Here is a 54,295-nt window from a genome sequence, read left to right as displayed (position 1 = left end):
TCGCCAGCGCCGCGCGGCGCGCCGGGCTGGGGTGGCGGCGCGGATTGGTCATGTCGAACGGGCGGGCGTCGTCGGCGATCGGCGGCAGCGGCGAGGCGGCATAGCCGGTCCGCGCCATGCCGGCGGCGGCCGGATCGAAGGCGCCGGTGCGGTCGCCCGTGCCGCTGCCGGCGCGGTCGATGGCGATCGGGCTGCCGGTCATTTCCTGCGCCTCGGCGGCCAAGCCGGTGCCGCCCGCGAGCGCGAGCGCGAGGCCCGCCGCCGGCAGCCACGCCGCGCGCGCCCTGCGGCCTCCCGCGCCGTGCTCGTTTCCCGTACCCGTTACGCCGCGACCGGACATCGACTTCTCCGCTTGCTCCCGCCCCGGACAGACCGCATCGACCGTTCCCGGCAGGGAATCGGTGACGATCTGACCACAGCCACCTGCCGGTTCAACTCACGAACACGGCAGGCGGATCCTCCGGGAGGCTCTCGCGCGCCACTTTGCCGGCGGCTGGTAAAGGCGGTGTTAAGCATGTTCGGGCCCGAGACACGGCCACGCCGGCAGCCAGCCTGCCGCCGAGGCGTCATCTTCCCTTGCCCCCACGCCCGCGATTCCTATAATCCGCGCCTTTCCTGAAAGGGGCGAGCAGACAGAATGAGCGACCTGACGGCCGGAACGGCCGCCGACCATCGACCCGTCGCCATCATCATGGGCAGCCAGTCGGACTGGGAGACCATGCGACACGCCGCCGAGACGCTGGACGCGCTCGGCATCGGTCATGACTGCCGCATCGTCTCGGCCCATCGCACGCCGGACCGCATGTATGCCTTCGCCAAGGGCGCCCGCGAGGCCGGCTACAAGGTGATCATCGCCGGTGCCGGCGGCGCGGCGCATCTGCCCGGCATGGTCGCCTCGCTCACCACCCTGCCGGTGTTCGGCGTGCCGGTGGAATCGAAGGCGCTGTCGGGCCTCGACAGCCTCTATTCCATCGTGCAGATGCCCGCCGGCATCCCGGTCGGCACCCTCGCCATCGGCAAGGCCGGGGCGACCAATGCCGGCCTGCTCGCCGCCGCCGTGCTCGCCCTCTCCGACACGGCGCTGGCGGCCCGGCTGGACGCGTGGCGCGCGGCCCGCACCGCCGCGGTGACGGAGCGGCCGGCATGAACCCCGCCCCGAAAACCCTCGCCCCCGGCGACACGGTCGGCATCCTCGGCGGCGGCCAGCTCGCCCGCATGATCGCGCTCGCCGCCGCCCCGCTCGGCCTGAAGGCGCACATCTACGCCCCGGAGGAGGCCAGCCCGGCCTTCGACGTCGCCGGCACCCACACCCGCGCCGCCTATGATGATTTCGCCGCGCTGGAGCGCTTCGCCAAGACCGTCGACGTCGTCACCTACGAATTCGAGAACGTGCCGGTCTACACTGCCGAGTTCCTCGCCCGCCACGTGCCGGTGCATCCCGGCGCGCGCGCGCTCGGCATCACCCAGGACCGGCTGGAGGAGAAGACCTTCGTCTCCCGCCTCGGCATCGAGACCGCGCCCTTCGCCGCCGTGCAGGACGAGGCGGAGCTGGAGGCGGCGCTCGGCGAGATCGGCCGGCCGGCGGTGCTGAAGACCCGCCGCTTCGGCTATGACGGCAAGGGCCAGGTGATCATCCGCGAGGGCGACGATGCCGCCGCCGCCTTCAAGGCGGTGGGCCGCCATCCCTCGATCCTGGAGGGCTTCGTGCCGTTCGAGCGCGAGGTCTCGGTGGTCGCCGCCCGCACCGAGGATGGCCGCTTCAAGGCCTACGAGGTCACCCAGAACGAGCATCGCCACCACATCCTGTTCCGTTCCACCGTTCCGGCCGAGGTCACCCCGGCGGTCGACGCGGTCTCCCGCGAGATCGCCCGCCGCATCGGCGAGGCGCTCGGCTATGTCGGCGTGTTCGCGGTCGAGATGTTCCTGGTGGTGGTGGAGGGCGCGCAAGGCGTCATCGTCAACGAGATCGCCCCGCGCGTGCACAATTCCGGCCACTGGACGCTGGACGGCGCCGTCACCAGCCAGTTCGAACAGCATGTGCGCGCCATCGCCGGCTGGCCGCTCGGCGCGGTGGAACGGCTCGGCCATGTCGAGATGACCAATCTCATCGGCGACGAGGCCGACGAGTGGCAGGCGCTGCTGGACGAGCCCGGCGCGCATCTGCACCTCTATGGCAAGGCGGAAGCCCGCCCCGGCCGCAAGATGGGCCATGTGACGCGCATCTTCGAGGAGTGACCCGCATCTTCGAGGAGTGACGGCGGCAACGCCGGCGGTTCTCCAACCCTCCCCGCGCATGGGGTGGGTCGCCGCGCCTCGCCCTCGCGCGGCGCCCTTGCGTCCGCTTCCCTTCCCGCCGGAGGGGAGATAGCCCGCCTGCCGCGAGACGCAGGCGAGCGCCGTGCTTGCGGGAACGCCCTGCGCCGCCGGCCTCACGCCGAATTGCGTGCCGGCGTTGAAATAACTCCCCCACAACGGTCGTATAGCGTGGACCTGCCCGTTACCGCCGATCGGACCGCCCATGCCCTTCCTGCGCGAAAATTCCGGCAAGCCGAGCCTTGAGAAGATCGGCGCCCTGCTGATCGTCCTGCTGCCCCTTGCCCTGCTGCTGGCGCGGGCGCTCGGCGGCGAGTTCGCCTCGCCCGACGGCGCTGGCCTCGGCGCTCCCGGCCTCGGCGCTCCGGGTCTCGGCGCTCCGGGTCTCGGCGGCCCGGGTCTTGGCGGCCCGGGTCTTGGCGGCCCGGGTCTTGGCGGCCCCGGCGCGGCGCTGGGCGGCGAGGCGGCGCTGGGGGCGCGGCCGCTGATCCAGATCATCCATTTCGTCGGCGACTGGGCGATCCGGCTGCTGCTGCTGTCGCTGGCGGTCACGCCGGCGCGGCGGCTGTTCAATTGGCCGAAGCTGCTGCTGGCGCGCCGCACGCTCGGCCTCGGCGCCGCCCTGCTCATCGGCATTCATTTCGTGGTCTATCTCGTCGACACCGGCAATCTCGCCACCGCCGCCAGCGAGATCGTGCTGCGCATCTACCTCACCATCGGCTTTGTCGCGCTGCTCGCCTTCGCCGCGCTGTCGGCGACCTCCTGGGACGGGGCGATCCGCCGGCTCGGCGCGGCGCGCTGGAACCGGCTGCACCAACTCGTCTATCCCGCCACCGCGCTCGGCCTGCTGCATTTCTTCATGCAGCAGAAGCTCGACGTCACCCAGCCGGTGCTGATGACCGGCTTCTTCGTCTGGCTGGTGGGCTGGCGGGTGATGCAGCGCCACAGTCGCGGCACCGGCCTCCTCAATCTCCTCGCGCTGGCCGCCGCCTCGGGCGTGCTCACCGCGCTGATCGAGGTCGGCTGGTACGCCGCCGCCACCGGCATCGACCCGGGGCGCGTGCTGGAGGCGAATTTCTCCTTCGCCTACGCCATCAGCCCGAGCTGGTGGGTCGCCGGCGCCGGGCTGGCGGTCGCCCTTGTCAGCGAGGTCGTCCTGCGCCTGCGCCCGCTGCCAGCCCGGCGCGCCGCCCGCGCCTGAGGCGCCCTCAGCCGACCGCCCGCGCCAGAAACGCCGCCGCCTCGTCCGGTGGCAGCGCGGTCCAGCCGTGCAGCTGGTGGCGGAACCAGGTGTCCTGCCGCTTGGCGTAGTGGCGGGTGTCGAGGATCGCCCCCTCCACCGCCGCCGCCAGCGAGACCTCCCCGGCGAGATGGCGGGCGAACCACGGCATGCCGTGTGCCTTGAGCAGGGTGCGGTCGGCCGGCAGCCCGCGCGCCAGCAGCGCCCGCGCCTCCTCCAGCGCCCCTTGCGCCATCATGGCGTGGAAACGCTCGGCGATGCGCGCGCGCAGGGCGGCGCGGTCGGTGGCGAGAAACAGCCGCACCGCGCTCTCCGGCTCCAGCACCGGCGGCTCGCCCGGCGCCTCCTGCCAGCGCGCCAGCGGGCGCCCCGTCGCCTCGAACACCTCCAGCGCCCGCATCAGCCTTTGCGTGTCGGAGGGCCGCAGCCGCGCAGCCGTCTCGGGATCGACCGCCTCCAGCCGCGCGTGCAGCGCCGGCGCGTCGAGGGCGAGGCCGCGCACGCGCGCGCGTACCTCGGCCGGAATCGCCGGAATCGGCGAGAGCCCCCGCGTCAACGCCCTGAAATAGAGCCCGGTGCCGCCGACCAGGACCGGCAGCCGCCCCTCCCGCTCCGCCTCGGCGAGAATCCGGCGGGCGTCCTCCAGCCAATGCGCGACCGAATAGTCCTCGGCGCCGTCGACATGGCCATAGAGGCGATGCGGCGCGCGCGCCTCCTCCTCCGGCGTCGGCCGCGCCGAGAGCACGCGCAGGTCGCGATAGACCTGCATCGAATCGGCGTTGATCACCGTGCCGCCGGTGCGCTCGGCCAGCGCCAGCGCCAGCGCCGACTTGCCGCTCGCGGTCGGTCCTGCGATAAGCACGGCGCGCGGGCGCGCAGGCCTCGCGGTCACGCCCGCCTCGATGTTCCCGGTTTCCATCCCGCCTTTTTGCCCGACACCGGCCCGGCGGCAAGGTCCCAGTCGCAGCCATGACCGATTCCGCTTCTCACGTCGCCGTCCTCATCGCCCATCCGTCCGCCCCGGCAGTGGACGACGCGCTCATCGCCGCCGCCCGCGCGGCGCTGCCCGCGCCCGGCGCCATCCGCCATCTCAATCCCGGCATCGCCGCCGAGATCGGCTGCTCCGGCGGGGCCGACATCGCGGCGATTCGCGCGGCGCTGGCCGACGCCCCGGTCGATGTCGCGCTGCTGCCGGCGCAGGGGCGGCGCAAGTCGCTTTTTCTCGCCGACATGGATTCCACCATGATCGGACAGGAATGCATCGACGAACTGGCCGATCATGCCGGCATGAAGGCGCATGTCGCCGCCATCACCGAGCGCGCCATGCGCGGCGAGATCGCCTTCGAGCCGGCGCTGCGCGAGCGCGTGGCGCTGCTAAAGGGCCTGCCGCTCGCCGTGGTCGACACGGTGATCGCCGAGCGCATCCGCCTCACCCCGGGCGGCACCGCGCTGGTGCGCACCATGAAGGCGCATGGCGCCCGCACCCTGCTGGTTTCCGGCGGCTTCACCCTGTTCACCCGGCAGGTGGCGGCGATGATCGGCTTCGACGCCCACCGCGCCAATGTGCTCGTCGCCGATGCCGGCAGTTTCGCCGGCCTGGTCGAGGAGCCGATCCTCGGCCGCGAGGCCAAGCTGGCCGCGCTGATCGAGTGGCGCACCGCCCTCGGCCTCGCCGCTGACGACACGCTGGCGGTCGGCGACGGCGCCAACGACCTCGCCATGATCGGCGAGGCCGGCCTCGGCGTCGCCTATCACGCCAAGCCGGCGGTGGCGGCGGCGGCGCAGGTGCGCATCGACCATGGCGACCTCACCGCCCTGCTCTATCTCCAGGGCTACGCCGCCGACGAGTTCGTCGACGCCTGACGCGCCTCACGGCGCCAGCGGCGGCAGGATGATCGGGCTGCGCAGCGGGTCGTCGGGAATGTCGATCGGCGGCGCCAGCGGCGGCGCGGCGCTGCCCGGCGCCAGCGCGCCCGGCGGCGAATACTGGCCGTAATAGGATTGCGGCGTCAGCGGCCGGGCCGGGTTGGCCCGCATTGGGTCGGCCCGGGTCGGGTTGGCCGGCGCGGGGGCCTGGCGCGGTGCCGGGGCCTGGCGCGGCGCCGGGGGCACGGCGCGCGGTGTCGCCTGCGGGGCCGGCGCGGGGGCGGGCCGGCGCACCGAGGCGGCGTCGGTGGCCTCGCCGCCATTGGTCAGCGGCGTGCGGCCATATTCCGCCTCCAGCCGCTTGGTCTCCCGCTCCAGCGCCCGCATGTTGATGGCGGAACTCAGCGCGGTGAGGTCGAAGCGCTTCACCGGCGCGGCGAGCGGCCCGCGCCACTGCACCGCGGCGGCCGGCGCCGCCGGCAGGCCGGCAGCGGCGACGTCCTGCATTTCCAGCGTCGCCTCGAAGCTGAAGGCGGGAACGTCGAACGAGCCCGACAGCCCGAAGCGCTGGTCGCCCACCGTCAGCCGGGCGGCACTGGAGCGCGCCACCCCATCGACGACGCTCACCGCGCTCTCGGCCCGCGCCAGCCGCAGCGGCTCCCGCGCCAGCCCGTCGCTGAGCAGTTGCGCCAGCCTCTGCTGGTCCGGCGGCGGCCCGCGCTCGGTCGCCAGCATCACATATTGCAGCGCCTGCGGGTCGCTCCGGTCGATTTCCAGCCCTTCCACCGCGAGGCTGCCCTGACCCTGCAGCTGGCTCGCCAGCGCGAAGGGCGAAGTGCCGCGGCCGGTAACGTCGAGCGTCGCGCTCACCCGGCCGCGCAGAGCGGGCTGCGCCACCCCGGCGGCGGCGAGCAGGGCGGCGCCATCGGCCTCGCTCAGCGCCAGCCGGCCGTCGAACTGCACGCTGTCGCCGGCACGCGCGAGGTTGAACCGGCCGGTGAACCGCCCGCCGGCCAGCGTGCCGGTGGCGCTCTGTACCGAAAGCCGCCCCTCGGCGAGCCGGGCCTCGACCTTGGCCTCACTGAGCGCCAGCCCGCCGGGAAGATCGAACCGTCCCACGCCGAGCGTCACCTCGGCCGCCAGCGCCCCCAGCGCCGCCGGGCCGAACCGGCCCCGTGGCCATCCCTCCGCCGCGCTGTCGGCGGGCACGCCGACAGCGAGCCCCAGCGCCCTCGCCACGCTCCAGTTCGGCGTGGACAGTTCGGCCTTGATCGGCTCGCCCGGCGTGTAGCCGAACCCGCCGTCGAGCCGCTGCCCGCCCAGCGTGCCGGAAAGGTCCTTGATCCACCAGCTCTCGCCGTCGCGGCCGAGTGCGCCAGTGAACCGCGCCGGCACCGGGCCGGGGCCGGCCGCCGCCAGTTGCGGCAGCAGCGCCGCGAGATCGGCGCTGTCCAGCGTCAGCGCGAGGTCGGGATCGAGCCGGCCGGCGGCATCCAGCGCCGCCGTGCCCCGGCCGCGCAGCCGTGCCCCGGCGATATCGAGCGTGGCGTCGATCCGCCCGTCGAGGTCGAGCGCGAGCTGCGCCGTGCCGAGGCCGCGCCGCAACCCGGGCACGCCGAACCCGGTGAGCACCGCGCTGCCGTCGCGCGCCTCGATCCGGACCCGGCCGCCGAGCTTGCCGTCGGCGCCGAACGCGACCTTTCCGCTGCCGGACAGCCCGCCGAGCCGGCCGCTGGCGTCGAGCGTGGTGCGCCCGGCCTGCGTGGCCAGCGCGACGGTGAGGTCCACCGGCGCGAGGCTGGCCTGCGTCGCCGCGAGAAAGGGTTCGATCTGCGTCAGGCCGAAAGCGCGGGCCAGCGCCGGCAACCCGTCGGCGCGCTTGCCCGAGAGCCTGGCGTCGAAGCGGCCATCGCCGGTGCCGTCGGCGCCGTCGCCATCGCCGCCCAGCGTCGCCAGCCGGCCCGCGCCGGTGAGGTCGAGCCCGGCGAAATTCCCGATCGCCAGCCGCTCGATGCCGAGCCCGTCGGCGCCGCCCTTGAGGATGATGTCGAGGCTCCCGGCGCTGGCGCCGGCGAAGCGCACCTGCCGGCCGCTGAGACTGAGATTGAGGTCGATCGCCTCCATGCCGAGCCCGACCAGCCGCCGCGCCGGCGGCAGCAGCGTGTCGAGGTCGACGTCGGAGGTGGTCAGCACGGCGTCGACCCGCCCGCGCGCGTCACCGGCGGGAAGCGTGTAGGCGGCGGTGCCGGCGAAGCGGCTGTCGCCGGCGGCGAGGTCGAGCTTGTCGAGCGCGACACCGCCGGCGCTCACGCTCAGCTCGGCGGAAAGCCGCGCCGCGCCGGCCGGCAGGCTGGCGACGACGCCGGGGGAGTGCGGCGCCGCCCAGGCGACGAATGCCGGCAGGTCCTGCGCTTCCAGCACCACCGTGCCGCCGAACAGCGCCGCGTGCGGGTCGCCACTGCCGGCGACCCGCGGCAGGTTGCCGGACAGCGCGATCTTGGCCCCGCCGGGCAGCCGTGCCTCCAGCGTCCGGGCGCGCCAGCCGCCCGGCGACCAGTCGAGCCCGGCCTTCACGTCGCGCGCCGCCGCCCCGGCCAGCAGGACGTTGTCGCTCGACAGGTCGAGCGACCCGCTCACCGCGACATCGGCGAGCGGCACCAGCAGGCGGGCCAGCGCGTCGGTCGCCGCCAGCGGCGTCGCCCCGCCGGTCATGGCGCCGAGATCGAGCTGGCGCGCCGACAAGGTGAGGTCGAGCCGCGATTCCGGGTGGCCGGGGCTCGCCCCCACCAGCCGGGCCGAGCCGGACAGCGCCACCGGCCGCTCGGCCGCCTCCAGGGTCAGGCTCAGGCCGCTGGCGGCCACCGCCTGCGGCGTCGCCTCCACCGTTCCCGACAGGCTCCACGCCTTCAGCACGTCTCCGGCCGGCACGACACCGGCCGGCGGCGCGGCGCGCACCAGCGCGGCCCGGCCGCGAAAGCCCGGCGTCCCGCCGGCAAGGCTCAGCACCCCGTCGGCGTCGATGCTCAGCGGCGAACCCACATTCTGCGCCCCGAGCCGCATCTTGGCGGTGCCGTCGGCGGCGAACTGGGCGAGGTTGAGCCGCACCCGGCGACGCAGGCCGGCGGCATTGGCCTCGCCCTCCAGCCGCACCGGGCCGGTCGGCCCGCCGACCTCGCCGGCAACGTCCACATCGTCGAGCTTGAACGTGCGCTCATTGGCCCGGTCGATGATCTCGAACGCGCCGTCGGTGACCGCCAGCGAGGCGATGCTGAAACCGGTCGGCCGTGTGACCCCGGTGGGCAGGGAAAGCCGGCCCGACGTGTCGATCACGAGGCGCGCGCGCGGTCGCACCAGGCTGACATGGTCGGCGATCACCTCGCCGCGCATCAGCGCCCCGAGATTGAGCCGGCCGGAAAATTCGGCCGCCGTCATGCCGGTGCCGCCGCCATCGACGCCGATCGACACGTCGCGCAGCACCACCCGGGGCGTCGGCAGGATCTGCGCGTCGATCGCCCCGCTGATCACCACGGGCACGCCGAGCGTGCGCGCCGCCTGCGCCTCGAAGGTCGAGCGCCATTGCGTCCAGTCGACCACGAGCGGCGCCGCGAAGGCCGCCGCAACGGCCAGTATGATGGCGCCCGCAATCGTCAGCAGCAGGTTCTGCACGCTTCTCCTCCGGCCTCGCGGCCCGGCCCCCGCCCCCCTGGCGGCTGCCCCGGCACTCTACGCGAGATTGTCGATGATTCCTGCGTTCCCCACGCCGGGCGCACGGCGTGAATTGAGGCAGCGCCCGCCCGGTCGGCGGGGCCGCCGCGATCGGTTCAGGGCAATATCTTGCCCGGGTTCATGATGTTCCACGGGTCCAGCGCCTGTTTGATCGCCCGCATCGCCTCGACGGTGGCGGCACCGTGCTCGGCTTCCATATATTTGCGCTTCCCCTGCCCGACGCCGTGCTCGCCGGTGGCGGTGCCGCCCATGGCCAGCGCCCGCTTGACCATGCGGGAGATGAAGTCCTGCGCCTTGGCGACATCGTGCGGGTCGCTCATGTCGACCAGCGTGACGGTGTGGAAATTGCCGTCGCCGACATGGCCGACGATCGGCGCCAGCATGCCCATCTCCTCGATGTCGCGCTTGGTCTCGTCGACGCATTCGGCGAGGCGCGAAAGCGGCACGCACACATCGGTGGCCAGCGCCTTGGCGCCGGGCTTCAGCGGCAGGCAGGCCCAGTAGGCGTCGTGCCGCGCCTGCCAGAGCTTCGTGCGGTCCTCCGGACGCGTCGCCCAGACGAAGTCGCCCCCGCCACATTCCGCCGCGATCTCGCCGAACCGCGCCGCCTGCTCGTGCACGCTGGCCTCGGTGCCATGGAACTCCACGAACAGGGTGGGCTGCTCGGCGAGGTCGAGCTTCGAATAGGCGTTGCAGGCCCGCACCTGCACCTCGTCGAGCAGTTCGATCCGCGCCACCGGCAGGCCGGACTGGATGGTGAGGATCACCGCGTCGCAGGCGGCGCGGACGGTGGGGAAGGCGCAGACGCCGGCGGAAATCGCCTCCGGTATGCCGGCCAGCCGCAGCGTCAGGCTGGTGATGATGCCGAGCGTGCCCTCCGCCCCGACCAGCAGCCGGGTCAGGTCGTAGCCGGCGGCGGATTTCTTCGCCCGCCGCGCGGTGGTGATCACCTCGCCATTGGCCAGCACGGCGGTCAGCGCGATCACATTGTCCTTCATCGTGCCGTAGCGCACCGCATTGGTGCCGGAGGCGCGGGTGGAGGCCATGCCGCCGAGCGAGGCGTCGGCGCCTGGGTCGATCGAGAAGAACAGGCCGGCATCGCGCAGATGCTCGTTGAGCTGCTTGCGCGTGACCCCCGGCTCGACCACGCAGTCGAGGTCCTCGGGATGCACCGACAGCACCCGGTTCATGCGCGAGAGGTCGACCGAGATGCCGCCTTCCGGCGCGTTCACCTGCCCCTCCAGCGAGGAGCCGGTGCCGAAGGCGATCACCGGCACGCCGCGCCGCGCGCAGGCGCGCACGACAATTTGAACCTCCTGCGTGCTCTCCACGAATACCACCGCGTCCGGCGCCTCGTTGGCGAGCCAGGTGATGGAGTTGGCGTGCTGCTCGCGGATCGCCCGCCCGGTGCTGAGCCGATCGCCGAAATGCGTGGAGAGCTCGGCAATTACCTCGCCCACGGGCGTGCCTTCCGGCAGCGTCGCGGGGCGCTCCTCGACCACGTTTTCCATCCCGCCCTCCATGCTGTTTTCGTTCCCCTGCCGCCCGGCGCCCCTCGCATATACCTTATCGTCCGGCGCCGCGACTCCCACCGCCGGCCGCGTGCCGCGCAAAAAGCGCGGCAAATCCTCCGAACCGCAAGAATTCAGTCATTCAATCGCCATGCCGACAGGTGACGACTGCACGGAAAGTCGGCACAATGCTTGTCAATAAGGCAGCGCGGTACCTCGCGCTCAGCGGTCGGGATGGTGTCATGCTGGACGGGATCGATTTCGAACCCGTATTTTTCGCGCCTTTCGTGTCGTCCGTGATGACGGTCGACTCGGGCTGGGCCGATCACAACGGGCATTTGCACGCGGCCTTCTACAGCCTTCTGTTCGACCGTGCGGTCGACGAGGCGGTGTTCCTTGTCGGGCTCGGCCCGCACATGGTGGAAAGCCGCAGCGCCTCCTTCTTCACCGTGGAGGCGCATCAGCGATTCCAGCGCGAGCTTCGCGCCGGACAGGAGGTGCGGGCCACCCTGCGCCTGATCAATTACGACGACAAGCGCATGCATCTGTTCCAGGAGCTGCACCACGCCCGCGAGGGCTGGACCGCCTCGACCTATGAGCAGATCGCCCAGCATGTGGAAGCCGGCACCCGCCGCGTGGTGCCCTTCCCCGACGAGGTGCTGGAGCGGCTGGCGCTGATGAAGGCCGCCCATGGCGCGCTGCCGGTGCCGGAAGGGCTCGGCCGGCCGGTCAACATGCCGATCCGGCTCAGTTGAGCGGCGCGCGCGGCGGAGCCGTTCTCACCGCCGCGCGGCGGGCGTGTTGTTGCGCCCGCTGTCGGCGGTCAGTTCCAGCGTGGTCCAGCCCTCGATGGTCCGCCGGCGCCTGAGCCGCAGCCCCTGCGCGCGATAGGCGGCGAGCGCCGCATTGGCGTGCGAGGGCAACAGCCCCGACAGCACCACCGTGCCGCCCGGCGCCAGCAGCCGGCTGAGCGGGCGGGCGATGGCCTTGAGCGGCGCAAGCAGGATATTGGCGAGGATCAGGTCGTAGGGCCCCTCGCGGCGGAACGCCCCCGCCCCCAGCCCCGGCGCGTGCAGGAAGCGGATATGGTTCGCCGCGCGGTTGGCCACCGCATTGGCGTGCGCCGTCGCCACCGCGACGGGGTCGATGTCGCTGGCCAGCACCGGCGCATGGAACAGCCGCGCCGCCGCCATGGCCAGCACGCCGGTGCCGGTGCCGACATCGAGCGTGCGCCCGGGCCGGCGCTGCTTGCCATAGGCGGCGATGGCGGCGAGGCAGCCCTTGGTGGTGCCGTGATGGCCGGTGCCGAAGGCGAGCGCGGCCTCGATCTCGATGCCGATGCGGTTCGGCCCCAGCCGCCCGCGATCATGCGAGCCATGGACGACGAAGCGGCCGATCGCGACCGGGGCGAGCCCCTCCAGCGAGGCCGCCACCCAGTCCTTCTTGTCGAGCAGCGAGAACACTGCCGCGGCCGCGGCGGCCGGCGAGACCAGCGCCACCAGTTCGCGCACCATGTCCTCGTCGGGAGGGTCGCCGAAATAGACCTCGACCGCCCAGCCGGCGCCCTCGGCGCGGTCCTCGACCTCGAAGGCGGCCGCCGCCACCTCGGCCGGGTCGAAGCTCTCGCCGAGATATTCGGCGATGGCCCGCGCCTCATGCTCGGGCGCGTCCACCCGCATCACGTGCGAGGCGCCATTGGGCGGCAATCCTTCGAGCATGGCGGTCCTCACGCGGTCACGGGCGGTTTCACGGCGGTGCGCGCTCTGTAAGCGAGACCGCGCCCGAACGCCAGCGCCCCATCTCGCACTGGTCTCACGCCGCCTCGACGAAGCTGTCGACCATTTTCTTCTCGCCGGCCTTGTCGAACTGCACGGTGAGCTTGTTGCCTTCCACCGAGACCACCTCGCCATAGCCGAACTTCTGGTGGAACACCCGGTTGCCGATGGCGAAGCGGGCCGCCGGGCCGGATGAGCGGGCGATCAGCTCGCCCTCGATGAGGCGCCCGCCGCCGCGCGCCTTCTCGCTCGCCGCGAAGCGCGAGGGACGGCTATCGGTGAAGCTGCCGCCGGAAAACCCGCCCGAAGCACCCGCGCCACCAGCGCGCGAGGCGTTCTGCGCCCGCTGCCAGCCCGGCGTCGAATAGGAGGAGCCGAAGGTCTGCGCCTCGTCGAAGCGGCTCGGCCCGTAGCCATAGCGGCCCGACTGGCCGCCGCCCCAGCCCTGTCCGCCACGCGATTCCGTCACCTCCACGTCCTTCTCCGACAATTCGTCGAGGAAGCGGCTCGGCACGGCGGACTGCCACAGCCCGTGAATGCGCCGGTTGGACGCGAAGAACACCTTGGCCCGCCGGCGCGCGCGGGTGATGCCGACATAGGCGAGGCGGCGTTCCTCCTCCAGCCCGGCGCGGCCCTGCTCGTCCAGCGCGCGCTGGTTGGGAAACACCCCTTCCTCCCAGCCGGGCAGGAACACGGTGTCGAACTCCAGCCCCTTGGCCGAGTGCAGCGTCATGATGTTGACGGCGTCGCCGCCGGCACCGCCATCGACGTCCATCACCAGCGAGATGTGTTCGAGAAAGCCGATCAGGTTCTCGAACGTCTCCATCGAGCGCACGAGTTCCTTGAGGTTGTCGAGCCGTCCCTGCGCATCGGCCGAGCGGTCCTTCTGCCACATCTCGGTGTAGCCGGATTCGTCCAGCACGATCTCGGCCAGCTCGTTCTGCGGCAGGCTGGTCATCTGCGCGCGCCAGCGGTCGAACGAGCCGACGAGGTCGCGCAGGGTGAGCCGTACCTTCGGCTTCAGCTCCTCGCTCGCCGCCAGTTCGCGCGCCGCCTCGATGAGGGGCAGTTGCGCCGCGCGGGCATGGTCGTGGATCTGCCGCAGCGCCGCGTCGCCGAGCCCGCGCTTGGGCACGTTGACGATGCGCTCGAAGGCGAGGTCGTCGGTCGGCGAGGCGATGACCCGGAGATAGGCCAGCGCGTCGCGGATTTCCGCCCGCTCATAGAAGCGCGGGCCGCCGATAACCCGGTAGTTCAGCCCCAGCGTGACGAAGCGCTCCTCGAACTCGCGCATCTGGAACGAGGCGCGCACCAGAATCGCCATCTGCCCCAGCGCGTGGTCCTTGCGCTGCAGCTGCTCGATCTCCTCGCCGATGGCGCGGGCTTCCTCCTGGCTGTCCCAGGCGCCGGTCACCGTCACCTTCTCGCCGCTCTCGCCTTTCGAGAACAGCGTCTTGCCGAGCCGCCCCTCATTATGGGCGATGAGATGCGCCGCCGCGCCGAGAATGTGGCCGGTGGAGCGGTAATTGCGCTCCAGCCGCACCACCGTGGCGCCGGGAAAGTCGCTGTCGAAGCGCAGGATGTTGTCCACCTCGGCGCCGCGCCAGCCATAGATCGACTGGTCGTCGTCGCCGACGCAGCACACATTGCGCGAGCCCGCCGCCAGCAGCCGCAGCCACAGATATTGCGCGACGTTGGTATCTTGATACTCGTCGACCAGGATGTAGCGGAAGCGGCGGTGATACTCCGCCAGTACGTCCGGATTCTCGCGCAGCAACCGGATGCTCTCCAGCAGCAGGTCGCCGAAATCGACCGCGTTCAGCGCCTTCAGCCGCGCCTGATAGGCGGCGTAGAGCTTCTGCCCGCGCCCGTTGGCGAAGGCCGCGCCCTCCCCGGCCGGCACCTGTTGCGGGCCGAGGCCGCGATTCTTCCAGCCGTCGATGATGTTGGCCAGCAGCCGCGCCGGCCAGCGCTTCTCGTCGATGGCGTCGGCCTGAAGCAGCTGCTTCAAGAGCCGTATCTGGTCGTCGGTATCGAGGATGGTGAAGCCGGAGCGCAGCCCCACCAGCTCGGCATGCCGGCGCAGCATGCGCACGCCGATGGAGTGGAACGTGCCGAGCCAGGGCATCCCCTCCACCTGCTCGCCGACCATGGCGCCGATGCGCTCCTTCATCTCCCGCGCCGCCTTGTTGGTGAAGGTGACGGCGAGAATCTGCGAAGGCCAGGCGAGGCCGAGCGAGAGGATATGGGCGATGCGCGTGGTCAGCACCCGCGTCTTGCCGGTGCCCGCTCCGGCGAGCACCAGCACCGGGCCGTCGGTCGCTTCCACCGCCGCCCGCTGCTCCGGGTTGAGCCCGTCGAGATAGACGCCGCGCCCCTGCCCGGCATGGTCGGGGCGGGCCAGCGCCGCCGCGCGCGCGGCGATGCCGCCGGGGCGGGGCGGCGCCGCCGGCAGGTCGAAGGGAATGTCGAACGGATCGTCGTTCGGGGAGTGTCTAGGGTCGGCCAAAGGCCTGCTCGCAGTCATGACGGATGATTCTATGGGAACAAAATGGCACCGGCATGCCGGTTTGGCGAGGCCGGCGCGACATTCGCCCGGGCGCCGGACCGGCAAAGCCGGCCGCGCCGCCTTGTCAGAGCGTCGGCAGCACCGCGCCTATGTGCCCCCCCAGCGCCCGCACCGCAAGGGAGGGGCGCGGGTCGGCATATTCCAGCGCGATGCCGATGCGCGGCAGCGCCGGCACCCCGGCGGTCACGACATGCAGGTCCGCCGGCACCGCCATGCCGGTCAGCACGCTGATCGCATGGCCGGAGCGGGCGATGGCGATCAGCCCGGCGAGGCTGTTGCTGGCAAAGGCCACCCGGTAGCGCCGCCCCACCGCCTCCATCGCCGCGCAGGCGGCGCGGTAGTCGAGCGTCAACGGCGCGGAAAGCGCCAGCGGCAGGCTGGCCTGCCGCAGCACCGCCGGCTGCGGCTCGTTCGCCACCCAGACCAATTCCGCCGGCCTGATCACCTCGCGGCCCGCCGGATCGGGGACCGAGACCAGCGCCATCTCGATCTGCCGGCGGTGCAGCAGCGGGCGCAACTCCAGCGTCGGCGCGCACACCATGCGCAGCTCGACCTCGGGATGGCGGGCGCAGAAGCCGCGCAGCAGTTCGGGCAGGAAGGCGGCCGAATAGTCCTCCGGGCAGCCGAAGCTCACCGAGCCGCGCAGGCCCGTCCCCACCATGTCGGCGAGGATCTCGTCGTGCCGGGCCAGCAGCGCCTCGGCATGCACCAGCAGCTTCTCGCCCGCCGTGGTGAGCCGGACCCCGGAGCCGCTGCGGTGCAGCAGCGGCTGCCCGATGGCGCTCTCCAGCCGGTGCATCTGCATGCTCAGCGCCGATTGGGTGCGGCCGATCTGCAGGCAGGCGCCGCTGATCGACCCCGTGCGCGCCACGATGGCGAAGCTCCTGAGCAGTGCGAGGTCGAGATCCGGCGGCTTCGGCATGTGGGTATCAATTCTCTCGATAGCGGAGTGAAGGAATATCAGTTTGCCTGGCAGGGCAAGCGCCGCTAGCACTTGTCCCATGGCCATTCGAGGGTGATCCCATGCCGCTGAATTCCGCGCCGCTGAACGCCGAGCCGCTGAACGCGGAATCCTTGAACGCCGAATCGCGGAACGCCGACCCCGCCTTCTGGGCGGCCGCCGGCAGGCATCTCACCCGCTACGGGCCGAGCTTCGAATCGATCATCGTCGAGCGGGCGGAAGGCAGCTTCGTCTATGACGCCGACGGGCGCGGCATTCTCGACTTCACCTCGGGCCAGATGAGCGCGGTGCTTGGCCACACCCATCCCGACATCGTGGCCACCGTCGAGCGCCAGATGGGCCGCGTCGCGCATCTGTTCTCCGGCATGCTCTCGCGCCCGGTGGTGGAACTCGCCGCGCGCCTCGCCGCGCTGGCGCCGGGGCTGGAGCGGGTGCAACTGCTCTCCACCGGGGCGGAATCGAACGAGGCCGCCATCCGCATGGCGAAGCTGGTCACCGGCGGCCATGAAGTCGTCGCCTTCGCGCAGAGCTGGCACGGCATGACCGGGGCGGCGGCCGCCGCCACCTACAGCGCCGGGCGCCGGGGCTACGGCCCGGTCGCGGCGGGCTCCTTCGTCATTCCCGCGCCCAATTCCTACCGCCCGCGCTTCACCCATCCCGACGGCTCCAATGACTGGCAGACCGAGCTGGACGATGCCTTTTCGCTGATCGACCGGCAGTCGACCGGGGCGCTGGCCGCCTTCATCGCCGAGCCGATCCTGTCGAGCGGCGGCATTCTCGAACTGCCGCCCGGCTACCTCAAGGCGCTGAAGCAGAAATGCGAGGAGCGCGGCATGCTGCTCATCCTCGACGAGGCGCAGACCGGCATCGCCCGCACCGGCGACATGTTCGCCTTCCAGCGCGACGGCGTCACCCCCGACATCCTGACGCTGTCGAAGACGCTGGGCGCCGGCCTGCCGCTCGCCGCCGTCATGACCACGCCGGCCATCGAGCAGCAGGCCTTCGAGAAGGGCTTCCTGTTCTACACCACCCATGTCTCCGACCCGCTGCCGGCCGCCGTCGGCGTCACCGTGCTGGACGTGGTCGCGCGCGACGGGCTGATGCAGCAGGCGATCCGGCGCGGCCAGCGGCTCAAGGACGGCCTGCTCTCCCTCCAGCAGCGCCATGACTGCGTCGGCGACGTGCGCGGGCGCGGCCTGCTGCTCGGGCTGGAAATCGTCCTCGACCGCGCCACCAAGGAACCCGGCTTCGATCTCGGCGCCCGCATCATGGAGGAAGCGATGCAGCGCGGCCTCAGCATGAACATCGTCAAGCTGCCGGGCATGGGCGGCGTGTTCCGCATCGCCCCCGCTCTCACCGTGAGCGAGGCCGAGATCGACCTCGGGCTGGAAATCGTCTCCGATTCCATCACCGCCGCCACCCGCTGACGCCGTCACCGGCGACAGCTACCAAGGCGTTTCTCCGGGTTCCGGACAACCGCACAGGATGGGCGCCGATCCGGGACCCAGGGAAAGCGCTTCGGCGGCCAACGGCGGGAACGGCGCTGGCATCCGCCGGCCGGGCATGGTCTGATCGCGCGAAAATCTGCCCGTGCAGCACCTGTCCAAGGCCATCCATGTTCGAAGCCAAGTTCCAGACCTTCGCCGATTCCGCCGCCCCCGCTCTGGGCACCGCCCGGCTCCGGCTCCTGCGGGAGGAACTGGGGCGGCGCGGGCTGGACGGCTTCATCGTGCCCCGCGCCGACGCGCACCAGAACGAATATGTGCCCCCCAGCGACGAGCGGCTCGCCTGGCTCACCGGCTTCACCGGCTCGGCCGGCGTCGCCCTGGTGCTGCGCGACGAGGCGGCGATCGTGGTCGACGGCCGCTACACGCTGCAGGCCGCCGCGCAGGTCGACCCCGCCTCCTTCGAGGTGGTGCCGCTGGCCGAGACCGCGCCGGAGCGCTGGCTGGAAAAGCACCTCACCGCCGGCACCCATTTCGGCTACGACCCGTGGCTGACCACGGTGGAGGGCGAGCAGAAGCTGCGCCGCGCGGCGACCAGCGCCGGGGCGACGCTGGTCGCGGTCGACGGCAACCCGCTGGACGCGGTGTGGCACGACCGCCCGGCGGCGCCGCTGGCCCCGGTCACCCTGCGCGACCCGGCGCTGGCCGGCGAGAGCGCCCCGGACAAGATCGGCCGCGTGCAGGCGGCGCTGGGCGAGCAGAAGCTCGACGCGCTGGTGCTCTCCGATCCGCATTCGGTCGCCTGGACCTTCAACATTCGCGGCGGCGACGTCGCCTTCACCCCGCTGCCGCTGTCCTGGGCGCTGGTGCCGCAAAGCGGGCGCCCGACCCTGTTCGTCGACGGCCGCAAGCTCTCCAACACTGCCCGCGACGCCCTCGCGCAGTTTACCGAAATCGCCGAGCCGGTGCTGCTGGAGCGCGCGGTAGAAATGGCGGCGTCGGGCGGCGCCACGGTGCGGCTCGACCAGTCGACCGCCCCCTCGCTGCTCGCCGCGCGGATCGAGGCCGCCGGCGGCAAGGTCTCCAGCGGCGCCAGCCCGGTGGCGCTGATGCAGGCGGCGAAGAACGCGGCGGAACTGGCTGGCATGCGCGCCGCGCATCGGCGCGACGGCGCGGCGCTCGCCCGCTTCCTCGCCTGGTTCGACACCGAGGCGCCCAAGGGCACGCTGACCGAGATTGACGCGGTGTGCGCGCTGGAGACTTTCCGCCGCGACACCGGCGCGCTGAAGGACATTTCCTTCCCCAGCATTTCCGGCGCGGGACCCAATGGCGCCATCGTGCATTACCGGGTCAGCGAGGCGACCAACCGGCCGGTTCGGCCCGACGAGCTGTTCCTCATCGATTCCGGCGCGCAATATGAGGACGGTACCACCGACGTCACCCGCACCCTCGTCGTCGGCACGGCCAGCGCGGAAATGCGCGACCGCTTCACCCGGGTGCTCAAGGGGCACATCGCCATCGCCCGCGCCGTGTTCCCGCGCGGCACCACCGGCGCCCAGCTCGACAGCTTCGCCCGCCAGCACCTGTGGGCGGCGGGGCTCGATTTCGACCACGGCACCGGCCACGGCGTCGGCGCCTATCTCTCGGTGCATGAAGGGCCGGCGCGCATTTCCCGGCTCGGCACGGTGGCGCTGGCGCGCGGCATGGTGCTCTCCAACGAGCCCGGCTACTACAAGGCCGGCGCCTACGGCATCCGGCTGGAGAATCTGGAGATCGTGGTCGACGGCCCGGCGATCGAGGGGGCGGAAAAGGCGCTGCTGGCCTTCGAGACGCTGACGCTGGCCCCGTTCGACCGGCGCGGCATCGAGCCTGCACGGCTCACCCCGGACGAGACCGCCTGGCTCGACGCCTATCACGCCCGGGTGCGGGCGGAAATCGGCCCGCTGCTCGACGAGGGCACGCGCCTCTGGCTGGAGGCGGCAACCGCCCCGCTCGGGGGCTGACGGGCGGCGCCCGAGCGGTTTTTACCGGCCCGACGGATAGATGCGAGACGAAAAAGGTTCAATGGAACCTTCGCCTGCCGGAGACGTTATTCCCGCGACCGATGTAACGGGATTGCTGGAGAGGCAGATGACGACCATTCTTATTGTTATTCTTATCCTGATACTTGTCGGTGCCCTGCCGAGCTGGGGCTACAGCCGCAGTTGGGGTTATGGCCCGAGCGGTCTCGTCACCGTCCTGCTGGTGATCCTGATCGTGATGATGCTTACCGGCCGCCTCTGACCGTCGCACGCCGGACTGGAAAAGCCGCCGCGTCTCCCCCCGCGGCGGCTTTTCTGCGTTCTCGGACCCGCCGGCTCAGCCCGACGCCAGCGCCAGCCACTCGTCCTCGGTCAGCACGGCGACGCCGAGGTCGCGCGCCTTGGTCAGCTTGGAGCCGGCATCGGCGCCGGCAACCACATAGTCGGTCTTCTTCGACACCGAGCCCGCCACCTTGGCGCCCAGCCGCTCGGCCATCGCCTTGGCCTCGTCGCGGGTCATCCGCTCCAGCGTGCCGGTGAAGACGACCGTCTTGCCGCTCACCGCGCCGGCGCTGGCGACGGCTTCCATCGGCTCCGGCGTCACCTCGCCCAGCAGCGCGTCCACCGCCGCCTGGTTGTTCGGCTCGTCGAAGAAGTCGACCACCGCCTCGGCCACTACCGCGCCGATGCCCTCGATGCCGACCAGTTCCGCCCAGGCCTCGTTGCCCTTGGGGTGTTCCTCGCCCGGCGGCACCGCCGCCCGCGCCGTCTCGCGCAGCACCTCCAGCGTACCGAAATGGCGCAGCAGCCTTTTCGCGTTGGTCTCGCCGACATGGCGGATGCCCAGCCCGTAGAGCAGGCGGTTCACCGGCACCTGCCGGCGCGCGGCGATGGCGGCGAACAGGTTCTTCGCCGAGGTCTCGCCCCAGCCCTCGCGATTCTTCAGCCGGGTCAGCGCGCCGGGCGCCGAATCGCGCGCCTCCAGCGTGAAGATGTCGGCCGGCTGCCGCACCAGCCCGGCCTCGAAGAAGGCCTGCACCTGCTTCTCGCCCAGCCCCTCTATGTCCAGGGCGTCGCGGGAGACGAAATGGCGGATGCGCTCCACCGCCTGCGCCGGGCAGATCAGCCCGCCGGTGCAGCGGCGCACCACCTCGCCCTCCTCGCGCACCGCGTTCGAGCCGCAGGCGGGGCAGAGCGTGGGGAATTCATAGCGCTTCGCCTCCGCCGGCCGGCGTTCCAGTTCCACGCTGACCACCTGCGGGATCACGTCGCCGGCGCGCTGGATCGTCACGAAGTCGCCCTCGCGAATGTCGATCGGCTCGCCTTCAAAGGTGCCGCGGATCGGCTCGCCGCTGCCGCCGATGCCGCGGATATAATCCTCGTTGTGCAGCGAGGCGTTGGAGACCACGACCCCGCCCACCGTCACCGGGGTGAGCTTGGCGACCGGGGTCAGCGCGCCGGTGCGCCCGACCTGGATCTCGATCCGCTCCAGCCGGGTAATCGCCCGCTGCGCCGGAAACTTGTGCGCGATGGCCCAGCGCGGCGAGCGCGAGACGAAGCCGAGCCGGCCCTGCAGCGCGAGGCTGTCCACCTTGTAGACCACGCCGTCAATGTCGTAGCCGAGGCCCGCCCGCTCCTCCTCGATCCGGTGGTAATGCGCCAGCAGTTCCGCCGCCGAATGGCAGCGCACCGTCAGCGGGTTGGTCGGCAGGCCCCAGCGCGCGAACGCCTCGATCACCCCGGACTGGGTGTCGGCCGGCAGTTCGCCCCCACTCACCTCGCCCCAGGCATAGGCGAAGAAGCGCAGCGGCCGGCTGGCGGTGATCTTCGCGTCGAGCTGGCGCAGGCTGCCCGCCGCCGCGTTGCGCGGGTTGGCGAACAGCGGCTTGCCCGCCTCCTGCTGGCGCGCATTGATGGCGGCGAAGGCGTCGTGGCCCATATAGACCTCGCCGCGCACCTCGAAGATGCCCGGCACGTCCGCGCCCTTCAGCCGGTGCGGGATTTCGCCGATGGTGCGCACATTGGCGCTCACATCCTCGCCCTCGAAGCCGTCGCCGCGCGTGGCCGCCTGCACGAACACCCCGTTCTCGTAGCGCAGCGAGCAGGACAGGCCGTCGATCTTCGGCTCGGCGGTCAGGATGAGGTCGGCCTCGGCCGGCAGGCCGAGAAAGCGGCGCACCCTCGCCACGAACTCCTCGACCTCCTCATCCGTGAAGGCGTTGCCGAGCGAGAGCATGGGCACGGCGTGGCGCACCTTGGCGAATTTGGCGGAGGGCGCCGCGCCCACCTTGTCCGACAGGCTGTCCATGCCGCGCAGCTCGGGAAACTGCGCCTCCACCGCCTCGTAGCGCCGGCGCAGCGCGTCGTATTCGGCGTCGGAAACGCTCGGCGCGTCGTCCTGATAATAGCGCCGGTCGTGGCCGGCGATCGCCTCGCCCAGCCTGGCGTGCTCGGCCGCCGCCTCATCGGCGGTCAGCGCCGCGACCTCCCGGGGGGCGCCGTCGGCGGGCGCGCCATCCCCGGGTTCATCTCCCGGCAGGCCGGAGGCGGAAGGCGTGGAAGGTCGCGACATGGCACTCACCGCTGGCATTCACCGCTGGCACGGGCGGGAACCCCGCCGGGCTCCCTCTCCCTTTCCAGAAATCGGCGGCGGCCTCAAGTGCCCGGTCAGGGCGCGGCCGGCGCCGCCGGCGTAGGCTTGGGCGGCGTAGGCTTGGCCGGCGCGGGCGGGGCCGCGCGGTCGAGCCGGTAGAGCGGCACGGGCGGCAGCGTCACGCCGCGATAGCCCCGCGAAACCGCGCCGAGGTCGTGGCGCTCGCCAAAGGTCTCGTGGATCAGCTGGAACCCGCGATAGCTGGAGAGCACCAGCAGCAGCGGGCCGGGCTGGGCGAGCACATCCGGCTCGTCCATGAAGGCGTAGCGCGCCCGCTCGTCGAATTGCTGGACCATCACGCCGGGCAGTTGCCGCTTCAGCATCGCCGTCATCTGGTAGTCATTGGTCAGGATCGCGCTGGCGCCGATCTCCCGCCGCCGGGCGTCGATGGCGGCGGCGAATTCCGGCCAGCCGCGCGTCATCCTCAGTATCGCGTCCTTCGCTCCCCCCAGCGGGGTGGGAAGGAACAGGGCGTAGAGCCCCAGCGCCAGCACCAGCCCCAGCGCCAGCGGCACCGTCGCCCGCCTCAGCCGGGCACCGTGGATGCCGTCAAGCCAGCGGGCCGGCGTCCTTGCCGGTGCCAGCAGCCCCGCCGCCGCGGCGATGGCCAGCAGCGGGTAGAGAAAGCCCACCCAATTGCCCTCCACCCGCCCGCGCAGCGAGTGCCAGGCGAAATAGGCCAGGGGCACCAGCAGCAGGACCATGAGCAGCCCCCGCGCCCCGCCCGGGCGGAAGGCGCGCGCCCCGCGCGGCAGCAGGCCGATCACGGCGAACAGGAAGACCAGCGGCGTCGCCAGCCCGATCTGCGATCCGATGAATTCCGGCAGGAATTGCGGCCGGAAGCGCGCCTGCGCCGTCACCCGCCCGCCCTGCTTGGTGAAGGTTTCCCAATCATGGGCGGCGTTCCAGGCCAGATTGGGCGCGAACACCAGCACCGCCACCAGCCCCGCCACCCACGGCCAGGGGGTGAGCAATTGCCGCCGCAGCGGCGCCAGCGCCAGCACCGCCAGCGCGAAGGCGCCGGCCAGCATCAGCCCGGAATATTTCGACTGCAGCGCCAGCCCCGTCGCCACGCCCATGGCCAGCCAGGCCGGCGGCGAGGGATTGCGCAGCACCCGCACCGCTCCCCACGCCATGGCGGCGCAGAACAGCGCCAGCGGCGCGTCCGGCGTCGCCAGCGTCATGCCGAGAAAACCGAAGATGGTGACGTTGTAGAGCACCGCCGCCAGCGCCCCGGCGTTCCGGTCCTCCAGCCATTCCTCCGCCGCGCGCCAGATGAAGAAGCTGGCCGGGATCACCGAGAGCACGCACAGCAGCCGCACGCCCAAAGCCGTGTCGCCGACCAGCATCTGGCCGCCGCGGATGAAGAAGGCGATCATCGGCGGGTGGTCGAAATAGCCGGCCGAGAGCCCCTGCGCCCACAGCGCGTAATAGGCCTCGTCCGGCACCAGCGGCACGAAGGCGGCGAGCGCCAGCCGGAAGGCCAGCAGCGCCGCGATGATCGCCAGCGCGCCGCGCGTCGCCTGCGCGGTGGTGACGGAGACGCCGGAGGGGGGCGAAGCGGCGGACGGCGCGCTCACGCCGCGTCCTTCCACACCAGCGCCCGGCTCATGGCGTAGTTCCACACCGCGCCGATGCACGCCCCGGCGATGCCGGCCAGCCACCATCTCTCGGTCTGGTAGAACGCCCAGTCGGCGACGCCGACATTGGCCGCCGCGCCGAGCCCGCAGATCAGGTAGAAGGCCAGCAGCCCGCGCAGGAACGCCCAGCCGGACAGGCGGCGGTCGCGATAGGTCAGCACATTGTTCAGCACATAGTTGAAGGTCATCGCCGCCACCGTGGCGATCGCCTGCGCCACCAGGAACCGCAGGTCGAAGGCGAGGCCGACCCGCAGCGTGGCGAGATGCACGACAAGGCCGGCCGCGCCCACCGTGGCGAAGGAAAGGAAGCGCAGCGAGACCAGGCCACCGGTGGCCTTGGCGACGATGAGGCCGAGGAAGTCCATCAGCACCCGGTTGTCGAGCTTGCTGTCGCCGCTCTGCCGCACGCCGAAGCTGTAGGTCAGCTCCGTCACCTTCAGCCGCCCGCGCGAGGTGGCGAGGATGTCGAGCAGGATCTTGAACCCCTGGGTCGAGAGCTTCGGCGCCAGTTGCTCGACGCTGTCGCGGCGCAGCATGAAGAAGCCGCTCATCGGGTCCGACGAGGTCACCTTCAGCACGCGCTGCGCCAGCCGCGTGGCCAGCCGGCTGCCGAGCCCGCGCCAGCCGCTGAAGCCGTCGGCGTCGCCGCCCGGCGCGTAGCGCGTCGCCACCACCAGCTCGGCCCCCTGGGACATCGCCTCCAGCATGCGCGGCAGCAGGCTCTCGTCATGCTGCAGGTCGGCGTCCATCACCGCCACCACCGGCGCCTGCGCCGCCAGCATGCCCTCGATGCAGGCCCCGGCCAGCCCGCGCCGCCCCACCCGCCGCAGGCAGCGTATGCGCGGGTCGAGCCGGCCGATGGCGCGCAGCGCGTCCGCCGTGCCGTCGGGCGAATTGTCGTCGACGAAGATCGCCTCCCAGGCGAGGCCCGCCAGCACGCGGTGCAGCCGCGCGATCAGCGGTTGCAGATTGCCCCGCTCGTTGAAGGTGGGAATGACGACCGTCAAATCGGGCGCCACGGCGGGGCCCGGCGCCGAAGCGGGGCCGGCGGGGGCCGGAGCGTCGTCGGCAGGCGCGGAAAGATTCGATGAGGGCATGTGCGGCCGGCGGCAAGAGGGACGGTGTCATTTAGCCGTCAATTATGACAGCTCGGCGAGAAACGCCACCGGGGTGGCGCCGGTTGGCGTGCCGGGTTGGCGCCACGCCTTCGGCATCAATCGGCGGCGGCCCCTTTCAGCAGCCTGTCGGCGGCCGCGCGGGCCTCGGAGGTCACCTCGGCGCCGGACAGCATGCGGGCGATCTCCTCGCGGCGATGGTCGGGCGCCAGCGGGGCGACCCGCGTCGCCACCCGGTCGGCATCGGCCATTGCCTCCTTGGCGATGCGGAAATGATTGCCCGCCCGCGCCGCCACCTGCGGCGCATGGGTGACCGCCACCACCTGCACCCGGCCCGAGAGCCGGGCGAGCCGGCCGCCAATGGCGTCCGCCACCGCGCCGCCCACCCCGGTGTCGATCTCGTCGAACACCAGCGTCGGGGCCGAGCCCTTGTCCGCCAGCACCACCTTCAGCGCCAGCAGGAAGCGCGCCAGCTCGCCGCCGGAGGCCACCTTCATCATCGGGCCGGGGCGGGTGCCGGGGTTGGTGCGCACCCAGAACTCGATCCGATCGTACCCATCGGCCTGACCGTCGGCCTCATCGGTCTGGCACTCGGTGATGAATCGCGCCCGCTCCAGCTTCAGCGGCGGCAGTTCCGCGTTCACCGCGTCGTCGAGCGCGGCCGCCGCGGCGTGGCGTTTCATCGAGAGGTCGCGCGCCATCTGGCGATAGGCCGCCTCGGCCTCGGCGGCGCGCGCCTCCAGTCCCTTCAGCGTCTCCGCGCCATGGTCGAGCGCGTCGAGCTGGTCGGCGAAGCGCGCCGCCACGGCGGGCAGGTCGTCCACGGTGCAGGCGTATTTGCGCCCCGCCGCGCGCAGGGCGAACAGGCGTTCTTCAATCCTTTCAAGCTCATGCGGGTCGAAGTCGGCCTCGCGCAGCGCCACGTCGAGATGGGTGCGGGCAAGGTCGAGCGCGTTCAGCGCCGCGTCGATCGCCTCCACCGCCGGCCGCACCAGCGCCTCGACCTCACCGGCCCGCCGCTCCAGCCGGCGCACCGCCGCCGCAAGCCCGGGGACCGGCGAATTGGCGCCGCTGATGGCGTCCTGCGCGTCGGCGAGGTCGGTGGCGATCTTCTCGAACCGCATCATCTCGGTGCGGCGCGCCGCGAGCCGATCTTCCTCACCGGACTCGGCGGCAAGCGCAACCAGCTCCTCCACCGCATGGCGGATGAAATCGGCCTCCTTGGCGGCCTCATCGAGCCGGTCCTTTTCCTTCGCGGCCTCCGACCGTGCCGCGCGCCAGCGGCGCCAGCCCGCGCCAACCTCCTCGGCGAGAAGGACGAGGCCGCCATAGGCGTCGAGCAGGGTGCGGTGCGAGGCGGGATCGACCAGTGCCCGGTCGTCGTGCTGGCCATGGATCTCGACCAGCCGCCGGCCGAGATTGCGCAGCATCTGCGCGCTCACAGACTGGTCGTTGACGAAGGCGCGGGTGCGCCCGTCCGCGTGCTGCACCCGCCGCAGCACAAGGGCGCCGTCATCGTCGATGCCCGCTTCCGCCAGCAGCCCGCGAACGGGATGGTCGGGCGCCAGGTCGAATTCGGCCGTTACCTGCCCTTGCGCCGCCCCGTGGCGCACCAGCGAGCCGTCGCCGCGCCCGCCGAGGGCGAGGGTGAAGGCATCGAGGAGGATCGACTTGCCGGCGCCGGTCTCGCCGGTGAGAACGGTGAGGCCGGCATGAAAGGAAAGGTCGAGCCGCTCGATCAGCACGATATCCCTGATCGACAGGGCGATCAGCATGCGTGTTGCTCCAGAACGTTTCCTCGCGGGACGGCGCGACGCGCCCTTCTAACAGGACGCAGGCCGGTGCGCATCCCGCGTTCCTGCTATGTTCTCACATATCAAGGCGCGCCGGAAGAGGAGCACGCCCCTCTTCATACGTTTCTAGCCGAGGGTGAAGCCCTTGAAGGCCTTGGCGATCCAGGACTGCTCGTTCATCTTCGGGTCAACGCCCCGCGACTGGACCAGCTTGTAGGCGTCCTTGTACCAGCTACTGTCGGGGAAATTGTAGCCGAGAACCGCCGCCGAAGTCTGCGCCTCGCTCATCACCCCCAGCGCCATATAGGCCTCGGTGAGACGGTACAGCGCCTCCTCGACATGGCGGGTGGTCTGGTAGCGCGTGACCACGACCTTGAAGCGGTTGATGGCGCCGGCATAGTTGCGCTGTTCGAGGTAATAGCGCCCGATCATCATTTCCTTGCCGGCCAGTTGGTCGCGGGCGACCTCAAGCTTTTTCTTGGCGCTGACGGCATATTCGGTGTTCGGGAACTTGCGAATCACCTCTTCCAGCGAATCCATCGCCCGCTGGGTGCGCTGCTGGTCGCGGGAAATGTCGGGTATCTGGTCGAAATAGGAGGCCGCGACGAGATACTGCGCATAGGCTGCATCTTCCGAGCCGGGATGCAGCGCGAGGTAGCGCCGCGCCGCGCCGATGCACTCCTCGTAGCTGCCCTGGGTGTAGTTGATATAGGCCACCATCAGCAGCGCCTTGCGCGCCCACTCCGAATAGGGGTGCTGGCGGTCGACGTCCTCGAAGCGGGTGATGGCCTCATTATATTCGTTCTTCTGCATGAGGGTCAGACCCTCATTGTAGCGCTGCTCGGCCGGGACGTCGGGGTAGATCGTCTCTTCCTTGTTGGTGTCGAACCAGCTGGCGCAGCCGCCGAGCGAAGCGCCGACCAGCAGCAGCCCGACGAGCCGCACGGCGAAAACGCCCGCCCTCGCCGCCCTTGGGCGGCCTGATGCGGGAGTGGCTCCGTTGCCGGGAACCGTCTGGCCGAGACTGAGAAGACGCATCACAAGTTCGATCCCGATCTGGTCTCTGCTTCATCGCCGAGTGCGCGATCAGGCGCTAAGGCGGCTTTCCGACCGGATTATGGCGCCTTGGGATGCCAAGAGCAAAGAGTGGCGACCGGCCGCCATTTCATGCCACCTGTTGCGCGCCGGACGCGGTCGGGGAGCGATAGCGAGGGGTGCGAACCCGAGCCGGCAACGGGCTCGCGATCCGCGCGACGGTTCAAAGTTCCGGCGCGTAGGCCGGAACGGCGACCGCGACCAGGCCGGCATTGCTGCTGACGGTGCGGCGGGCCGGGATGCGGGCTTCGACGATCTCATAGGCGGAACGGTCGGAGAGCAGCGCGTCGACGACGGCGAAATTCAGTTTGTGACCGCCGCGATAGGAGCGGTAGCGGGCCAGCATCGGCAGGCCGCCAATGGCGAGATCGCCGATCGCGTCCAGCGCCTTGTGGCGAACGAACTCGTCGGCGTAGCGCAGGCCGGTGGTGTTCATCACGCCGTCCTCGCCGAGGCAGATCGTGTTGTCGAGCGAGGCGCCGAGCGCATAGCCGGCCTGCCACAGCCGCTCCACATCGGACACGAAGCCGAAGGTGCGGGCGGCGGCCAGTTCCTTGCGGAACACATCCGGCGACATGGTCGCGGCGAAACGCTGGCGGCCGATGGCGCAATGGTCGAAATCAATCTCGACTTCCAGCCGGAAGCCCATGTCGTAGGGCGCGATCTCGCCGAAACCGGTCTCGGTCTCGATGCGGACCGGCTTCAGCACGCGCAGGTAACGCCGGGCATGCTCGGTCTCGACGATGCCAGCCTCGTCCACGGCGGCCACGAAATCGCCCGCACTGCCGTCCAGGATCGGCACTTCCGGCCCATCGATCTCGACGCGGGCATTGTCCACGCCGAGGCCGGCGAAGCAGGCCAGCAGGTGCTCGACGGTGGAAACCGCCGGGCCGTTCGAATCACGCAGCACGGTGGCGAGGTCGCTGCCGCGCACCGCGCCGCGGCAGGCGCGCACCGACTGGTTGGTGTCCTTGCGGTGGAAGACGATGCCGCTGCCGGCCTCGCCGGGGGAAAGGTGCATCCACGCCATCTTGCCGGAATGAACGCCGACGCCGGAAAGCGTCACGTCATCGCCAAGGGTGGTCTGCCGTACAGCGTTCATTCGGCCCAAAGCGGACGCGCGAGGCGATCCGCTCTCCCCATTCCCCAAAACCAACACCAAGCCGCCCTTTTGACAAAGTTGCGGAACCGAATCCGCGGCGGCTGCTTATCGTTGGCTGGCAAGATAACGGCGCGGTGAGTCCGCGCCAAATCACGCTTGCTTACCTTCTGTTACCGCTTCCACGCTGACGCAAAATCCTGAAAACTCATTTAATTACAAAAGGTTACGCCCGGGCCTCGCGACCCGGGCGCTGCACTGCGTTACACGCCTTGTAACAGGCGGCCCGCGGCCGCCTGATTCCTCACTTCTGCGGCTCTCAGCCCTGGCGGCGCAGGAAGGCGGGAATGTCGAGATGGTCGTCCTCGGCCGGACGCGCCGCGCGCGGCTCGGCGGGACGCGCCGCCGGGCGCTTGGCGAATTCGGAGGTCTCCGGGCGAAGCTCGGCGAGCGGGCGGCCCTCCGGCTGCTGCGGCGCGCGGCGCACCACGGGGCGCATGTCCGCCGGGGGCTCCATCTCCTCCTCGTCCTGGTGCCGGCCGAGGCCGACATTGGCGAGGCGCTGCAGCAGCGTCATGCGCTTCTTGTCGGCGTGATGATGGTCGGTCATCTCGCCGCGGGCGGCGCGGATCTGGTTCTGCGCCGGCATCGGCAGTTCGTCGACGCGCGGCATGCGCGGCGCGGGGCGCTCGGCCTGCGGCGGGATGAACGGCTCGATCGAGTGCTCCTCGTAGGCCGCCTCGTTATAGGGCGCCGGCTCGGGCTCGGCGTAGAGCGCGGGCTTGGGCGCCATCTGCCGGATCGTCACGTCGTCGATGGCGCCAGAAGCCGGCGCGTAGGACGGCTCCGAATCGTAGAGGTGGTCGTTGACCGGCGCCGCGGCGAAGCTCGGCTCCTGGTGGGGCATGTCGAAATCTTCCGCGTCGAGCGCCGAGGCGACCGAGCGCAGGGCGGCGTCGCGGCGGGCTTCCACCGCGGCGCGGCCGGCGTTCGACACCCGGCGCCCGCCGACGTCCGGCAGGTTGTTCATGATGTGGGGGATCTGCTCGGGAATCACCGCCGGGTCGATGCCGGTGGCGACGACCGACACGCGGATCAGTCCTTCCAGAGTCTCGTCGAAGGTGGCGCCGAGAATGATGTTGGCGTCGGGGTCGACTTCCTCGCGGATACGGGTCGCCGCCTCGTCCACCTCGAACAAAGTGAGGTCCTTGCCGCCGGTGATCGAGATCAGCAGGCCGCGGGCGCCGCGCATCGACACCTCGTCGAGCAGCGGATTGGCGATCGCCGCCTCCGCCGCGTGGCGGGCGCGCTGCTCGCCGGAAGCCTCGCCGGTGCCCATCATCGCCTTGCCCATCTCGCGCATCACGGCGCGGACGTCGGCGAAGTCGAGGTTGATCAGGCCTTCCTTCACCATCAGGTCGGTGATGCAGGCGACGCCGGAATAGAGCACCTGGTCGGCCATCGCGAACGCGTCGGCGAAGGTGGTGCGCTCATTGGCCACCCGGAACAGGTTCTGGTTCGGGATGACGATGAGCGTGTCGACGCCCTTCTGCAGCTCGTTGATGCCCATCTCGCCGATGCGCATGCGGCGCTGGCCCTCGAAGTGGAAGGGCTTGGTCACCACGCCGACGGTGAGGATGCCGAGTTCGCGGGCGGCGCGGGCGATGACGGGGGCAGCGCCGGTGCCGGTGCCGCCGCCCATGCCGGCGGTGATGAACACCATATGCGCGCCGGCGAGGTGATCGCGGATCTCGTCGAGCGCTTCCTCGGCGGCGGCGCGGCCGACTTCCGGCTGCGAGCCGGCGCCCAGCCCCTCGGTGACGGCCACGCCCATCTGCACGATGCGCTCCGCCTTGGAGAGGGTGAGCGCCTGCGCGTCGGTGTTGGCCACCACGAAATCGACCCCCGTCAGGCCGGCCGTGATCATGTTGTTGACAGCGTTGCCGCCAGCGCCACCGACCCCGAAAACGGTGATGCGGGGACGCAGTTCGCGGATGTCCGGTACCTGGAGGTTGATCGTCATTTCTAGTGTCCCCTAACGCCGGCGGGCGCGCGGCCCGTCATGATCCCTGTGGTGCCGGTTCCGCCGGCGCGGATTGGATGGAGCACGTCAGAAGGCCTCCCTCAGCCAGTGACCGACGCGCGAAAAGTAGCCAGAACCGTCGCCCTGCGAGAGGCGGCGGCGACGGGCCTCGAAATGTTCGAGACCGGCGACCTGGGGATAGACAAGCAGCCCGGTAGCGACAGCGAAGGGTGCGCCGCGCGTCGCCTCCGGCAGCTTGGAGATACCGAGCGGCCGACCGATTCGCACCTGTGGTCCCAGTATGTTGCCGACAAGCTCGGCAAGGCCAGTGAGTTGTGCCGCGCCGCCAGTGAGGACGACGCGGCGGCCGGCCCCGGTGGCATGGCCGGAAGCGAGCAGGCGGTCGCGCACCAGCTCGATGATCTCCTCGACGCGCGGGCGCACGATGCGCACCAGCCGCGCCTTCGGGATGGCGCGCGGCAGGTCATGGTCGTCGGAAATGCTCGGCACGGTCAGCATCTCGCGCTCGTCGGCGCCCATCGCCATCACGCCGCCATGCAGGCTCTTCAGCCGCTCGGCGTCGGCGAGGCGGGTGGAGAGGCCGCGCGCCACGTCGTTGGTCACGTGCTGGCCGCCGATGGCGATGCCGTCGACATGCACGCAATGGCCGTTCTCCACCACCGCCACCGTGGTGGTGCCGGCGCCGAAATCGATCAGCGTCACGCCGAGTTCCGATTCGTCGTCCGCCAGCGTCGAAAGCGCGGCCGCATAGGGCGCGGCCACCATCGCCTCGACGCCGAGATGGCAGCGCTCGATGCACAGCAGCAGGTTGCGCACGGCGGCCGCCTCGGCGGTGACGACGTGCAGGTCGACGCCGAGCCGGCGTCCCAGCATGCCGCGCGGCTCGCCGATGCCGCCGGCGCCGTCGAGCGCGTAGCCGACCGGCAGGGCGTGCAGGATGGTACGCCCCTCGCCGACCGCGAAGGTGGAAGCGGCGTCGAGCACGCGGCGGATGTCGCCCTCGGCCACCGACGGCTCCGGCAGGTCGACCTCGGCATTGAAATGCTCGGAGGCGAGCCGGCCGCCGGCCAGCGAGACGATGACGGAAGCGATCTGCGCCCCGGCCATGCGCTCGGCGGCGTCCACCGCGCGGCGGATGGCGTGCTCGGCGCGCTCCATGTCGATGACGGTGCCGCCCTTGATGCCGTGCGCGCTGGTGTGGCCGATGCCGAGCACGTCCACCGAATGGGTGCGCCGGCGCAGGCTCGACGTCGCCTCGCGCGGCTTCAGCCGAGCGATCATGCAGACGATCTTGGAGGTACCGACTTCCAACACGCCGACCACGCCGGTGCGGCGCGGCGCCAGCGGCCGCATTTTCGGGGCGATCTCGAAGGGCGCGCGCGGTCTCATGAGCTGCTGCCCTTCTTCGTCTTGGCCTTGGCCTTCAGCTCGGCCTGGCGCGCCTCATAGGCCGCGTCGGAAAGGCGGACCGAGACGCGATCGGGAAGCCGCAGATCGACCACCGTGATGTCCCGCGACAGCAGCGATTTCCGCTGGTCCAGCACGGCGAGGTGTTCGAGCGCGTCGCTCAGCCCGTGCTCGGGCAGGCGCACATCGATGCCGTTGCGCATCTTCAGCGTCCAGCGGCGATCGGCGACGCGGATGGCGGCGCGCACCTGGTCGCGCACGCCGGGCACCAGGCTGAGCGCGTCGACGATCTCGACCACATGGGTCTGCGCCCCGTCGCCCACCACGATCGGCAGGCGGATATAGCGCGGATCGTCGGAATAGGGCGCGATCACCGTGCCGTCGCGGGCGATGACGTTGATCCTGCCGTCCTTCTGCCAGAGCGCGAAGCCCTCGCGCTCGACGACCTGGATGTCGAGCCGGTCGGGATAAAGCTTCTGCACCGTGGCCCGCTTGATCCAGGCGAACTGTTCGAGCCGCATGCGCGCGCCCTCGGCGTCGAGGAACAGTAGCGAGGAGGTCGGCTTCACCCCGGCAGTGGCGAGGATGTCGCCGGGGGTGACGTGATTCTGGCCGGAAAGGTTGACGTTGGCGATCTTGAAACCTGCGAGGTTGGCGGCGGCATCGCCCATGTCGCGGGCGGTCTCGATCGCCGCCGGCATGTGGCCGCCGCGCTCCATGCCGTAGATGCCGGTCGCGGCGAAAAGCAGCGCGGTGAGCCAGAGCCCGGCACCGCGGCGGACCGCGCGCGAGGCGGACAGGCCGACGAAGAAGCGCCGGCCGCCAATGATGGCCCGGTCGAGAAGGCGAGTGCGCTCGGTCATCGGCGCAGGGCGTGCCGGTGCCCGGACGCGCGCGCCTCGAAGTGATTCGCCGCTGGCCGCGCCGGTCCGCTTGCCCGCCGGCGTCTGCCGCGGGGTCAGCGATCGAGCGAAGCGTCCTCCACCATCCATCGTACAAGCTCACCGAACGAATGGCCCGCATGGGCTGCCAGTTCGGGCACAAGCGACGTCTCGGTCATTCCGGGCTGGGTGTTGACCTCCAGACAGACAAGACCGGATTCGTCCCCGGTCCGGTCGTCGTAGCGGAAATCCGACCTGCTGATGCCCCGACAGCCGAGCGCGCGATGCGCCTCAACCGCTAACATCTGCGCCTTTTGGTAAATAATCGGTAAAATTTGGGCCGGAAGAATGTGGCGCGATCCGCCCGGAGCGTATTTTGCCTCGTAATCATAGAACTTTAGGTCGGACTGGATTTCGATGACACCGAGCGCCTTGTCGCCCATCACGGCGCAGGTGAGCTCCAGGCCGGGGATGTAGCGCTCCGCGATCAGCGCCTCGCCGAAGCCCCAGTCGACCCGATTCAGTTCCTGCGGCGGGTGCTCCTGGTCCTCGCGCACGATGAACACGCCGACCGACGAGCCCCCGGTATTGGGCTTGAGCACATAGGGACGCGGCAGAACATGCGCGCGCGCCGCCTCCTCCCGCGTCACCAGCCGCCCCTCGGGGACGGCGATGCCATGGGCGGCCAGGATGATCTTGGCCTGCGCCTTGTCCATGGCCAGCGCCGAGGCCAGCACGCCGGAATGGGTGTAGGGGATCCGCAGCACCTCCAGGATGCCCTGGATCGTCCCGTCCTCGCCCGGCCGCCCATGCAGCACGTTCAGCGCCACGTCGGGCTTGAGCGCGCCAAGTACCTGGGCGATGTCGCGCCCGACATCGACCCGGGTGACGCGGTAGCCGACGCTTTCCGCCGCCCTGGCACAGGCCTCGCCCGACCACAGTGACACCTCGCGCTCCGGCGACCAGCCGCCCATCAGGACGGCGACATGCTTGCCCATGCACTTCTCCTCGGCGGCTCCAGAGCCGCAGCGTTCAGCCGGGAAGGCCGATGCGCTTGATCTCCCATTCCAGCTCGACGCCGGAATGCTCCCTCACGCGCCGGCGAACGTCTTCGCCGAGCCCCTCGATGTCGGCGGCGGTGGCGCCGCCGGTGTTGATCAGGAAATTGCAGTGCATCGTCGACATCTGCGCCGCGCCGCGCATCAGGCCGCGACAGCCGGCGGCGTCGATCAGCTGCCAGGCCTTCTGGCCCGGCGGGTTCTTGAAGGTCGAGCCGCCGGTCTTCTCGCGAATCGGCTGCGAGGCCTCGCGGGCCTCGGTGATTCGGTCCATCTCGGCGAGGATCTCCGCCGTCGCCCCCGGCCGCCCCTGAAACAGCGCCTGGGTGAAGATCACGTCGGCGGGGGCCTGCGAATGGCGGTAGCCGAAGCCGAAATCGGCATTGGAGAAGAGGCGCACATTCCCCGCCCGGTCGACGCCCCTCGCCTCGATGAGGGGATTGCGGGTCTCGCCGCCATGCGCGCCGGCATTCATCCGCAGCGCCCCGCCAATGCCGCCGGGAATGCCGCGATAGAAGGCGAGCCCGGCAATGCCGGCCTCCGCCGCGGCGCGGGCGAGCTTCACGTCCGGCACCGCCGTGCCGACGCGCAGCCGGTGCCCCTCCTCCACCGCGATCTCGCCGAAGCCGCGCCCGAGCCGCACCACCACCCCCGGCACCCCGCCGTCGCGGACGATGAGGTTGGAGCCGAGGCCGATCACCGTCACCGGGATCTCGGCCGGCAGGCCTCTCAGGAAGGTGGCGAGGTCGTCCTCGTCGGCCGGGGTGAACAGCACCTGCGCCGGCCCGCCGACGCGGAACCAGGTCAGCTCGGCCAAGGGCTGGTTGGCGATCAGCCGCCCGCGCAGATCCGGCAGGCGGGCGGCTAGCTCGGAGGTGAGGTCGGGAAAGCTCACGCCGCCGGCTCCCCGGCCGCCAGTTGCTCCGGCAGCGCATAGGCCCATTGGGTGATGTTGCCGGCGCCGAGGCACACGACATAGTCGCCCGGCTTCATCAGCCCCCGCACCAGCCCCGCCAGCGCCTCCGGCCCCGGCAGCGCCATCACCGAGCGATGGCCGCGCGCGCGCAGCGCCTCGACCAGATGGTCGCGGTCGATGCCGGGAATCGGCGCCTCGCCGGCGGCATACACGTCGGCGACGATCACATGATCGGCGTCGTTGAAGCAGGTGGCGAACTGGTCGAACAGCGATTGCAGCCGCGTGTAGCGGTGCGGCTGCACGATGGCGATCACCTGCCCCTCGGTGGAGGCGCGGGCGGCGCGCAGCACGGCGGCGATCTCCACCGGATGGTGGCCGTAATCGTCGAAGATGGCGACGCCCTCCACCTCGCCGGTGCGGGTGAAGCGCCGCTTCACGCCGCCGAAGCCGGCCAGCGCGCTGCGGATCTGCTCGTCGCTGGCGCCGAGCTCGTGCGCCACCGCGATGGCGGCGGTGGCATTCATCGCGTTGTGCCGGCCCGGCATCGGCAGCACGAGGTCGCGCAGTTCGTGCACCACCGCCCCGGTGCGGTCGCGGAACAGCACGCCGAAGCGGCACAGGCCGCCGCGCAGGTCGATATCGACCATGCGCACATCCGCCTGCGGGTTCTCGCCATAGGTGATGACGCGGCGGTCCTCGACATGGCCGACCAGCGCCTGCACCACCGGGTGGTCGGTGCACATCACCGCGAAGCCATAGAAGGGCAGGTTGTCGATGAAGCTGCGGAACGCCGCCTGCACCGCCTCGAAGGTCTTGAAGTGGTCGAGATGCTCGGGGTCGATATTGGTGACGATCGCCACCTCCACCGGCAGCTTGAGGAAGGTGCCGTCGCTCTCGTCGGCCTCCACCACCATCCATTCGCCATCGCCCAGGCGCGCATTGGTGCCATAGGCGTTGATGATGCCGCCATTGATGACGGTGGGGTCGAAGCCGCCGGCGTCGAGCAGGGTGGCGACCATCGAGGTGGTGGTGGTCTTGCCATGGGTGCCGGCGATGGCGACGCAGCTCTTCAGCCGCATCAGCTCGGCCAGCATCTCCGCCCGGCGCACCACCGGCAGTCGCTTGGCGCGGGCGGCGACCAGCTCGGGGTTGTCGCGGCGTATGGCGGTGGAGACCACCAGCACCTCGGCGCCGTCGATATTCTCGGCGGCGTGGCCGATCAGCACCTTGATGCCCTTCTCGGCGAGGCGCTTCACATTGGCGCTCTCGGCGACGTCCGAGCCCTGCACCGTGTAGCCGAGATTGTGCAGCACCTCGGCGATGCCGCTCATGCCGATGCCGCCGATGCCGACGAAATGGATGGGGCCGAGAGACAGCGGGAGCTTCATGCGATCTTCCTTCCGCCCGCGCCAGCGGCGGGCGTCGTTTGCCGGCGCGCAGCAATAGACGAGCGCGCCGCGCCCGTCACCGGGCCTTTGATGCAAAGCGCGCGGGCGGTTCTAGACATCGATCTTGCCGATGGCGAGGACAAGCGCGGCGAGGCGCTCGGCCGCGTTGGCCCGGCCCATGGCGCGGGCGGCGGCCGCCATCGCCTCCAGCCGGCCGGGCGCGCCGGCGAGGCGGGCGACCAGCTCGGCGAAGCTGTCGGGGGTGAAATGGCTCTGCGGCATCAGCACCGCGCCGCCGGCATTGGCGAGCGCGGTGGCGTTGGCAAGCTGGTCCTGGTCGAGCGCGCCGGGCAGCGGCACCAGGATGGAAGGCCGGCCGATCAAGCCGAGTTCGGCCACCGTCATGGCGCCGGAACGGGAGATGACCAGATGCGCGTTCGCCATCCGTGCCGGCAGGTCGGCGAAGAAGGGCTCGACTTCGGCCCGCACGCCGAGGCGGGCATAAAGGGCGCGCACCGCCTCGACATCCTCCGGCCGCGCCTGCTGCACGAGACGCAGCCGCCCGCGCAGGGACGGGTCGAGCGTCTCGACGCCGGCCGGCACCACCTCGCTCATCACCCGCGCGCCCTGGCTGCCGCCTGTCACCAGCAGGTCGATCGGCCCGCCCGGCGTCAGCGGCGCGAAAGGCACGGAAGCCGCCGCGATCACCGTGGGGCGCACCGGATTGCCGGTGTGCTGCGCCTTGCCGGCAAGAGCGGGCTTGCCGGCGCAGATGTCGGGATAGCCCGAGGCGATGGCGGTGACGCGGGAGGCGAGCAGCGTGTTGGCCCGCCCCATCACCGCATTGGCCTCGTGGATCACTGTCGGGAAGCCGGCATAATGCGCGGCGAGGATCGGCGGCACGGTGGGATAGCCGCCGAAGCCGACCACCACGGCCGGCCTCATCGCCCGCATCAGCCGGTAGCCCTTGAGGAAGCCCATGCCGAGCGTGAGCGCGGTGCGCGCCAGCGCCACCGGCGAGCGCCCGCGCACCGTCTCGGCCGGCAGCACGTGCAATCGCCGCGCCGGAAAATGCCCGGCATAGCGGGCGGCGCGCGAATCGGTGACGAGGTCGACGTCGATCCCGCGCGCGGCCAGCACGCCGGCCAGCGCCTCGGCAGGGAAGAGATGGCCGCCGGTGCCGCCGGCGGCGAGCATGACGAGCGGACGGGGGGCGGGTGCCATCGCCGACCTCACGCCGGCCGCGGCATCGGCGCGCCGAGCCTTGTGCCGAGCCGTTCCAGCTCGGCCAGCGTCGCCGTGCGCGGGCGCCGGCGCGTGAGGGCGAGCAGCATGCCCATGCCATAGGCCAGCGACAGCAGCGAGGAGCCGCCATAGGAGACGAAGGGCAGCGTCATGCCCTTGGCCGGCATCATGTGCAGGTTCACCATCATGTTGATGCAGGATTGAAGCCCGAACAGCATGGCTAGCCCGGCGGTGGCGAAGCGCACGAACGGGTCCTCGTCATGCATGGCGCGGGCGAGCGCGCGCAGCACGATGAAGGCGAACAGGCCGGCGATCATCAGGCACAGCACGGCGCCGAACTCCTCGCCCGCCACCGCGAAGATGAAATCGGTGTGGCCGTCCGGCAGGACGTTCTTGAAGCTGCCCTCGCCCGGCCCCTGCCCCAGCCAGCCGCCATTGAGGAAGGAGTTGATCGACAGGTCGATCTGGTAGGTGTCGCCGGAATCGGGGTTCAAGAAGCGGTCGATGCGCTGGGTGACGTGCGGCACCGTCTTGTAGGCGATGAACAGCCCCGCGGCGCCGATGCCGCCAAGGCCGACCACCCAGAGGATGCGCAGCCCGGCGAGGAAGAACAGGCTGCCCCACACCAGCGAGACCAGCATGGTCTGGCCGAAATCCGGCTGCATCACCAGCGGCGTCACCACCATGCCGAGCAGGCCGATGGCAAGGAACTGTCCCGGCATTTCCGGCCGCCGCACGCTCTCGGAGAATAGCCAGGCGGCAATGATGACGAAACTCGGCTTGAGGAATTCGGAAGGCTGCACGGTGACGCTGGCGATGGTGAGCCAGCGCCGGGCGCCCTTCACCTCCGGCCCGACCACCAGCGTCGCGCAGACCAGGCCGAGAAAGAGCAGGAACAGCACCAGCGCGATGCGCCTTATGTTGCGCGGCGACAGGAACGAGGTGGCGAGCAGGATAATGAGCGCCGGTACCAGGAACATCACCTGCCGGTTCACGAAGTGGAACGGGTCGGCAATGCCGATGCGCGCCGCCACCGGCGGGCTCGCCGCCAGCGCCAGCACGATGCCGATGATCATCAAGGCGGCGAGAGCGCCGAGCAGCAATCGGTCGATGGTCCACCACCACTCGCCGACGACCGTCCTTTCGGCACGCGATATCATGTACGCCACTCCGGGAAACAGGTTGCCGGAGTATCGGACGGTTAAGGTTGACGGGCGCTTAATGCCCGGGCGCGCGCCTCACGCTTCCGGCAGGGCGTTGACGAGGTCGCGGAAGGCGTCTCCGCGCACCTCGAAATTGCGGTACTGGTCGAAGCTGGCGCAGGCGGGAGACAGCAGCACGACCGCGTCCGGCAGCTTGTTCGATTCAGTTTGCAGCTTGGAGATGGCAGCAGCGCTTGCAGCGTCTTCTGCAGCCCGCGCCACCGCCACGTCGAGCGTCCCGCAGATCTCGAACGGCACGTCCTCGCCCAGCGTGGCGGCAAATTCGTCGGCCGCGACACCGATCAGGTAGGCCTTTCGTATCCTTGGAAAACAAGGCCGCAGGGGCTCGATTCCGCCCTCCTTCGGCCTGCCGCCGGCAATCCAGAAAATGTCGTCGAACGAGGTCAGCGCGCGCTCCGCCGCGTCCGCGTTGGTGGCCTTGGAATCGTTGACGAACAACACGTTTCCGATGGTGCGCACCTGTTCCATGCGGTGCGCGAGGCCGGGAAAGCTCGCCATGCCGGCCGCGATCACCTCCGGCGCGAGGCCGAGCGCGCGGGCAGCGGCATAGGCGGCGGCGGCGTTCTGCGCGTTGTGCGCCCCACGCAGGGAGCCTATGCCGTTGATTGAAAAAGTGAACTTACGCCGACCTCGCTCTGATTCGACAAGGTCGGCGCCATCGAGAAACACGCCGTCCTCCAATTTTTGCCGGACGGAGATCCGCGCGACCCGCTTGCCCGCCGCCTCGGTCCGGTCCGCGATGGCGCGCGACCAGTCGTCATCGACGCCGATCACCGCCGTGCCGCCCGCTTCCACCCCGGCGACGAGGCGTTCCTTCACCGCCGCATAGTTCTCCATCGTGCCGTGTCGGTCGATATGGTCGGGCGAGAGGTTGAGCAGCACGCCCACCGCCGGATCGAGGCTGGGCGCGAGGTCGATCTGGTAGGACGAGCACTCGATCACATAGACCCGGCCGGGCTTCGGCGGCTCCAGCCCGAGGATGGCCGGGCCGAAATTGCCGCCGATCTGCACGTCGCGTCCGCCGACCTTCAGCAGGTGAGCCAGCAGCGCCGTCGTCGTCGACTTGCCATTGGTGCCGGTAATCGCCGCGAAGGGCGGGCGGCGGGTGGCACGCCGCCGTTCGCGGCAGAACAGTTCGATATCACCGATGATCTCGACCCCGGCTGCCTGCGCCGCCTGCACCGTCCAGTGCAGCGCGGGATGGGTCAGCGGCACCCCCGGCGCCAGCACCAGCGCGGCGAAGCCGGACCAGTCCGCCGCACGCAGATCGCCAGTCGGGATACTCTCCGCCGCCGCTTTCTCCACTGAAGCGGGTGAATCGTCCCACGCCGTAACCGTGGCCCCACCGGCGATCAGCGCCCGGGCGGTGGCGAGCCCCGACCCGCCGAGACCGAAAAGGGCGACGGCGCGGTCCTTGAACGAAGTAACGGGAATCATGCGAGGCGACCTCGAACAAGACGCCCGGGGAAGCTCGCGCGGGCGTCACTGGCTAGCGCATTTCGCCGACCGATGAAATGATCGACGCTCGCCACGACAGCGTTTCCGTCTCTAGCCCGTGAGTTCGCCATGTCCGCCCTCGCCCTGCTTCCTCTCGGTTCGACCCTGCGGGTGCTGCGGCCCCATCCCAACGTCTACGCCTTCTATGACGGGCGCATCGATGGCGCGCGAGCGCATTCGGCGGCGCCGAACTGGCTCGATGACGGCGCCTATGCGCTCGGCGTGTGCGCCTATGCGGTGGTCGAGGGCACGGAGGCGCTGGTCTACGACACCCACATCTCGCTGACCCATGCGCGGCTGATGCGACAGACGCTGGAAGAGGCTGGCGTGACCTCGATCCGCGTCGTCCTGAGCCACTGGCACGACGACCATGTCGCCGGCAACGGCGCCTTCGCCACATGCGAGATCATCGCCCTCGACAGCACCGAGCGGGCGCTGGCGGCGAACCGCGTCGCGCTGGAGAATGGCGACCCACCGATCTTCCCGCTGGTGATGCCGAACCGTATCGTCACCGGTCCGACGGAGTTGAAGGTCGGACGGCTCGACGTGAGGCTGGAGCCGGCGGAGATCCACAGCCATGACGGGCTGATCCTGCTGTTGCCGGAACTGGGCCTGATGCTGGCCGGCGACACGCTGGAGGAGCCGATCACCTATGTCGCCGAGCCGGAGCGCCTCGGCGTGCATGTCGAGGAACTGAAGCGGATCCGTCAATGGGGCTATGCCCGCATCCTGCCCAATCACGGCGCGCCCGAGATGATCGCGGCGGGCGGCTACGGCCCCGAGCTGATCGACGCCACGATCCGCTATGTGAACAAGCTGCTGCACACCCGCATCGACATGGCGCTGGCCGACCAGGACCTGTCGACCTTCATCGCCGGCGACCTCGGCAGCGGCACGCTCACCTATTTCGCGCCCTATGAGGCGGTTCACGCCAATAATGTGAAGAAGGTGCTGGCGCTGCCCTGATATTCGGCGCCGAAGAGCCGGTGCGCCTCCGTGGCGACGTCATCCCCGGGCTTGGCCCGGGGATCCACACCTCTCACCGCAGCTTGAGCGTCGAGAGCCCGATCAGCGCCAGCACCACGGCGATGATCCAGAAGCGGATGACGATCTGCGGCTCGGTCCAGCCGAGCTGCTCGAAATGATGGTGGATCGGCGCCATCTTGAAGACGCGCTTGCCGGTGAGCTTGAACGAGATCACCTGCACGATCACCGACACCGCCTCCAGCACGAACAGCCCGCCAATCACCGCCAGCACGATCTCGTGCTTGGTGGCCACTGCGATGGTACCGAGCAGGCCGCCCAGCGCCAGCGAGCCGGTGTCGCCCATGAAAATCTGCGCCGGCGGCGCGTTGAACCACAGGAAGCCGATGCCCGCGCCGATGATGGCGCCGCAGATCACCGCCAGTTCGCCGACGCCGGCGACATAGTGAATCTGCAGGTAGTCGGCGAACAGCACATTGCCCGAGAGGTAGGAGATCATCCCGAAGCTGGCGGCCGCCACCATCACCGGCACGATGGCGAGGCCGTCGAGGCCGTCGGTGAGGTTGACCGCATTGCCCGCCGCTACGATGACGAAGGCGCCGAAGATGACGAAGAACCAGCCGAGATCGAGCAGCAGGTCCTTGAAGAAGGGGAAGGCCAGCGAGGACGACAGCGGGTCGCGGCCGACATGCATGATGAACACCGCTGCGCAGCCGGCGATCAGCCCCTCGATGGCGAGACGGGTCTTGCCGGAAAGGCCGCTATGGGTCTGCTTGGTCACCTTCAGATAGTCGTCGTAGAAACCGATCAGCCCGAAGCCGATGGTCACGAACAGCACCACCCAGACGTAAGGGTTGGACAGGTTGCCCCACAGCAGGGTCGCCACCATCAGGCCGGAGAAGATCATCAGCCCGCCCATGGTGGGCGTGCCCTTCTTGGTCAGCAGATGCGACTGCGGCCCGTCGCTGCGGATGGGCTGGCCCTTGCCCTGCTTGAGCCGCAGCATGGCGATGATGGCCGGGCCGAACATGAAGACGAACAGCAGCGCGGTGATGATCGCCCCGCCGGTGCGGAAGGTGATGTAGCGGAAGACGTTAACCGCCGGGACACTTCCCTGGAGTTCGGCGAGCCATTGCAGCATGGAGGGTCAACCTTCGGAAGGACGGGGCGGCGGGCCGGCACGCCGTCCCGGGCGGCAGGGCTGGCGCGGAATCGGGAGGAAGCGGCCATGGCGGCTCATTCGGACGTTTCCGCCGTTTCCGCAAGGTGTGCGGCGGGAAAACGCTCGATCAGGGTGCGCACCAGCGGGCCCATGCGGCTGCCATTGGAGCCCTTGACCATGATCGCGTCGCCGCCGCGGAGGTTCTCGGCAACGCGCGGCAGCAGCGCCGTCGCGTCCGGGGCCCAGGCGCCGCGCCGGCTTTCGGGCAACGCCTCCCACAGCGCCCGCATCAGCGGCCCGGCACAGAAGACGAGGTCGGCGGAAGCGGTATCGGGAACCAGGTCGCGGTGCATCGCCTCGCCGCGGGTGCCCAGTTCCAGCATGTCGCCGAGCACCGCGATCCGTCGCCCGCGCCCGCTTACCGGGGTGGTGCCGAGCACGGCCAGTGCGGCGCGCATCGAGGCCGGGTTGGCATTGTAGCTCTCGTCGATCAGCATCGCGCGACCGCCCTTCACCGCCAGCGGTGTGCGCACCCCGCGCCCGGGCGGCGGGCCGAGCGAGGACAGCGCCAGCGCCGCGAGGCACAGATCGGCGCCCGCCAGCTTGGCGGCGGCGAGCACGGCAAGCGCGTTCTGCACGATGTGGCGGCCGGGCAGCCCGACCTTAAAACTCACGCTCTGGCCCATGATGTCGGCCATGGCGGTTGACATGTGTGGCTGCAGACGGACGCGGGTGAGCCGCGCATCGGCATCTTCCGCCTCGCCGAAACCGATGATGTTGGTGATGCCCGCCGCCCGTGCCGCCGCCGCGAGGCGCGCGAAATGCGGGTTGTCGCGGTTCAGCACCGCCGCCCCACCCGGCTCGACGCCGGTGAATATCTCGGCCTTGGCGTCGGCGATCGCCTCCACGCTGTCGAACTGGGCGATGTGCACCGGCTCGACTGTGGTGACGACCGCCACATGCGGGCGCACCATGGCGACCAGCGGCGCAATCTCGCCCGGGTGGTTCATGCCGAGTTCGAACACGCCATAGGCGCTCGCCGCCGGCATGCGGGCGAGCGACAGCGGCACGCCCCAGTGATTGTTGTAGGACGCCGCCGAGGCATGGGTCGGACCGTCGGCGGCGAACGCCAGCGCCAGCGCCTCCTTGGTCGTGGTCTTGCCGACCGAGCCGGTGACGCCGACGATGCGGGCGCGGGTGCGGGCGCGGGCCGCACGTCCCGCCGACTCCAGCGCGCCCAGCACGTCGTCGACCGCCAGCAGCGCCACCCCCTTCGGCATTTCCCCGACGCGGGAGCGCTCCACCACGCTCAGCGCCGCACCGCGCTCATGCGCCTTGGCCACATAGGCATGACCGTCGCTGTTGTCGCCGTGCAAGGCAAAGAAGACGTCGCCCGGCTGCAGCGTGCGGGTGTCAATCGACACCCCGCCGATCTCGGCCGTCAGCCTGCCGCCAGTCGCCCGCGCGAGCGCGGCCGGCGTCCAGAGCGGAGAGGCAGCGGACGAGCCAGCAGCCATGGCGGTCATCTCCCGAAAAGCTCGACCGCGACGTCGCGGTCCGAGAAAGGCAATGTCCGGTCGCCGATAATCTGGCCGGTTTCGTGACCCTTGCCGGCAATCAACACCACATCTCCCGGTCCGGCCATGGTGACGGCGGCGGCGATCGCTTCCGCCCGGTCGCCGATCTCGGTGGCGTCGGGAGCGCTGGCGAGAATGGCGGCGCGTATCGTCGCCGGGTCCTCGCCGCGCGGATTGTCGTCGGTAATGATGACGATATCCGCCTTCTCCGCGGCGATAGTGCCCATGATCGGGCGCTTGCCGCGGTCGCGGTCGCCGCCGCAGCCGAAGACGACGATCAGCCGGCCGCTCGCATAGGGGCGCAGCGCGTCGAGCGCGTTGGCGAGCGCGTCGGGCTTGTGGGCGTAGTCGACGAACACGCCGGCACCGTTTTTCGTACCGACAAGCTCCAGCCGTCCCGGAACTCCCGTGAGCGCCTCCAGCCGCGGCAGCACCTCGCGCGCGGAGGCGCCGGTCAGCATGGCGAGGCCGGCGGCGACCAGAGCGTTGCTGGCCTGGAAGGCCCCGACCAGCGGCAGCTTGAGGGCGTGGCGTACCCCGCCGACCTCTACCTCGACACGCTGGCCAAGGCCTTCGTCGGTGCGCGCCAGCAGGGCGATGCCGGCACCGGCGGCGCCGATGCCGAGCACGTTCAGCTCATGCTCGGCCGCGACCTGCGCGACATGGCTGCCCTCCACGGTGTCGACCCACACCGCCGCCCCGCCGCCACGCGGGACGAGATCGCGGAACAGCCGCATCTTGGCGTCGAGATAGGCTTCCATCGTCGGGTGATAGTCGAGATGGTCGCGCGAAAGATTGGTGAAGCCGCCGGCCTTCAGCCGCACCCCGTCGAGCCGGTGCTGGTCGAGCCCGTGCGAGGAGGCCTCCAGGCACAGATGCGTCACTCCCTCGACCGCCAGCGCGTGAAGGGTGCGGTGCAGTTCGATCGGGTCGGGCGTGGTCAGCGCGCCATAGACAGCGCCGGAAGGAGCGACGACGCCGAGCGTGCCGAGGCTGGCGCTCGCATGGCCGAGCCCCTGCCAGAGCTGCCGGGTGAAGGCGGCGACCGAGGTCTTGCCCGAGGTGCCGGTGACGGCGGCGATGGTCTCCGGCTGGCGCGGAAAGGCCCGCGCGGCGGCGACCGCGACGGCGCGGCGGGCATTGCCCACCCGTACATAGGAGATGGCGGGATCGAGCCAGGCCGGCCGCTCCGCCTCCGCCACCACGGCGACGGCCCCGCGGCCGATGGCGTCGCGGGCATAGGCGAGACCGTCCGCCTTCGCTCCCGCCAGCGCAAAGAAAACGTCCCCCGCCCGGGCGCTGCGGCTGTCGAGCGCGGGTTCGCCGACAGCGATCTCCGGGTCGGCGCCGGCATAGTCGGCATCCTCGCCGATCAGGCCGCGCAAGGTCAGGCGGCGCGCGCAGTCGACAGTTGGTCGCATCCGGTCAGGCATTGGCGTCGTCCTGCGCGCCGCAACCGGCGCCTTCTCACGTCACTGTGCCCGCGCCAGCGTGGTGTTGGCGAGCAGGCTTTCGGCCGGCGGCACATCGGTGCGCGGCATGATGCCGAGCATCGGCCCGATGCGGGAGATGATCTTGCCTGTCGTCGGCGCGGCGTTCCAGCCGGCAGTGGCATAACCATAGGTGCCCTCGACCGCCTGCGGCTCGTCCAGCATCACCAGCACAAGGTATCGCGGATTGTCCATCGGGAAGATGCCCGTGAAGGTCGTAAGCAACCGGTGCTTGGAATAGCGCCCGTTGATGACCTTCTCCGCCGTGCCGGTCTTGCCGCCGGCATAGAAGCCGGGAACGTTGACCTTCTTGGCCGATCCCTTCTCCGCATTGAGGCGCAGCAGATAGCGGATCTTGGCGCTGGTTTCCGGCTTGATGATCGGCGTGGCGACCGCCATCGCCGCCTCCGGCGTGCGCTTGAGGAAGGTGGGGGGAATGAGGTAGCCGCCATTGACCAGCGCGTTCACCGCCATCACCGCCTGCAGCGGCGCGACGGCGAGGCCGTGGCCGAAGGCGATGGTGGCGGTGTTCACCTCGCCCCAGCGCTTGGGCACGATCGGCATCGCGCTCTCGGGCAGTTCGGTGCGCAGCCGGTCGAGCTGCCCGGCCTTGGCGAGGAACGCCTTGTGCGCCTCGACGCCCAGCGACAGTGCCATCTTCGCGGTGCCGATATTGGACGAGAACAGGAACACCTCCGGCAGCGTCAGCATCCGGTTCTCGGCATGGTAGTCGCGAATCTTGAAACGGCCGAAGTTGAGCGCCCCGCGCGCATCGAGCATCGAGTTGATGTTGTAGCGACCGCTGTCCAGCGCCATGGCGAAGGTCAGCGCCTTGAAGGTCGAGCCCATCTCGAACACGCCGGTGGTCAGGCGGTTGAGGTTCTTCGGGTCCAGCGAACGGGCCGGGTCGTTGGCGTCGAAATCCGGCAGCGAGGCCATGGCGACGATCTCGCCGGTGCGCACGTCGACCACCGTGCCGGCGGCGGCGATCGCCTTGAACTTCTCCTTGGCGTTGAACAGTTCGTCGCGCAGCACGTGCTGGACACGCAGGTCGAGTGCCAGTTCCACCGGTTCCTGCTGGCGGTCGGAAGCGAAGCCGGCCAGGTGCAGGTCGGCGAGCCCGCGCGTGTCGACCCATTTCTCGATGCCGGCAATGCCCTGATTGTCGATATTGGTCGAACCCAGCACATGCGCGCCGAGCGTGCCTCCGGGATAGACACGGCGGTTCTCGGTCATGAAGCCGATGCCGGGCAGGCCGAGATTGTGAATCTCGCGCTGCTGCTGCGGGGTGATGTCGCGCCGCAGCCAGACGAAGCCGCGGTCGGTGGAGAGCCGCTGGCGCAGTTCGTTGGCATCGAGGTCGGGCAGCACGGCGGTGAGCGCCTCGACCGCCTCGTCGACGTCGATCAGCCGGCGCGGCTCGCCATAGAGTGAGGCGGACTTCACGTCGGTGGCCAGCACCAGCCCGTTGCGGTCGAGAATGTCCGGCCGCGCCGATGCGACGGCGTCGGTGGCGGTGACGCGGCGCGCTACCGCTCCTTCGGGCGCCGAGGCGAGGATGGCAAGGCGCCCGGCGATGGCGAGATAGACGCCGGCAAAGACCATCATGCACAGCACGATGCGCGCCCGCGCCACTTCGTGCGCTTCCGGGCGGCCCCGGCCGAAGGCGGCGCGAACGATGGCAAGGACGCCGCGCGGCAGCCACAGCGGCAGGCGCAGCAGTCCTCGGCCGAGGCGGAAGACGAAGGTGCCGGAAGAGATATTCATGGTGCGACCTCCGGGATTCACTGGCCGACATCGCCGGGCGGGAGCATTGGAACGCCCGCGACGGGATCAAGCGGCATGCCGAGCACGCCCTGCGGTCCGGCCAGGCTGCGGCGCGGCGCGCCCATCGTGCCGGCCGACGGCATGGCCGAGAGCGGCAGCGGCTCGGCGGAGAAGGGCTCCTCGGGCAGCGGGGCGTCGTCGGGAAGACGGGCCGCCGGCGTGCTGCGCGCGGGCTTGGAAGGCTTGGGTGCCACCTCATGCGGCGGCGGGGACAGCGAGGGGCCGTCGACCAGCGCCTCGATCATGCCCCCGAGCGCGTCGCCGCCGGCCGCCGGCTTGGCCGGCAGGCTGGCGAGGCGGTCCATGTGGTCGACATCGAGCGGCTGCATGTCGAGATGCTTCTCCGCCAGCGCCTGGACGCGGTCCGGCGCGGTGCGGCGGGCCCATTCGGCATGCAGGATGGCGATGCGGTCGCGCTCGGTCCGGATTTCGGTCCGCAGCTTGGCGATCTCCTGCGCCTCGAACGCCGAGGAATATTTGACGTGATAGACGGTGCCGGCGGCGGCGAGCAGCGCGATGACCGAGACGGCATTGAGTACGCGGAACATGTCTCGACCTCAGCGGCGGCGGTGGGCGTCAAGGACGGGCAAAGGCGGCAGCAGCGAGCTGAGGTCGCCATAGGGATGCGCCGGCGCCGGGGTGCGGGCGGCGGCGCGCAGCTTGGCGGAGCGAGCGCGGGGATTGACCGCGCGCTCCTCCTCGCCGGGCTCGACCGCGCCGCGCGCCACCAGCGTGAAGCTCGGCGCCGCGCCCGCCACCGCCGGCAGATGGCGCGAGCCGGAGGCGACCTTGGCGCGGTTGGCGAGGAAATTCTTGACGATGCGGTCTTCCAGCGAATGAAAGGTCACCACCACCAGCCGACCGCCGGGCTTCAGGATGCGCTCGGCGGCGGCGAGGGCGCGGGCGAGCTCACCCAATTCGTCATTCACCGCGATGCGTAGCGCCTGGAAGGTGCGGGTCGCCGGGTGCGGCTCGTGCGGCTTGGCCCACACCACCTTGGCGACGATGTCGGCAAGCTGCAGCGTGCGCTCGATCGGCGCCTCGGCCCGCGCGGCAAGGATGGCCTTCGCCACCGCGCGGGAATGCCGTTCCTCGCCAAAGCGGTAAATGAGATTGGCCAGCTCGGTGTCGGAGAGCTTCGCCACCAGGTCGGCGGCGGACGGCCCGTCCTGTGACATGCGCATGTCGAGCGGCCCGTCGCGGCGAAAGGAGAAGCCGCGCTCGCCCTCGTCGATCTGCATCGAGGAGACGCCGATGTCGAGCACAACGCCGTCGACCAGGGGCACGCCGGCCGCCAGCGCCACCTCGTCGAGGGCGCTGAAGCGTTCCTGCACCAGCGTCAGCCGGCCGCCGCTCGCGTCGACCAGCGCCTGCCCTTCGCGGATAGCGTTGGGATCGCGGTCGATGGCGATCACCCGGCACGCCGCGGCGTCGAGAATGGCGCGCGTATAGCCGCCGGCGCCGAAGGTGCCGTCGACATAGACGCCGCCTTCCTTCGGGGCGAGATATTCAAGGACTTCCGTCAACAGGACAGGCAGATGGCGGGCCGGTCCGCCGGCAGCGTCCGTCTCCGAACCGCCGCGACCCGCCATCATGCCCCGTCGGCGCGGGAATCCCGCGTCGCCCCCTGGGAGCCGATCTCCTGCTTCAACGCGCGCACTTTCGCGGTGGCCTCCGCCAGATGCGCCCGGAAGCGACCGGGCTCCCAGATCCGAAAATGATCCCCGAGGCCGACGAGCACGGCCTCGTCCTTGATCTGCGCATGGACCTTCAGCGCTTCGCCCAGCATCACGCGGCCCTCCGGATCGAGTTTCACCATCTCGATCGCCCCATAGAGCGCGCCCGCCAGTTCCTCGCGCGCTTCCGAATAGGGCGGATAGCGTGCGATCAGGGTGTCGATCCCAGCCATCAGCCGCGCGCCCCCCGCCTGCAGGGCGGGCAGATCGAGCGCCGGATGGCAGTACAGATGCTCCAGCCCGTCCCGTGCCAGAAGTGCGCGGTACGGCGCCGGGATCGACATCCGGCCCTTGGAATCGAGCCGCATCGGGTAGGTCGATACGAAACGTTCCATCGGCCCGGTACGCTCCTACGCAAACACACATCCCTGCGCGTGCCCTCACGGGCCCCGCACCGCACAGGCAACGCCCGTCGACAGGCGCCGGAAAGGCGCCATCGGCATTGCTTACGCGGTACTGCAACGGGATGATCTGGGATACCATGGGACACAATGGGCGTCAATGGAATGACCGTTGCGAATCCACGCCCCGCGGACGTTTCGCAAGGCTGATTCCGCCGCGGTCGGCGATGGGCGATTAACGCCCCATGAACCTTAAGAATCTGTTGAATCGGCCTCGCGCCGGGCTTAGCTCGTGGCCATGACCCACACGCCCGACGCTTTCCCGCCTGACTCGCCGCTGGTCGCGGCCGTCCTCCCCTCGCCGAACCACGGCGCGCGGATCGGCGTCGACCGCCCGGACATGCTGCTGCTGCACTACACCGGCATGGAATCGACCACGGAAGCGCTCGCCTGGCTGCGCGCGCCGGAGCGCCAGGTCTCGGCGCATTATGTGGTGCTGGAAGACGGGCGCATCCTCCAGCTGGTACCGGAGGCGCGCCGCGCCTGGCATGCGGGGGCCGGCTTCTGGGCAGGCGCCAGCGATATCAATTCCCTGTCGATCGGCATCGAGATCGCCAATCCCGGTCATGATTTCGGCTATCCACCGTTTCCGGCCATCCAGATCGAAGCGGTCACGGCGCTGGCCAAGGACATCCTGTCGCGCCACCGCATCCCGCCTGACCGGGTGCTCGCCCATTCCGACGTCGCCCCCTCTCGCAAGAATGATCCCGGCGAAAAGTTTCCCTGGGACGTGCTGCACCGTTTCGGCGTCGGTCATCTGGTCGAGGAGGCGCCGCCGAGCGACGGGCGCTTCTTCATGCGTGGCGAGCACGGCCAGCCGATCGAGGCGCTGCAGGCGATGCTGGCGCTCTATGGCTATGGCGTGCCGGTGAGCGGCACCTATTGCGAGACCACCGAGGTGGTGGTGCGGGCCTTCCAGCGCCATTTCCGCCGCGCCCGGATCGACGGCATCGCCGACGTCTCGACGCTGGCGACCCTCTACGCCCTCTGCGCTTCCCGCCCGGAGCCCGGCACGGACCGGCGGCGGGACGACAACCCCGCCTGAAATAACGCCACGCGCATATTATCGGCAATCACCGACAGGATGCTGCGCAGGCCCCGCGCGACGCGCAACTTATGTTCCTGAACGCTGCGATTGCACCACATTCGGCCGCGAAGCCGCCGGGTTAGGGCGCGGGCACGTCCCGATTGCGGCTATTCCCGCAGGCATAGCGTCACATTCGAAACAGATTTAAATTGGCTTTTCCCGGCCATCGTCACCGGATGAAAAGGCCATCGTCGCGTAATGAACGTCTCCCGACTGCTCTGTGCTTCCCTCGGCGCCGCTCTCTTCATTGTTCCCACCTCGAACATCGCCAGTGCCAAATCGGTCTCCGATCGCGCTTCCCCACTCATCCATAAGTCTTCTGGGATTACCGCTGCTTCCGGCAAGAATAACCTGGTCGCCCTGGTAGACCGGGAGGCGCGCGCCCACGGTATCCCCATCGCCCTCGCCCGCGCTGTGGTCCGGATCGAGAGCAACTGGAAGATCCAGACCACCGGCCGCGCCGGCGAGGTCGGGCTCATGCAGATCAAGCACCAGACCGCGCGCGGCATGGGCTACAAGGGCTCGCGCGCCAAGCTCTACGAGCCCGCGACCAATATCGCATGGGGCATGCGCTACCTCGCCGGGGCCTATCGCCTCGCTGGCGGTGACACCTGCGGCACCGTGATGCGCTACCAGGGCGGGCATGGCGCCAAGCGCATGTCCTCGACGGCGCGCAGCTATTGCAGCAAGGCCCGCACCATCATGGCCTCGAACTGATCCGGCATGGCTGGCGCGCGCCGGTGGCGGGGGCGAATGAGTTGTGCGTGGCCCACGCCGCCGGCGCCCCCGGTCCCCTTCGCACCGGCGCACTTGACGCGGACGCTGCGCTCCCGCATGTGCTGGTCCGCCAGCCGGCCGGACGGCCGCGTCACCCCTCGGGGTGCCGAGGAAAGTCCGGGCTCCACGGAGACACGGTGCCGGATAACGTCCGGCGGGGGTGACCCTAGGGAAAGTGCCACAGAAATCAGACCGCCACGGGTTCGCCCGCGGTAAGGGTGAAACGGTGCGGTAAGAGCGCACCGCGCGTCCGGCAACGGAGGCGGCACGGCAAACCCCACCGGGAGCAAAGTCGTATAGGGGTGGCACGAAGCCTCGCTTCAGGTCCCGTCTTCGGACAGCCGCCCGGGTTGACTGCTCGAGGCGCCAGGTAACTGGCGTCCTAGAGGAATGGCCGTCACGTGGGAGAAATCCCGCCATACAAAACCCGGCTTATAGGCCGGCTGGCACCCTCTTCCCGCGCGCCATTGGCGCCGGGCGCCGGGCTTGCTACTGCTGCGCCTCCTGCCAGCAGAAGGAGCCCCGCCATGGCGATCCGCATCATCCTCGCCGGCGCCACCGGCTGGGTCGGGCGCGCCCTCGCGCCCGCCATCGCCGCCGCGCCCGACCTCGAACTGGTCGCCGGCATCGCCCGCTCCCAGGCCGGCGCCGATCTCGGCACCGCGCTTGGCGGCGCGGCCAGCGGCGTTCCGGTCTTCGCCAGCGTGGCGGAGGCCCTTTCCGTCCCGGCGGACGTGCTGATCGACTACACCAAGCCCGGCGTGGTGAAGGCCAATGCCCGCGCGGCGCTGGAGGCGGGGCTCGGTGTCGTCATCGGCACCTCGGGCCTCGGCGCCGCCGACTATGCCGAACTCGACGAGGTGGCGCGGGCACACGAGGCCGGGCTGCTCGCCGCCGGCAATTTCTCGATCACCGCGACCCTACTCAAGCGCTTCACGCTGGAGGCGGCGAAATATGTCGCCGATGTCGAACTCATCGACTACGCCTCCGCCGGCAAGCCGGACGCCCCTTCCGGCACCGGGCGCGAGCTGGCCGAAGCGCTCAGCGGCATCCGCCAGCCCGCCACCTCGCGCCCCGTCTCCGAGGTGGTCGGCGTGCCGCAAACCCGCGGCGGCGCTTTCGGCGAGGGCGCGCGCGAGGTGCGGGTGCACGCGCTGCGGCTGCCCTCCTTCGTGCTCGGGGTGGAGGCGATCTTCGGCGCGCCGGACGAGCGTTTGACGATCCGCCACGATGCTGGTTCCTCGGCCGCGCCCTATGTCGCCGGCACGCTTCTCGCCGCCCGCAAGGTGCGGGGCTGGGTCGGGGTGAAGCGCGGCCTCGACACGCTGCTCGACTGACCTCGGGCCGGCTTCAGTCCGCGCCGGCCTCCGCCTCCGGGCCGGGAATCGGGCTGGCGAATTCGCGCTCGGCGGTGAAGGAGCGCACATTGCCGGTCGACCCCGTCGGCGTGGTGTCGAGCCCCAGCCATTTCGCCAGCGGAATGCTGCCGGGCGGGAGAAGCCCGGGCGGGCGCGTCTGCGCCGGCTCGCGCGGCGCGGGGGCGACCGGCGCGGGCGCAGGATAGGCCGAAGCCGGATAGCCCTGTACCGGGTAGCTTTGCGCCGGATAGCCTTGGGTGGGGTAACCCTGCGCGGGCGCGGCCGGGTAAGGATCTGGCGCGTAGCCGCCATTGGCGTACGGATCGGCCGATGGTGGCGGCGTCAGCACCATCGGCGCACCCACGGTCGCCCTTGTCGAGGCAGGAATGGGCGGCGGGGGATCCTGCACATAGCCGCCATTGGCATAAGGGTCGACCGCCGGCGCCCGGCGCGCCTCCATCGGGCCCGGGCGTGCCGGGGCGAGGGGCGCGGCGCTGTAATCGCCGTCATAGCCTTCCTGCGCGTCGCCAGCCGGCTCGGTTTCCGGCGCCGACGACATCGGCCCGGCCGGCCACGGCGCACGCAAGGGCGGGGCTTTGTAGGGCGGCGCCTTGAACACCGGCAGCCGCGGCGGAATCGGTCGCTGCGCCAAGGGCTTGCAGGTGGTGCTGCCGGAGGTTCGGCGCATCAGGTCGATATGGATATGATCGTAGTGGTAGACGTTGGAGCCCGGCGCCAGTACCACGGTGAAGCGCTCGCAGGCGTCGGCCTGCACGGTGCGCAGGAATCCGCGCGCGTCAGCGCTGCCCTTCCAGTCCTTCTTCACCGAAATCTCGCGCCCGTCGGCCAGCACGAAGCCGCCGATATCGAGGCCGTTGCCGAAGGCGTGCTCGGAAATCTTGCCGGTCGCCGCGCCGTTCATCCGCCGGCAGGAATAGGACGACATCTGTTTCACCTTCACCACCGGCTGGCCGAACCAGGCCATGGCGGCAGGCTGAACGTCCTGCGTCATCCACTGGTCGACGGCCGAGGTCATCGGGCAGGCCAGCGTCGCGCGCGGCGCAACCTCAACAGATCCCTCGGAAAAAGCCGTGATGCGGAAGGCATGGTCCATGCCGCAGGTGCCGGCGCCGTTGATCGCCCGGTCCGGGACGATGAAGGCGGAGGGCTTCACGCGGCCCTCCGCCAGGCACCGTTCCTCAGCTTCCGAGCGCCAGGGTTCGCGCTGTTCGTACAGCCCGAACTTGCAACCGGAGAGCCCCAGAAGGACGAGCGGGGCTACGAGAAACCAGGATACGCCGCGCGTCATGGGCAGACGCTAGCGGCACTTGGTTGACAGCGGGTTAAGCCTGGTCCCGCACCGCAAAAAGGCCCGCGCGGGGCGGGCCTTTTCGTCGTCCGTGGCGGTGGCGCGT

Annotated in this window: 41 protein-coding genes, 1 other RNA gene and 1 pseudogene; 13 read left to right on the top strand and 30 right to left on the bottom strand. The window is 70.5% G+C overall.

Features of this window, described 5'->3' with window-relative positions; genetic code table 11:
- Nucleotides 1-340: pseudogene (locus tag KHC23_RS24465) on the bottom strand (hypothetical protein); the annotation flags it as partial.
- Between the two features lie 297 nt (nt 341-637).
- Between KHC23_RS24465 and purE the strand changes: the two are divergent.
- The 3 genes from purE to KHC23_RS16515 all read left to right on the top strand — a co-directional run bounded on the left by purE (nt 638) and on the right by KHC23_RS16515 (nt 3,514).
- The gene (gene purE / locus KHC23_RS16525; RefSeq protein ID WP_213373830.1) at nt 638-1,147 is read left to right on the top strand and encodes a 5-(carboxyamino)imidazole ribonucleotide mutase; all 510 of its coding nucleotides are present in this window, start codon (nt 638-640) and stop codon (nt 1,145-1,147) included.
- Complete coding sequence (locus KHC23_RS16520) at nt 1,144-2,235, top strand: 5-(carboxyamino)imidazole ribonucleotide synthase (protein WP_213373828.1); 1,092 nt, start codon at nt 1,144-1,146, stop codon at nt 2,233-2,235. The genes purE and KHC23_RS16520 overlap by 4 nt, the downstream gene beginning before the upstream one ends.
- Nucleotides 2,236-2,518: 283 nt before the next feature.
- Nucleotides 2,519-3,514, top strand: coding sequence for a protein-methionine-sulfoxide reductase heme-binding subunit MsrQ (locus KHC23_RS16515; RefSeq protein ID WP_213373826.1), 996 nt, complete (start codon nt 2,519-2,521; stop codon nt 3,512-3,514).
- A gap of 7 nt (nt 3,515-3,521) precedes the next feature.
- Here the strand turns inward: KHC23_RS16515 and miaA are convergent, their stop codons facing one another.
- Complete coding sequence (miaA, locus tag KHC23_RS16510; RefSeq protein ID WP_213373824.1) at nt 3,522-4,472, bottom strand: tRNA (adenosine(37)-N6)-dimethylallyltransferase MiaA; 951 nt, start codon at nt 4,470-4,472, stop codon at nt 3,522-3,524.
- 50 nt (nt 4,473-4,522) lie between these two features.
- Here miaA and serB point away from each other — a divergent pair, with 50 nt between their 5' ends.
- Nucleotides 4,523-5,416, top strand: a complete 894-nt coding sequence (gene serB, locus KHC23_RS16505; protein WP_213373822.1) for a phosphoserine phosphatase SerB — start codon at nt 4,523-4,525, stop codon at nt 5,414-5,416.
- A gap of 6 nt (nt 5,417-5,422) precedes the next feature.
- On the opposite strand, the gene KHC23_RS16500 is transcribed toward serB, so the two are convergent.
- Nucleotides 5,423-9,085 carry an AsmA family protein gene (locus tag KHC23_RS16500; RefSeq protein ID WP_213373820.1) on the bottom strand — a complete coding sequence of 1,221 codons (3,663 nt, stop codon included), beginning with the start codon at nt 9,083-9,085 and terminating at the stop codon, nt 5,423-5,425.
- A 155-nt stretch (nt 9,086-9,240) separates the two neighbouring features.
- A complete protein-coding gene (locus tag KHC23_RS16495) occupies nt 9,241-10,656 on the bottom strand; it encodes an FAD-binding oxidoreductase (RefSeq protein ID WP_213373818.1) in 1,416 nt (471 codons plus the stop codon).
- Nucleotides 10,657-10,898: 242 nt separating this feature from the next.
- Here KHC23_RS16495 and KHC23_RS16490 point away from each other — a divergent pair, with 242 nt between their 5' ends.
- Nucleotides 10,899-11,411, top strand: coding sequence for a thioesterase family protein (locus KHC23_RS16490; protein WP_213373816.1), 513 nt, complete (start codon nt 10,899-10,901; stop codon nt 11,409-11,411).
- A gap of 24 nt (nt 11,412-11,435) precedes the next feature.
- On the opposite strand, the gene KHC23_RS16485 is transcribed toward KHC23_RS16490, so the two are convergent.
- The 3 genes from KHC23_RS16485 to KHC23_RS16475 all read right to left on the bottom strand — a co-directional run bounded on the left by KHC23_RS16485 (nt 11,436) and on the right by KHC23_RS16475 (nt 15,922).
- Nucleotides 11,436-12,374 (bottom strand): 50S ribosomal protein L11 methyltransferase, encoded by a 939-nt coding sequence (locus KHC23_RS16485; RefSeq protein ID WP_213373814.1) that lies wholly within the window; start codon nt 12,372-12,374, stop codon nt 11,436-11,438.
- A gap of 94 nt (nt 12,375-12,468) precedes the next feature.
- On the bottom strand, nt 12,469-14,940 hold the full coding sequence (locus tag KHC23_RS16480) for an ATP-dependent helicase (RefSeq protein ID WP_213373812.1): 2,472 nt from the start codon (nt 14,938-14,940) through the stop codon (nt 12,469-12,471).
- Between the two features lie 124 nt (nt 14,941-15,064).
- Nucleotides 15,065-15,922 (bottom strand): LysR family transcriptional regulator, encoded by an 858-nt coding sequence (locus KHC23_RS16475; protein WP_213373810.1) that lies wholly within the window; start codon nt 15,920-15,922, stop codon nt 15,065-15,067.
- A 101-nt stretch (nt 15,923-16,023) separates the two neighbouring features.
- Between KHC23_RS16475 and KHC23_RS16470 the strand changes: the two genes are divergently transcribed.
- The 3 genes from KHC23_RS16470 to KHC23_RS16460 all read left to right on the top strand — a co-directional run bounded on the left by KHC23_RS16470 (nt 16,024) and on the right by KHC23_RS16460 (nt 19,689).
- Complete coding sequence (locus KHC23_RS16470; RefSeq protein WP_246544692.1) at nt 16,024-17,388, top strand: aspartate aminotransferase family protein; 1,365 nt, start codon at nt 16,024-16,026, stop codon at nt 17,386-17,388.
- Between the two features lie 188 nt (nt 17,389-17,576).
- The gene (locus KHC23_RS16465; protein ID WP_213373808.1) at nt 17,577-19,409 is read left to right on the top strand and encodes an aminopeptidase P family protein; all 1,833 of its coding nucleotides are present in this window, start codon (nt 17,577-17,579) and stop codon (nt 19,407-19,409) included.
- A 127-nt stretch (nt 19,410-19,536) separates the two neighbouring features.
- Complete coding sequence (locus tag KHC23_RS16460; RefSeq protein WP_213373806.1) at nt 19,537-19,689, top strand: DUF3309 domain-containing protein; 153 nt, start codon at nt 19,537-19,539, stop codon at nt 19,687-19,689.
- Nucleotides 19,690-19,764: 75 nt separating this feature from the next.
- Here the strand turns inward: KHC23_RS16460 and ligA are convergent, their stop codons facing one another.
- From ligA to murD, 15 genes are all read right to left on the bottom strand, one after another.
- Nucleotides 19,765-21,999: an NAD-dependent DNA ligase LigA gene (ligA, locus tag KHC23_RS16455; protein WP_373878495.1), complete on the bottom strand. Its 2,235-nt coding sequence runs from the start codon at nt 21,997-21,999 to the stop codon at nt 19,765-19,767.
- Between the two features lie 95 nt (nt 22,000-22,094).
- Complete coding sequence (locus KHC23_RS16450; RefSeq protein WP_271188580.1) at nt 22,095-23,660, bottom strand: glycosyltransferase family 39 protein; 1,566 nt, start codon at nt 23,658-23,660, stop codon at nt 22,095-22,097.
- Entirely contained in the window at nt 23,657-24,817 is a 1,161-nt protein-coding gene (locus KHC23_RS16445; protein ID WP_213373800.1) for a glycosyltransferase, read from the bottom strand. Before KHC23_RS16445 ends, KHC23_RS16450 begins: the two co-directional genes overlap by 4 nt.
- A 116-nt stretch (nt 24,818-24,933) precedes the next feature.
- Entirely contained in the window at nt 24,934-26,610 is a 1,677-nt protein-coding gene (gene recN / locus KHC23_RS16440; protein WP_213373798.1) for a DNA repair protein RecN, read from the bottom strand.
- Between the two features lie 144 nt (nt 26,611-26,754).
- Nucleotides 26,755-27,666, bottom strand: a complete 912-nt coding sequence (locus KHC23_RS16435; RefSeq protein WP_246544691.1) for an outer membrane protein assembly factor BamD — start codon at nt 27,664-27,666, stop codon at nt 26,755-26,757.
- A gap of 220 nt (nt 27,667-27,886) precedes the next feature.
- Nucleotides 27,887-28,825 (bottom strand): UDP-3-O-acyl-N-acetylglucosamine deacetylase, encoded by a 939-nt coding sequence (gene lpxC / locus KHC23_RS16430; RefSeq protein ID WP_213373796.1) that lies wholly within the window; start codon nt 28,823-28,825, stop codon nt 27,887-27,889.
- Between the two features lie 316 nt (nt 28,826-29,141).
- Entirely contained in the window at nt 29,142-30,845 is a 1,704-nt protein-coding gene (gene ftsZ / locus KHC23_RS16425) for a cell division protein FtsZ (RefSeq protein WP_213373794.1), read from the bottom strand.
- A gap of 87 nt (nt 30,846-30,932) precedes the next feature.
- Nucleotides 30,933-32,255 carry a cell division protein FtsA gene (ftsA, locus tag KHC23_RS16420; protein WP_246544690.1) on the bottom strand — a complete coding sequence of 441 codons (1,323 nt, stop codon included), beginning with the start codon at nt 32,253-32,255 and terminating at the stop codon, nt 30,933-30,935.
- The gene (locus KHC23_RS16415) at nt 32,252-33,136 is read right to left on the bottom strand and encodes a cell division protein FtsQ/DivIB (protein ID WP_213373792.1); all 885 of its coding nucleotides are present in this window, start codon (nt 33,134-33,136) and stop codon (nt 32,252-32,254) included. The genes ftsA and KHC23_RS16415 overlap by 4 nt, the downstream gene beginning before the upstream one ends.
- A 95-nt stretch (nt 33,137-33,231) precedes the next feature.
- Entirely contained in the window at nt 33,232-34,152 is a 921-nt protein-coding gene (locus KHC23_RS16410; RefSeq protein WP_213373790.1) for a D-alanine--D-alanine ligase, read from the bottom strand.
- Nucleotides 34,153-34,186: 34 nt separating this feature from the next.
- On the bottom strand, nt 34,187-35,107 hold the full coding sequence (gene murB, locus KHC23_RS16405; protein WP_213373788.1) for a UDP-N-acetylmuramate dehydrogenase: 921 nt from the start codon (nt 35,105-35,107) through the stop codon (nt 34,187-34,189).
- Complete coding sequence (murC, locus tag KHC23_RS16400; protein ID WP_213373786.1) at nt 35,104-36,516, bottom strand: UDP-N-acetylmuramate--L-alanine ligase; 1,413 nt, start codon at nt 36,514-36,516, stop codon at nt 35,104-35,106. Before murC ends, murB begins: the two co-directional genes overlap by 4 nt.
- 111 nt (nt 36,517-36,627) lie before the next feature.
- Complete coding sequence (gene murG / locus KHC23_RS16395) at nt 36,628-37,740, bottom strand: undecaprenyldiphospho-muramoylpentapeptide beta-N-acetylglucosaminyltransferase (RefSeq protein WP_246544689.1); 1,113 nt, start codon at nt 37,738-37,740, stop codon at nt 36,628-36,630.
- An 8-nt stretch (nt 37,741-37,748) separates the two neighbouring features.
- Entirely contained in the window at nt 37,749-38,921 is a 1,173-nt protein-coding gene (gene ftsW / locus KHC23_RS16390; protein ID WP_213373784.1) for a putative lipid II flippase FtsW, read from the bottom strand.
- 78 nt (nt 38,922-38,999) lie between these two features.
- Nucleotides 39,000-40,421: a UDP-N-acetylmuramoyl-L-alanine--D-glutamate ligase gene (gene murD, locus KHC23_RS16385; protein ID WP_213373782.1), complete on the bottom strand. Its 1,422-nt coding sequence runs from the start codon at nt 40,419-40,421 to the stop codon at nt 39,000-39,002.
- A gap of 129 nt (nt 40,422-40,550) precedes the next feature.
- Here murD and KHC23_RS16380 point away from each other — a divergent pair, with 129 nt between their 5' ends.
- Nucleotides 40,551-41,447 (top strand): MBL fold metallo-hydrolase, encoded by an 897-nt coding sequence (locus KHC23_RS16380; RefSeq protein WP_213373780.1) that lies wholly within the window; start codon nt 40,551-40,553, stop codon nt 41,445-41,447.
- Nucleotides 41,448-41,520: 73 nt separating this feature from the next.
- Here the strand turns inward: KHC23_RS16380 and mraY are convergent, their stop codons facing one another.
- The 7 genes from mraY to KHC23_RS16345 form a co-directional block, all read right to left on the bottom strand.
- Complete coding sequence (gene mraY, locus KHC23_RS16375; RefSeq protein WP_213373778.1) at nt 41,521-42,606, bottom strand: phospho-N-acetylmuramoyl-pentapeptide-transferase; 1,086 nt, start codon at nt 42,604-42,606, stop codon at nt 41,521-41,523.
- A 95-nt stretch (nt 42,607-42,701) separates the two neighbouring features.
- Nucleotides 42,702-44,144: a UDP-N-acetylmuramoylalanyl-D-glutamyl-2,6-diaminopimelate--D-alanyl-D-alanine ligase gene (locus tag KHC23_RS16370; RefSeq protein ID WP_213373776.1), complete on the bottom strand. Its 1,443-nt coding sequence runs from the start codon at nt 44,142-44,144 to the stop codon at nt 42,702-42,704.
- A 5-nt stretch (nt 44,145-44,149) separates the two neighbouring features.
- Nucleotides 44,150-45,637, bottom strand: coding sequence for a UDP-N-acetylmuramoyl-L-alanyl-D-glutamate--2,6-diaminopimelate ligase (locus KHC23_RS16365; protein ID WP_213373774.1), 1,488 nt, complete (start codon nt 45,635-45,637; stop codon nt 44,150-44,152).
- A gap of 39 nt (nt 45,638-45,676) precedes the next feature.
- Nucleotides 45,677-47,461, bottom strand: a complete 1,785-nt coding sequence (locus KHC23_RS16360; RefSeq protein WP_213373772.1) for a peptidoglycan D,D-transpeptidase FtsI family protein — start codon at nt 47,459-47,461, stop codon at nt 45,677-45,679.
- Between the two features lie 17 nt (nt 47,462-47,478).
- Entirely contained in the window at nt 47,479-48,069 is a 591-nt protein-coding gene (ftsL, locus tag KHC23_RS16355) for a cell division protein FtsL (RefSeq protein WP_213373770.1), read from the bottom strand.
- Nucleotides 48,070-48,078: 9 nt separating this feature from the next.
- A complete protein-coding gene (gene rsmH / locus KHC23_RS16350) occupies nt 48,079-49,116 on the bottom strand; it encodes a 16S rRNA (cytosine(1402)-N(4))-methyltransferase RsmH (RefSeq protein ID WP_373878494.1) in 1,038 nt (345 codons plus the stop codon).
- The gene (locus KHC23_RS16345; RefSeq protein WP_213373768.1) at nt 49,113-49,592 is read right to left on the bottom strand and encodes a division/cell wall cluster transcriptional repressor MraZ; all 480 of its coding nucleotides are present in this window, start codon (nt 49,590-49,592) and stop codon (nt 49,113-49,115) included. The genes rsmH and KHC23_RS16345 overlap by 4 nt, the downstream gene beginning before the upstream one ends.
- Nucleotides 49,593-49,896: 304 nt before the next feature.
- Here KHC23_RS16345 and KHC23_RS16340 point away from each other — a divergent pair, with 304 nt between their 5' ends.
- The 4 genes from KHC23_RS16340 to dapB all read left to right on the top strand — a co-directional run bounded on the left by KHC23_RS16340 (nt 49,897) and on the right by dapB (nt 52,859).
- Nucleotides 49,897-50,703, top strand: a complete 807-nt coding sequence (locus KHC23_RS16340; protein WP_213373766.1) for an N-acetylmuramoyl-L-alanine amidase — start codon at nt 49,897-49,899, stop codon at nt 50,701-50,703.
- A gap of 240 nt (nt 50,704-50,943) precedes the next feature.
- Nucleotides 50,944-51,462, top strand: coding sequence for a lytic transglycosylase domain-containing protein (locus tag KHC23_RS16335; RefSeq protein WP_213373764.1), 519 nt, complete (start codon nt 50,944-50,946; stop codon nt 51,460-51,462).
- Between the two features lie 130 nt (nt 51,463-51,592).
- Nucleotides 51,593-51,973: RNase P RNA component class A (gene rnpB, locus KHC23_RS16330), an RNA gene on the top strand.
- A 76-nt stretch (nt 51,974-52,049) separates the two neighbouring features.
- Entirely contained in the window at nt 52,050-52,859 is an 810-nt protein-coding gene (gene dapB, locus KHC23_RS16325) for a 4-hydroxy-tetrahydrodipicolinate reductase (protein ID WP_213373762.1), read from the top strand.
- A 13-nt stretch (nt 52,860-52,872) separates the two neighbouring features.
- Here the strand turns inward: dapB and KHC23_RS16320 are convergent, their stop codons facing one another.
- On the bottom strand, nt 52,873-54,054 hold the full coding sequence (locus tag KHC23_RS16320) for an extensin family protein (protein ID WP_373878493.1): 1,182 nt from the start codon (nt 54,052-54,054) through the stop codon (nt 52,873-52,875).
- Nucleotides 54,055-54,295: the final 241 nt, after the last annotated feature.

It is taken from the genome of Ancylobacter dichloromethanicus (assembly GCF_018390645.1).
Taxonomy (GTDB): Bacteria; Pseudomonadota; Alphaproteobacteria; order Rhizobiales; family Xanthobacteraceae; genus Ancylobacter; species Ancylobacter dichloromethanicus.
The sequence above is the reverse complement of the archived record's forward strand: the minus strand, read 5'-3'. Positions and strand labels throughout refer to the sequence as shown.

What these genes read in the sequence shown, in the direction of transcription:
- purE (WP_213373830.1), top strand. Translation starts at nt 638, where the DNA reads ATGAGCGACCTGACGGCCGGAACGGCCGCCGACCATCGACCCGTCGCC.
- KHC23_RS16520 (WP_213373828.1), top strand. Translation starts at nt 1,144, where the DNA reads ATGAACCCCGCCCCGAAAACCCTCGCCCCCGGCGACACGGTCGGCATC.
- KHC23_RS16515 (WP_213373826.1), top strand. Translation starts at nt 2,519, where the DNA reads ATGCCCTTCCTGCGCGAAAATTCCGGCAAGCCGAGCCTTGAGAAGATC.
- miaA (WP_213373824.1), bottom strand. Translation starts at nt 4,472, where the DNA reads ATGGAAACCGGGAACATCGAGGCGGGCGTGACCGCGAGGCCTGCGCGC.
- serB (WP_213373822.1), top strand. Translation starts at nt 4,523, where the DNA reads ATGACCGATTCCGCTTCTCACGTCGCCGTCCTCATCGCCCATCCGTCC.
- KHC23_RS16495 (WP_213373818.1), bottom strand. Translation starts at nt 10,656, where the DNA reads ATGGAAAACGTGGTCGAGGAGCGCCCCGCGACGCTGCCGGAAGGCACG.
- KHC23_RS16490 (WP_213373816.1), top strand. Translation starts at nt 10,899, where the DNA reads ATGCTGGACGGGATCGATTTCGAACCCGTATTTTTCGCGCCTTTCGTG.
- KHC23_RS16485 (WP_213373814.1), bottom strand. Translation starts at nt 12,374, where the DNA reads ATGCTCGAAGGATTGCCGCCCAATGGCGCCTCGCACGTGATGCGGGTG.
- KHC23_RS16475 (WP_213373810.1), bottom strand. Translation starts at nt 15,922, where the DNA reads ATGCCGAAGCCGCCGGATCTCGACCTCGCACTGCTCAGGAGCTTCGCC.
- KHC23_RS16470 (WP_246544692.1), top strand. Translation starts at nt 16,024, where the DNA reads ATGCCGCTGAATTCCGCGCCGCTGAACGCCGAGCCGCTGAACGCGGAA.
- KHC23_RS16465 (WP_213373808.1), top strand. Translation starts at nt 17,577, where the DNA reads ATGTTCGAAGCCAAGTTCCAGACCTTCGCCGATTCCGCCGCCCCCGCT.
- KHC23_RS16460 (WP_213373806.1), top strand. Translation starts at nt 19,537, where the DNA reads ATGACGACCATTCTTATTGTTATTCTTATCCTGATACTTGTCGGTGCC.
- ligA (WP_373878495.1), bottom strand. Translation starts at nt 21,999, where the DNA reads ATGTCGCGACCTTCCACGCCTTCCGCCTCCGGCCTGCCGGGAGATGAA.
- KHC23_RS16445 (WP_213373800.1), bottom strand. Translation starts at nt 24,817, where the DNA reads ATGCCCTCATCGAATCTTTCCGCGCCTGCCGACGACGCTCCGGCCCCC.
- recN (WP_213373798.1), bottom strand. Translation starts at nt 26,610, where the DNA reads ATGCTGATCGCCCTGTCGATCAGGGATATCGTGCTGATCGAGCGGCTC.
- KHC23_RS16435 (WP_246544691.1), bottom strand. Translation starts at nt 27,666, where the DNA reads ATGCGTCTTCTCAGTCTCGGCCAGACGGTTCCCGGCAACGGAGCCACT.
- lpxC (WP_213373796.1), bottom strand. Translation starts at nt 28,825, where the DNA reads ATGAACGCTGTACGGCAGACCACCCTTGGCGATGACGTGACGCTTTCC.
- ftsZ (WP_213373794.1), bottom strand. Translation starts at nt 30,845, where the DNA reads ATGACGATCAACCTCCAGGTACCGGACATCCGCGAACTGCGTCCCCGC.
- ftsA (WP_246544690.1), bottom strand. Translation starts at nt 32,255, where the DNA reads ATGAGACCGCGCGCGCCCTTCGAGATCGCCCCGAAAATGCGGCCGCTG.
- KHC23_RS16415 (WP_213373792.1), bottom strand. Translation starts at nt 33,136, where the DNA reads ATGACCGAGCGCACTCGCCTTCTCGACCGGGCCATCATTGGCGGCCGG.
- KHC23_RS16410 (WP_213373790.1), bottom strand. Translation starts at nt 34,152, where the DNA reads ATGGGCAAGCATGTCGCCGTCCTGATGGGCGGCTGGTCGCCGGAGCGC.
- murC (WP_213373786.1), bottom strand. Translation starts at nt 36,516, where the DNA reads ATGAAGCTCCCGCTGTCTCTCGGCCCCATCCATTTCGTCGGCATCGGC.
- murG (WP_246544689.1), bottom strand. Translation starts at nt 37,740, where the DNA reads ATGGCACCCGCCCCCCGTCCGCTCGTCATGCTCGCCGCCGGCGGCACC.
- ftsW (WP_213373784.1), bottom strand. Translation starts at nt 38,921, where the DNA reads ATGATATCGCGTGCCGAAAGGACGGTCGTCGGCGAGTGGTGGTGGACC.
- murD (WP_213373782.1), bottom strand. Translation starts at nt 40,421, where the DNA reads ATGATTCCCGTTACTTCGTTCAAGGACCGCGCCGTCGCCCTTTTCGGT.
- KHC23_RS16380 (WP_213373780.1), top strand. Translation starts at nt 40,551, where the DNA reads ATGTCCGCCCTCGCCCTGCTTCCTCTCGGTTCGACCCTGCGGGTGCTG.
- mraY (WP_213373778.1), bottom strand. Translation starts at nt 42,606, where the DNA reads ATGCTGCAATGGCTCGCCGAACTCCAGGGAAGTGTCCCGGCGGTTAAC.
- KHC23_RS16370 (WP_213373776.1), bottom strand. Translation starts at nt 44,144, where the DNA reads ATGGCTGCTGGCTCGTCCGCTGCCTCTCCGCTCTGGACGCCGGCCGCG.
- KHC23_RS16365 (WP_213373774.1), bottom strand. Translation starts at nt 45,637, where the DNA reads ATGCCTGACCGGATGCGACCAACTGTCGACTGCGCGCGCCGCCTGACC.
- KHC23_RS16360 (WP_213373772.1), bottom strand. Translation starts at nt 47,461, where the DNA reads ATGAATATCTCTTCCGGCACCTTCGTCTTCCGCCTCGGCCGAGGACTG.
- ftsL (WP_213373770.1), bottom strand. Translation starts at nt 48,069, where the DNA reads ATGTTCCGCGTACTCAATGCCGTCTCGGTCATCGCGCTGCTCGCCGCC.
- rsmH (WP_373878494.1), bottom strand. Translation starts at nt 49,116, where the DNA reads ATGATGGCGGGTCGCGGCGGTTCGGAGACGGACGCTGCCGGCGGACCG.
- KHC23_RS16345 (WP_213373768.1), bottom strand. Translation starts at nt 49,592, where the DNA reads ATGGAACGTTTCGTATCGACCTACCCGATGCGGCTCGATTCCAAGGGC.
- KHC23_RS16340 (WP_213373766.1), top strand. Translation starts at nt 49,897, where the DNA reads ATGACCCACACGCCCGACGCTTTCCCGCCTGACTCGCCGCTGGTCGCG.
- KHC23_RS16335 (WP_213373764.1), top strand. Translation starts at nt 50,944, where the DNA reads ATGAACGTCTCCCGACTGCTCTGTGCTTCCCTCGGCGCCGCTCTCTTC.
- dapB (WP_213373762.1), top strand. Translation starts at nt 52,050, where the DNA reads ATGGCGATCCGCATCATCCTCGCCGGCGCCACCGGCTGGGTCGGGCGC.